The following is a 55,051-nucleotide window of genomic DNA, read 5'->3' as shown; positions in this document are numbered from 1 at the left end:
CAAGACGACGATGATCTATGTCACCCACGACCAGGTCGAGGCCATGACCATGGCCGACAAGATCGTGGTGCTTCATGCCGGGCGGATCGAACAGGTCGGCTCTCCGCTGGAGCTTTACCGCACGCCCAAGAACCTCTTCGTCGCCGGCTTCATCGGCAGCCCGAAGATGAATTTCCTGACCGGACCCGAGGCAGATCGGCACGGTGCGCACACGATCGGCATCCGGCCCGAGCATATCAAGGTGTCGAACGACGAGAGCTGCATTTGGCGAGGCACGGTCGGCGTGTCCGAGCATCTGGGCTCGGACACGTTCTTCCACATCCACATGGAAGGGCAGGACACGCCGCTGACCGTGCGCGCGGGCGGCGACGTCGAGCTTTACCACGGCGACGCGATCTGCATGACGCCCGACGAGGCCCATATCCACCGCTTCGACGCAAACGGGCTGAGGACTGACTGAGATGGAGCGGCTCAAGGACAAAAGCGCGTTGATCACGGGGGCGGCCCGCGGGATCGGTCTGGCCTTCGCCAAGGCCTATGTTTCCGAGGGCGCGCGCGTTGCCATCGCGGATATCAATATCGCTGCGGCAAGGGCCTCGGCCGAGCAGATCGGCCCGGCGGCGATTGCCGTCGAGATGGACATCACCCGGCAGGACAGCATCGACGCCGCCGTGGACGAGACCGTGGACCGGCTGGGCCGGATCGACATCCTGATCAACAATGCCGCCCTTTTTACCGCCGCGCCCGTCGTCGAGATCACGCGCGCGGACTATGACCGCGTCTTCGCCGTCAATGTCGCGGGGACGCTGTTCACCTTGCAGGCCGTTGCCCGGCACATGATCGAGCATGGCGTCCGCGGCCGCATCATCAACATGGCCAGCCAGGCCGGGCGGCGCGGCGAGCCCCTGGTCGCGGTCTATTGCGCCACCAAGGCCGCCGTCATCAGCCTGACCCAGTCGGCGGCGCTGGACCTGGTCAGGCACGGCATCAACGTCAACGCCATCTCGCCGGGTGTGGTCGATGGAGAGCATTGGGACGGCGTCGATGCCTTCTTTGCCAAATACGAGGGCAAAGCGCCGGGTCAGAAGAAGAAAGAGGTCGGCGAAGCGGTGCCCTACGGCCGGATGGGCCGCGCCGAGGACCTGACCGGCATGGCCATTTTCCTTGCTTCGGACGAGGCCGATTACATCGTCGCCCAGACCTATAATGTCGACGGCGGGAACTGGATGAACTGATGACTGACCGCGCCGGGGCAGGCCGCCCGACGAAACTCAGCAACGCGACCCTGGCCGATCTGCCCGAGGGCGTGAAACGCCCGCGCTACGATCGCGCCGCGCTCACCCCCGGCATCGTGCATGTCGGGCTTGGCAATTTCCACCGCGCGCACCAGTCGTGGTACCTGCACCGGCTGATGCAGAAGGGCCTGGCGCATGACTGGGCCATTATCGGCGCCGGCGTCCGGTCCACGGACAGCGCGATGCGCGACCGCCTTCTGGCCCAGGACTGCCTGACCACCCTGATCGAGCTCGACCCCGATGGCATCTCGGCCGAGGTCGTGGGCTCGATGATCGATTTCCTGCCCATCGAAGACGGCAACGCGGCGCTGATCCGCGCGATGTCCGATCCTGCGATCCGCATCGTCTCGCTGACCGTGACGGAAGGGGGCTATTTCACCGACGCCTCTGGCGCCTTCGATGCCTGCCACCCCGATATCGTCCACGACGCGGCCAACCAGAATGCCCCGAAAACCGCCTTTGGCGCGATGGTTGCGGCACTCAGGGCGCGCCGCGCAGCCGGCCACGCGCCCTTCACCGGCCAGTGCTGCGACAACCTGCAAAACAACGGCGCGATCCTGCGTCAGACGGTGGTCGGCCTCGCCCGGCTTGGCGATCCCGACCTGGCCGACTGGATCGACACGCACGCCGCCTTCCCCAACGCCATGGTAGATTGCATCGTGCCGTCGACCGGCACCCGCGAACTGGAACTGGCCCGGTCCCTCGGGATCGACGACGCAGCCCCCGTGACCCACGAGAACTTTCGCCAATGGGTGATCGAGGACCGTTTCCCAAATGGCCGCCCCCCGTGGCAAGAGGTGGGCGCCACGCTGACCGACGATGTGCATGCCTATGAACGCATGAAAATCCGCATTCTGAATGCGGGCCACCAGGTGCTGGCCAATGCGGGCGAAATACTTGGCGTGCCGACCATCGCGGCCTGCATGCAGGATCCTCAGATCGCGGCATTCCTGCACAAGGTCGAGACCGAGGAGATCGTACCCTACGTAGACCCCGTGCCCGGAATGGCGCCGCGCGACTACCTCGCGCTGATCGAACGGCGGTTCGCCAACCCCGAGATCCACGACACCACGCGCCGGGTCGCCTTCGACGGCTCTTCACGGCATACCGGCTTCGTGCTGCCAATCCTGCGCGATGCGCTGGCCGCCGGCGGCCCGGTAGAGGGCCTGGCCCTGACCGAGGCGCTTTGGGCCCGGATGTGCGCGGGCCAACGCGAGGATGGCAGCCCGATCGAACCGAACGACCCCCATTGGGCCAACCTCGTGGAGGCGGCGCAGGCCGCGCGCGAGGCGCCCGAAACCTGGCTGGGGCAACGCCAGTACTATGGGGCGATCGGGGAGGATGCGGCCTTCAGCGCATCCTTTGCAACGTGGCTGGGGCTGATCTGGGCGCAGGGCGCGCGCCGTGCCCTGGAGGTCTATCTTGAGAATGGGGGAGGGGCCGAGGGGTAAGCGCCCACAGCGTGGCCGCCGTCCAAAAGGCGCACCATTGCGGCATGAACGGCGTCCATCTGCGCGGCGAAAAACCCCGCGCCTCCCGCCTTGCCCCGTGGCGTGATTCCTGCGCCCAACAGCCCCCGGCTGGAACGATCTCGCCGTCCACTGCCGCTACACCCGCGCATCTCGTCGGAAGGCCGGTCTGACGCGAGACGGAAAGGTCCCAGCGTCCGAAGGCGGTTGCAGCGGCTTGGGCGCGCTCGCCGCTTGCGCCCGGGTCGTTTGAGTGCTTTCTCGGTCGGTATCCGCAAGGGGCCAGGGCATGCTCGACGTACTGACGAACGACATCCTGCCGGTGTTCTCGATGCTCGCCCTCGGTTTTTTGCTCGGGCGGGCCGGCAAGGTGCACCGGGCCGAGGCCACGGCCGTCAACCGCATAGCGTTTCTCGTGCTCCAGCCGGCGCTGATCTTTCCACTGGTCAACGGGCTGGACTGGTCCGCCTTTCGCCTCGATGCCATCGCCCTTTACGCCTGTTGCCAGGCCATCCTGTTCGCCTCGGCCTTCTTCGTGGCCTATCGCCTTTTGCGCCGTGACATGGTCGAGGCGTGGTTGCTGGCCATGGCGACGATTTTCGTGAACACGTTGCTTTATATCTGGCCGATCTCGTTCCTGATCTACGGCGAGAAAGCCGCGACCGCGGTGACGGGGATCGTCGCGTGGGACGCGACGGTGACCTTCGCGTTTTTCATCGTCACGACCGATCTGCTGGTGAACCGCGCCTCCTCGCCGATGCAGTCGCTGCGGCGGGTCGCGGCGAACCCGGTGTTGATCGCCATCGCCCTCGGCGTCCTGGGCAATGTGGCGACGCTGCCCACCCCGGCGCCGGTCCTCACCGCGATGGAGTTCGCCGGCGCCGGCGCCGCGCCGCTGACGCTGTTTGCCCTCGGGGTCATCCTGTCCGGCCACAGCCTGATGCCGACGCCCACGGTGATCACGATATCTTCGCTGAAATTACTGGTCTTTCCCGCGCTGGTCTGGGCCGCCCTTCAGGTGGGACAGCGGCCGGAAGACTGGAACTCGCTCCTGCTTTTGTGCGCGGCGGGTCCGTCCGGCGCGATGGCCTTTTCGCTTGGGGTGTTGCATGGCGTTCGCACCGACCAACTGGCGCCGGTGATTATCTGGACCTCGACATTGTCGTTGTTTTCGCTCGCTTTTCTGGCGTGACACTGTGCGCCCGACGCCTTGGCCGCGCCGGTCCTGCGGGGCGCGCCGGGACTGACGCGCAAGGCCGGGATGGCCCCCTTGACCTGCCCTAGCGGTCTGCGAGCGCCGCCAGGCTGGCCCGGTCTTCTTCCAGCGCGAGGCTACGCTCGGCATGGGCCAGCGCGCGTTTGACCATGTGCTCGGCGGCCTTGGACATGGCCTTGTCCTCGCCCTCGCGCAGCGTGTTCAGCGCGTGGATCAGCCGTCGCATGACCTCGACCATTCCCGCCCCGTCGCGCGCGATGGCGTCAAAGGCGTCCTCGATCAGGTCGTCCGCCCCCACCAGAGGCGCCCAGAGGCGCGGATACCGCACCTCCTGGTCTTCCTGGTCGCATTCCGCCAGCAGCCGTTCCAGCCGGCCGATAACGTCGATCGCGGTGCCCGGGTCGTTCAGCCCCGGCGACAGCGCGCGAGAGGCGATCTCGGACAGAACCACCAGCGCGAAGCGCGCGTCCTGATCGAAGCTGCGCACCTCGTCGATCTCGAATGCCGCGCGGATCGCGTCCTGGGACAGGCTGCTTTCGGGGGTGAAATGAGCGATCGGCATTCCCGACACCACAAAGGTGCCCGGCGCGGCGGTGAGGAAGATCTCGGCCCCGGCCTCGTCGGCCAGCGCCGACAACCCGGCCATGTCGACGAACTGCACATAGCCGCCGCGCTGCGCCCGGACCGGTTCTGCCCCGTCGGGGATCGCGGCGCGGCCGGCGGGCAGGGGGCGCGCGCCAAGGCTCGGGGCGGCGCGCTGACGCGCGAGCGTGCGCCGGGCGCTTGCCTCGACCTGGCTGATGGTCTCGTCCATGCTGCCGAGCCGCGAGAGGTGGTCGATCCAGCGCAGGATCGCCAGCACGACCAGGGCGACCACGAGCACCGTGAAGGCGAAAAACACGACGGGCGCCGCGCCGTCGTGAAGCCCCGCGCGGAACAGGATGATCGAGACCAGCGCAAAGATGAACGCGCCGAGGAACGTGGCCAGAACCGTCTGGGTCGTCGTGTCCTCTCGCAACAGCCGATGAGAGCGCGGCGTCACCTGGCTGGAGGCCGCCCGGTGAGCGTTTACCATGGCGCTGAGCGAGAAGGTGGTGACCGCCAGCATCGACGAGGCCAGCACGTTCAAAAGCGGCATCACCGCATCCTCGCCGATCCTTTCGGCTATGGCGGCCGGGATGATCGGCTCGAGCAGGACACCGGCGATGGCCGCGAAAATGGCCAAAAGCGCGATCAGCGAGGCGCGGACCCAGAGCTGCCGGCTGAGGCGAACGAGCTTCCAGAGGCGTTTGGAGATCATGAAGCGGTGGTCCGGGCATCCTGGGGACGACGCCAGCCTAACATGGCCGCGCGCCCCGTCCAGTGCCTAGCGGCGTGGGGTGACGGCATGGCACCTCCGCGCGCCGTGACCGGGCGCGCCATCTGCGCCGGCGTGCGATGGACATGGCCCGGCAAATGCAGATGCAGCCGTTGCTCGACCGATGCCTCGGCGCGGTCACGCCGGAGGGGCGGTCGGCCGCGGGGCGCCGGTGTGCCGGGTTTGCGGCGGGGTTTGCGGCGGGCGCCGTCTCGGCGCAGACTGGCCCCTGATCGGGGCGCGACCCCCGCCGTTGCGACAGGGTGACATCATGCCGGATACCGTTGACGACCTTCCTGGGGCCCGCGACACCGCGCGCGACATCGCCCAAGGGCGCCAGACCGCGGAACAGGCGGTCCGCGCCCGCCTGGACCGGATCGCGGATCGTGAGGGCGACCTTTCGGCCTGGGTCGCGGTCGATGCTGAAGGGGCCATCGCCGCGGCGCGCGCGCTGGACAGCGCCCCGTCGCGCGGCCCGCTGCACGGGGTGCCGCTGGGGGTCAAGGACATCTTCGCGGTCAGGGGCCTGCCGTGGCGCTGCGGCTCGCCGATCTGGCAGGATCGGATCGCCGGGTTCGACGCAGGGTCGGTGGCGCTGGCCCGTGCCGCCGGTGCGGTGATCCTGGGCAAGACCGAGACCACGGAATTCGCCGGCTACAACCCGACCCGCACCCGCAACCCGCACGATGCCGCGCGCACGCCTGGCGGGTCGTCCTCGGGCTCGGCGGCGGCGGTGGCCGCGGGCATGGTGCCGCTGGCGCTGGGCACCCAGACCTCGGGTTCGGTGATCCGCCCCGCCTCGTTCTGCGGCGTGGTGGGGTACAAGCCGTCCTTCGATCTGATCGAGACCGGGGGCGTGGCACCGTTGTCGCGCAGCCTCGACACGGTGGGGGTTTTCGCGCGCTCGGTACCGGACGCCGCGCTGGCGGTCGAGGCGCTGACGGGCCTTGCCCTGCAACCCGGCGCCGCCACGGAGATCGGCACCCTGCAGGTGTACCGCTCGCCGGTCTGGGGCGCGGCCGAACCGCCGCTCGCCGCCGCCTGGACGGAGTTCGAGGCGGGGCTGGGCCCATTGCTGGACGAGCAACGCTTTGCCCCCGATATCGAGGCAGAGCTTGCCGCCGCGCCTGCGCTGCACGCCCGCATCATGGCGATGGAGGCGGCCGAGGCGCTGGCCCACGAATACGCGCGGGCGCCCGATCTGCTGTCCGACGGGCTGCGGGCGCAGCTTGCCGAGGGGCGCGCGGCCAGCGCCAAAGAGCGGGCGCACGACCGCCGCGCGATGCGGCGATTGCGGCATCTCTTCGAGGGCCACGTCGCGCCCGACTCCGTCTGGTTGACGCCCGCGGCCACAGGCCCGGCGCCGGCCTTCGAGAGCGGCACCGGCAATCCGGCATTCAACCGTATCTGGAGCCTGCTGGGCCTGCCCTGCTGCAGCGTGCCGATCCTGCGGGCCGATGGCGGCCTGCCGATGGGCGTGCAGGTCGTGGGCGCGATGGGCAACGACCGGGGGGTCTTGCGCGTGGCCGACTGGCTGATGCGCCGTTTCTGACCCTGCCGATACCGGCGGGGTGTGCCGTGGCCGCCCCCATGGGCGGCCCCGTTCGCGTCAGAAGCTCAGCGAGATGTCGCGGTGCACCGAGTTGCACGAGGCCACGAACAACGCCTGTTCGCGCGGCAGGCGCGGCTGCTGGCGCAGGCCGATCGTGTCGCGGATCGCCGCGTCGTAGGCCTCGATCGCGGGCAGCACCTCTTCGGCCGCACGCCGGCGCCAGGCGACCTCTTCGGCGAAGAGCGCTTGCGCCTCGGCCACATATTCCGCCGCCCGCTCGGGGTCGGGCGAGCGGTCGTCGATCTCGCGCCGCGCATCGGACAGAAGCCCGCGGATGTCGTTCGCGCCTTCGACATCGCTGAGCATCCGCTCGACCTCCTTGAAGCGTTCGTCGGCTGTCTCGCCGTCCATCCCCATGACATCGTCGGCCAGCGCGTCCAGTGGGCCCTGCAACCCGGCCAGCGCATCGGCATCGGCAATGATCTGCCTGATCTCCGTCACCGGCTCGTAGGCCTGGTCCACCGTCCGGCGGTACATCGTGCGCGCCCGCCGGTCGGCATTGGTGATCTGGCTGTAGGCCGCTTCCAATTCGGACCAACCACCGGGGATCTGCTCCAGCAGCGCCTCCTTTTCGGTCCTCAGCTCGGCCGCGCGCTCTTCCAGTGCCGCGGAATCGCCGAAGCCTCGGCTGATGCGCTGCTCGATATCCTCCAGCACGGTGTCGATCCGGCGCGCGTCGGCCTCGAGTTGGCGCACGGCCTTGTGCACCGGCCGGTAGTCTACCGCGGCCTCGTCGAGATCACGTTCCAGCGCCTCGATCTCGGCCATCAGCTGGAAGGACTCGCCCGCCTTTTCCACGCCGTCGCGGAAATCGTCCTGCAAATCCTCGGGCAGGGCGGACAGATCCAGCGCCGCGGCCCGATCGATCGCCGCGCGGATCGTGTCGCCGTTCTCGTTGAACTCCTTGGCCACGTAATCCTCGACGCAATATTGCAGCGCCGGGTTCACCGGCGGCGGCGCGGTCTCGGATGTCAGCGCACTGCGGACCGGCAGGTAGTTTACCAGCGGCGGGTAGGCGGCCACGATCGCCAGCGCGGCAAGCTGCAGGCCGATGAACGGGACCACGCCCTTGTAGATCTGGATCGTGCGCACCGCCGCCGGGGCCACCCCGCGCAGGTAGAACAGGGCAAAGCCGAATGGCGGCGTCAGGAACGAGGTCTGGATGTTCAGGCCGATCATGACGCCCAGCCATACCGCCGAGACGTTGGCCTCCGGATCGGCCAGCAGGATCGGCGCGACGATCGGCACCACGACCACGGCGATCTCGATGAAGTCGAGGAAGAAGCCGAGGATGAAGATCACCGCCATGACGATGATGAACTTCGTCCAGAAGCCGCCCGGCAGGCCCTCGAGGAAATGCTTGACCAGCTCTTCACCGCCGAAGGCGCGGAAGGCAGCGGTCAGCATCGCCGCGCCGAGCAGGATGATGAAGACCAGAGAGGTCGTCTTGGCGGTGTCGATCATCACGCCGTTCAGGGCGTTTTCGGTGACATAGGCGCGGTAGCCGCTCCAGGCGATGGCGGCCACGACCATCAGCACGCCCAGACCGGCAAGCTGCACCCCAAGAACGTCGCTGGCGGACTGGATGTTCTGGATGTTGGTGTCGAAATTGGACAGCACGAAGGCGATCAGCGCCAGCCCCGCAAGCGCCATGATCGCCGGCACGTAGCGCAGCCGCCCGCCGGGATGCAGCCGGTAGCCAGCCATGATCATGGCGCCGACGGCGCCGATGGCGCCGGCCTGGTTCACCGTCGCGATCCCGCCGATGATCGAGCCCAGCACCATGATGATCAGCGCCAGCGGCGGCACCATCGCCAGGAACACCTGCCCGGCGAAGCGCAGGTCGTATTTACCGCCGTGGGTCACGGCCGGCGCGTATCTGGGCCGCACCAGCGCAACGCCGAGGATAAACAGTACGTAAAGCCCCACCAGCAGCAGGCCCGGCACCAGCGCGCCCAGGAACATGTTGCCCGCGCTGGTCGAGACCACGGCGAATTCGGAGGGCATCGTGATTTCGCCGGTCACGGCCTTGTAAAGCGTCTGCCGCGCCTGCCCGGCCTGGTCGGTGGCCGAGGCCAGCTGGTCGGCCAGGATGATAAGCACGATCGAGGGCGGGATGATCTGCCCCAACGTGCCCGAGGCCGCGATGATGCCGGTCGACAGCGGGTTGGCATAGCCGTTGCGCATCATCGCCGGCAGCGAGATCAGGCCCATGGCCACCACCGTCGCGCCGACGATGCCCGTGGTCGCCGCCAGAAGCGCGCCCACCACGACCACCGAGATACCCAGGCCGCCGGGGATCGGGCCGAAGAGTTGCGCCATGGTGACCAGCAGGTCCTCGGCGATCTTCGACCGCTGCAGCATGATCCCCATGAAAATGAACAGTGGAATCGCGATCAGCGTGTCTCGGTCTGGCTCCCAGTAGACCCCGCGCAGGTTGGTTACCCCCGCACTCAGCCATTGCGAGGGGCCGCCGCTTTCGAAATAGGCGTCGGTGCTGCCGGTAAATAGATACCCCGCACCCGCCGCCAGCAGCACCGTAATGATGGCCGCACCCGGCAGCGAGAAGGCAACGGGGAAGCCCGAGCCGAGCGCCGTCGCCATGATGATGATCAGAAGAGCGAGGAAGAAGAGTTCCATCCGGGCGGGTCCTGTCGGTCTAGATCATTTCGGCGTGCGACTCGCGCGCGCCAGGCTCGCCGCGTCTATCGGCAACGGCTTCGAAGAACTGGGCGACGAACTGAAACATCATCGTCACCGCAAAAATGCCGAGGAAGGCGGCCATGAAGTATTTCACATACATGCCAAAGCCCGACTGCGTGACCTCGAACACCAGGATCGGGCCGACGATGATGCTGGACGACGATCCGAACCCGATGATGAGGATCGTCCAGCACAGCGTGATGCCCAAAAGCACGGCGCCCCAGGCGTTGGTGCGCCCCTGCGCGCGCCGGGACATGTTCGAATAAAGCAGGTCGACGCGCACATGGGCGTCTTCCAGAAGCGTGTAGGCCGAGGCGAACAGGAACAGCGCGCCGTACCAAAAGCGCACGAGGTCGGCCATGAACGCCTGCTCGTAGGAAAACACGAAACGGCTGAACACGATCAGCAACTCGGCCAGCACCACCAAAAGGCCCAGCCAGACGAAGGCGATGCCCCGCGTGACTGCTGCGATCAGGATGCCGAGCAGCACCAGCGGCAGGTGGAAATAGATGCCGCGAAACTGCGACCGGCCGAGGTCGGAGGCCAGCTCGGTGCCCACCAGCCCTTCCAGCAGGCCGTCGACCCGCAGGAAGGACAATATCGCATCGCCGATCCCCACCAGCACCACCACCCAGAAGGCGGCGCGCACGATGAAGGTGTTGATCGCGGTGACCCGTGCGGCGTCGTCGCGCAGCGACACTTCGGGGCGGCGCGTCACTCCCAGAACAGCCAGCGCCGCGGCTGCGGGATAAAGCGCGGCCTGCAACAGCGCCAGAGCGCCGCCGCCCGATAGCGCCGCGGCCGCGCCCGGAAAGCCCAGCCAGAACTTGAGTATCGAATCGACGAGGAAGGCCCCCATGACGGCCAGAACGATCCAGCCGAAAGAACGCGTCACCAAGGCGCGCCCAGCGGTTGTGTCTGTCATGCGGCTGATGTCCCCCCCACAGGAATATGGTCGTCATTTTATCAGTAGGTCCGGGCCAGGAACCGCTTTCCTGGCCCGTCCGTCACCGGCCGGCTAAACCCGCCGGGTCATATGCCCAGGAAGCGGTTACGCTTCACCACATAGGAGGCGTCGGCGTAGTTCGTGTAGGAGCCGACGTTGTCGCGCACCGCCAGGAAGCTGTCGAAGATCTCGGCGGCCAGCGGGCTGTGGTCGCGCGCTTCCTCGATGACTTCGGTTGCTGCCTCGCCGAAGGCTTCGTAGACGTCATCGTTGAACTCGCGCAGTTCCACGCCGTACTCGTTGACGAGCCGGGTGAGGTAGATCCCGTTGTTGTAGTTGGTCTCTGCCGCCTGCATCGCGTTCTCCTCGGCGCTGGCCGAGGTGATGATGTTCTTGTCGCTCTGGGACAGCGAGCCCCAGAATTCGGCGTTCAGGCCGAGGCTGAGCTGGCTGCCGGGCTCGTGCATGCCGGGCCAGTAATAGTATTTCGCCGCCTCGTAGAGCTTGAGGAAGAAGTCGTTCCACGGCCCCACCCATTCGGTCGCGTCGATGGCGCCCGAGACGAGGTTTTCGTAGATCTGCCCGCCCGGAAGCGAAACCGGCGAGGCGCCGACCTTGGCCATGACGTCGCCGCCGAGGCCCGGGATACGCATCTTGAGGCCCTTGAGGTCCTCGGGCGAATTGATTTCCTTGTTGAACCAGCCGCCCTTTTGCACGCCGGTATTGCCGCAGGGCATGCCCTTGATGCCGAATTCCGCGCCGATCTTGTCCAGAAGCTCCTGGCCGCCGCCGAACTTCATCCAGGCGTCGATCTCGTTATAGGTCAGGCCGAAGGGCACGGCGGTGAACGGCGCCCAGCCCGGATGCTTGCCTTTCCAGTAGTAGTCGGCGGCGATGTAGGCTTGCGCGTTGCCCGAGGCGACCTCGTCAAAGCTGTCGAAGGCGCCGACGCGTTCGCCCGCGGCGAAATACTGAACGGCGATGCGCCCTTCGGTCAGCTCTTCGATGCGCGCCGCCAGGCGCTGGGCGCTGGTGCCAAGACCGGGGAAATCGCGGCCCCAGGTCGAGACGATGACCATGTCGGTCCGCTCCTGCGCGACGGCCGGTGCCGCCAGCGCAGCGGCGCCAACGGTGCCGCCGGCGGCGGTTTTCAGAAACTTGCGTCTTTCCATCTTTGATTCCTCCTTTTGGATCGGCCGAAGATGGCCCTCCCTGGACCCTCTTAAACATGTAAGGACATATACCGACCATGTTTTGTGTGGAAGCGCTGGTTTTTGCCTCCACATGCTGAACAGTGAGCAGCCAGATGGCGCGACTTCAACCGCCGACCACCAAGGTTTTGGTTTTTTGGCTTTTTTTGTGCTTCGAGCGAGCATATGTCGATAAAGATTTGCTCAAATCCGCGTCTCGCTGCGTAATTAAATTGCGCGACGGTGCGTCTCGGCTGCACGCTGCGGGCGTCAGCGCCCATTTTTTGGGCGCTTTGTGGCGGGACAACGAACGGTGCAGCGATGCCTTTGCAAACGGCTTGACGCGGGTCTGCCGATACCCGGCCGGGTGCGAATCGACCTTTGCGGCCGGGACCGGTACAAAAGGCGCATATGTTCGCTAGAGACGAACGTTTCATGAAAAACTATTCGTTGGTAAGAACGGTTCGTGGGCGTCATTCTGGCCGCCAAGCCGGAGACCGCCGATGCCAAGCGCCGCCACAGCCCTCAGCAGATCCCCCGCCGCCCCATGGGCCGGGCTTGTGCCCGGCGTGGTGCTCTGCGCGACGGTCGCCGCGGCGGCGTTCGGCCTGAGGCAGGTGCCCGGCATCGGCGTCCTGAGCCCGATGATCCTGTCCATCGTGATCGGCATGGCGCTGCACAACCTGTTGGGCACGCCGGCGATGGCCAAACCGGGAGTGACTTTCACCATGCGGCGCATCCTGCGCGCGGCGATCGTGCTTTTGGGGTTGCAACTGACGCTCGGGCAGGTCGTGTCGGTGGGGGCCACGGGACTCGCGGTGATCGCCGCGGCGTTGGTGGCCACGTTCCTTTTCACCAAGGCCGCCGGGCGCATGCTGGGCGTCGATCGCGGCCTGGCCGAACTGATCGGCGCCGGGACCTCGATCTGCGGCGCCTCGGCGGTGATCGCGTGCAACACGGTGACCCGCGCCCATGACGAGGACGTGGCCTACGCGGTGGCCTGCGTCACCGTCTTCGGCTCGCTGGCGATGTTTCTCTACCCGATGCTGGCCGCGCCGCTGGGCCTCGCCCCCGACCATTTCGGCCTCTGGGCCGGCGCGTCGATCCACGAGGTCGCCCAGGTGGTGGCCGCGGGCTTTCAGCGGGGCGAGGCCGCCGGAGAGGCCGCGACGGTGGCCAAGCTGTCGCGCGTGATGATGCTGGCCCCGCTGATCCTGACCCTGGCGATGATGGCGCGCACCCATGGCGCGGCCGAGGGCGCACGGGTGCCCACGCCCTGGTTCGTCTTCGGCTTCATCGCGATGATGCTGGTGGCCAGCGTCGCGCCGCCGCCCGCGGAACTGAAAGCGGATATCGTCGCCGCCACCACCTTCCTGCTGTCGATGGCGCTGGCCGCCATGGGGCTGGAGACCGACCTGCGCAAGCTCAGGGCCAAGGGGCTGCGGCCGTTGGCGCTGGGCGCTGTCTCGACGCTTTTCATCGCGGTTTTCAGCCTGACGCTGGTCAAGACGGTCCTGTAAGATCAAGCCCATGACGCTTGAGCAATTGCGCATCTTCCTGGCGGTGGCCGAACGCGAACACGTGACCCGCGCGGCCGAGGCGCTGAACCTGACCCAATCCACGGTCAGCGCCGCGGTCAGCGCGCTGGAGGCGCGGCTGGGCCTGCCGCTCTTCGACCGGGTCGGGCGGCGGATCGTGCTGACCGAGGCGGGGCGGGTCCTGATGGTTGAGGCGCGCGCGGTGCTGGCCCGCGCGGCGCAGGCCGAGGCCGCGATGGCCGACCTGGCCGGGCTGGCGCGGGGCGAGTTGGCGATCGCGGCCAGCCAGACCGTGGCCACCTACTGGCTGCCGCCGATCCTGCACCGCTTTCGCACCCGCTGCCCGGCGGTCGCGCTGCACCTTTCCATCGCCAACAGCGCCGCGGTCGCCCGGCAGATCGAACAGGGGCTGGCCGATCTGGGCCTGATCGAAGACGACATCGACGCCCCCGCGCTGGCCGCCCAGACCGTGGCCGAGGACGAGATGGTGCTGGTGATGGCGCCGGGGCAGGGCGCGCCCATCGTGCGGCCGCTGACCCCAGGCGACCTGAAAGCGATGACCTTCGTCTTCCGCGAGCCGGGTTCGGGCACCCGCGCGCTGTTCGAGCGCGCGGTGGCCGAGATGGGCGTGCGGCCCGCCGATCTGAAGATCGCGCTGGAACTGCCGTCGAACGAGGCGGTGCGCATCGCCGCCGAGCACGGGGCGGGGGCGGCGGCGTTGTCGCGGCAGGTGGTGGCGGGCGCGCTAAAGGCGGGCACGCTGGTCACGCTTGACATGGCGCTGCCGAGGCGCGCCTTCACCCTGCTGCGCCACCGCGAACGGACGCTGTCACCCGCGGCGCGCGCGTTCACCGCGCTACTGGCAGAGCCCGCCGCGCCCGGCGATCAGCCGGTGTGACGGATCACGAACTTGAAGACCTTGCCGTCCTCTTCGCTCGACAGCAGCTCGTTTCCGGTGGTGCTGCAGAACGCCTCGAAATCCTTCACCGCGCCCGGATCGGTGGCCAGGATTTCCAGCGTGCCGCCGGTCGGCAGCTCCTTCAGCGCCTTTTTCGCGCGCAGGATGGGCATCGGGCAGTTCAGCCCCTGCGCGTCAAGAACCTGATCGGCCATGTCTCTCTCCCTTGTCAGATATAAAGGTTGATGTCGCTTTTCGCGGCGACATCGACCCACGAGGCCGCGCCGCCCAGTTCCGGGCCGTCGATCATGTCCTCGCGCTTGTATTCGAACAGGTCCATCGTCATCTGGCAGGCGATCATCTTGACGTCGGCCTCCAGCGCCAGCTCGCGCAGCTCCTCGATCGAGGCGACGCCCTTTTTCTTGAGCATGTTCTTCATCATGTTCGTCGTCAGCGAGGTCATGCCGGGCAGCGCCGCGACGATGTTGGGCATCGCCATGTGCCCGCCGCCCATCGGCATCTCCATCGCGGCGTTGCCCAGCGGGTTGATCTTGGGATCGAGATCCTTTTTCAGCAGCTGCAGCCCGTAAAAGGTAAAGAACATCGTGGTCTCGATGCCCATCGCGGCCGCGGTGGTGGCAAGGATGAAAGGTGGGTAGGCCCAGTCCAGCGTGCCCTTGGTGACGATGATCGTCATGGCCTTGGCATTGGTGTCGTCGAGCATCTCTCTCTCCCCGGGCCGGCAGGCCCCCTTGTTTGGCCGCGCGCGCCGCCTTCCGGGCCCCGCGCGGCAGTCATCGCGTCAGGCGGCGCAGCCCGCGAAATCGTCGGCGGCCATCTTGGCCTCGTAGGGGTCGGCCACGGCGCTGCCGGGCACCAGCACGGCCTGGGGCGCGGCGGCATCGACGGGCTTGACCTTGACCATCCAGCCGGCGTCATAGGGGTCGCTGTTGGCCAGCTTGGGGTCGGCGACCAGCCCGTCGTTGACCTCGACGATCTCGGCCTCGAAGGCCACCTTGGCCGGACCCACCCATTTGCCCGATTCGACCGTGGCGATGGATTTGCCTTCCTTGATCGTCTTGCCCACCTTCTTGGCGGTAAAGGCGACCAACTGGCCCGCCATGGCGGTGGCGATCATCGTCATGCCGGCGGTCAGGGTGCCGTCGCCGTTGTCGCGATACCAGATGTTGTTGGGAACGTCGTAGAGTAGGTCGTCGGGAAGGGTGCAGCCGCGGACTACGGGCATGTCAGGTCTCCATCGCTTCGGGCGCCGCGGTCTCGCCCTGACGGATCGGGCGCGACGAGCAGCAGAAATCGCCCAGACCGTCGACGACCAGCTTGCCGCCGACGAACAGGGCCAGGTGCCGGGCGATCATCGTGGCCATCCGCAGTCGCTGCACGGCCTCGGAGGACGCGGGATCGTCCAGAACCAGATTGTGATGATAGACCAGCTCTCGGCAAGTCTCTCGGCAGGCGTTGAAGCTCGGGGTGCCCCGCGCGCCCTGCCGGTGCAGCGCGAGCAGGCGAAAACCTTCGCTCTCGCCCTCGGTCGGCGCGCCGCCCTTGGCCGTCACCCAGGCCGCCAGCACGTCCTCGCCCAGATGCAGCAATTCGGCTGCATGGGCCGCCGGATCGGTGGCCAACGCGTCGCCGGGCAGGGCGTCCAGCGCGTCGCAGGCTGCCTCGACCTCGGCGATGGAGCGGGGCGTGCGGGTCATCCCAGCCCTCGCTCTTTCACGAAGCCGCGGGAGTCGGAAAAGTTGTCGTTCACGCCGACCTTGCGCGACGACAATCCCAGAGCCAGCCCCAGAAGCTGGGTGAAATGCATGATCTTGACCTTGGTCTTGCGGCCCATAACCTTTTCGGCGCGGATCTGGTGCATCTCCAGCCCGGTGTGACAGGTCGGGCATTCGGTGGCGATCACGTCGGCGCCCGAGGCCTCGGCCGCGGTGAGGATGTTCAGGCACAGCTTGGTCGAGGTGTCGCTGTCCGACAGCGTGTGCGCGCCGCCGCAGCAGGCGGTCTTCAACGGAAACGCCACGTTCTCGGCCCCCGCCGCGGCGAGGAGGTCGTCCATGAAATGCGGGTTGGCGGTCGATTCCGTGCCCGGCCCCTTGTCCTTTTCGGGGAAGATGCGGCGCGGGCGGGTGTACATGCAGCCGTAATAGTTGGCGACCTTGATGCCGCTGAGCGATTTCCTGACCCGACGGGAAATCTCTTCCTCGCCCACCGCGCGCATCAGCCAGTCGAGCGCGTGCAGCGTCTCGACCTTGCCGGCCTCGTAGGTCTTGTGGCCTGCCTTTTTCGACAGCCGGTCGTTGACCTCGACCGAGTGCGCGTCGTGGGTCAGGTCGTGTTCGGCCTTCTTGAGGTTGTGATAGCAGCCGTTGCAGGGCGCCATCACCTTGTCGAACCCCATCTTTTCGGTCTGCGACAGCACACGCGCCGACAGGTAGGTTTCGATTTCGGGGTCGATGTTCTTGACCTCCATCGCCCCGCAGCAGTTCCAGTTTTCCACTTCGACGAGATCGAGGCCCAACTCCTTGGCGACCGCCTTGGTCGACTTGTTATAGGCGTAGCCCGTGCCCTCCAGCGCGCAGCCGGGGTAATAGGCGACCTTTTTCAGATCCTTCTCCATCTCAGTGGCCCCCCTCGGCCGGAAGCCCCAGCGCCTTGCGGTCCTTGGCGTCGACTTCCCTGATGTATTCCTCGATGCCCTTGCGGGCGGGGGCCCAGCCGCGGGTGCGCGGGCGGACGACGAGCGCCAGACCCATCTTCAGCAGGTAGCCAATCGGCGCGCGTTTCGCGATGCCGGTGATCATCGCCACCAGGTAGGGCTCCTTGAAGGGGCGGAACGGGTCGCCCATGCGCTTGAAGAAATCGCGCACCACCAGCCCGTCCTCGATCTTGCCGGTCTCGATGACCTGCGCAGAAAAGCCCTCGTCGAAATGGGTCGAGGGTTTCTTGTCGACATGGCCTTTCAATTCCAGCCAGTGGGCGGTGGCCTTCATCACCGCCTCGGGCACCACATCGCGCGGGCAGGCGTCGGTGCATTTGTTGCAGCTCACGCATTGCCAGATGATGTCCTTGTCGCGGACCAGCTCGTCCTCCATGCCCAGCCGGATCAGATAGATCCAGTAACGCGGGTTGAAGTCGGGGTTGACCGCATGGACGGTGCAGGCGTTGGTGCATGACCCGCATTGCCAGCAGCGGTGGATGTTCTCGCCGCCCGCCAGCGCCGCGATCTCGTCCTGCATCGCCTCGTTGTAATCGGTGACGGCGCGGGTTTCGATGAAGGTCGACCAGTGGCCTGACACGTCCACCCCGTCGATCACCAGCTCATCCTGCTCGCGCAGGTTTTCGGGGCGGATCAGGGATTTTTCATGGATCGGCATGTCACATCGCCTCCTGCGGGTCTGTCGCGCCGAGCGCGCCCAGGGTATGGGCGGTGCCGTCGACGAGCTTGAGCCGCGTGCGGCCGGTTTCGGTATCCACCGCGTCGAGGCCCAGCATCCTGCGGGTGTGCAGCATCGGGTCGGCGGCGGTGGCGAATTCCGCGCGCATGAACTCTCCGCCGCGGTCGTTGATGTAGGCGGCATAGACATGCGCCATCAGCAGGTCGGTGAAGAAGGGCAGGTCGCGGTAGATGCCTTCTGCCCGCAAGAAGCCTTGCAACTCTTCGGCCAGCGCGGCGAAGGTGACGAAATCGGCGGGCGCGTCGATCCTGGCCTCGCTCACGTCGTCGGCAAACCAGATCTCGCGCACCACGCCGGTGCCCACCTTGCTGTCCCACACCCAGCGGGTCATCAGCGGGTAGCGGTCGGCTGCGGTGAAATGCAGAACCTCGGCGCCGAGGTCGCGCAGCCAGCGATGGGCCTTGTCCTGCGGAAAGCCGTCGACAAAGGCGGCGAGCCGTGCGTCGGCGGTCGACGTGTCGCACCAGCCCTCCAAGAGCGCCGTCAGCCGGGCGCGCATTTCCTCGAACCCGGTCTCGGCCATCAGCGCGCCGACCTTGCGGCGCGCCGGCGTGACGAAGGCGCAAAGGTCGAGGAACTCGGTCTCGGTCAACTCGGCCACCTGGCCCTTGCCCAGCATTTCCTCGAAGAGCGAGGCCTTCAGCCACAGCGCGGTCACGTAGCGATCCACGCCGCCCGTGGGCTCTGCGCTTTCCACCAGGTGATCCATCGCGCGCCGCAGACGCGGGCCCGACAGGTCGAGCACCGGGGCTTCCGGCGCTGCGACCTCTGTCTTGCGCGTCAGTCCGAACATCACTCGGCGGCGTCCTTGACGCCCGACATGGCAAAGCCCATCGCCGCCATCGCCGCGGCGTGGCCCTGGGCGATGGAATCGTCGATCGTCTCGGGGCCCGAGGCCGCGCCGGCGACGAAGACGCCCGGGCGCGAGGTCTCGGCCAGCGTTGCATAGGCGTTCTGCCGTCCGACATAGCCCCAGCGGTTCAGCTCGACGTCGAAGATCGCCGACAGGGTCATGTTGTCCACGTTGGGGTCCATGCCGACCGCGTGCACCACCATGTCGAACGGGATCGAGATCGGGCGCTTGACCAGCGTGTCCTCGCCCTTGACCAGCAGGCGCTTGCCGTCCGAGGTCACCTCGGCGATGCGCGCCTTGACGTATTTGACCTTATGATTTTCCTGGCTGCCCCAGTAATACTCGCCCTCGTAAAGGCCGAAGGTGCGGATATCCATGTAGTAGATATAGACATTCGTCTCGGGCGACATCTCGCGGATTTCCATGGCGATATTGGCCGACACGGTGCAGCAGATTTTCGAGCACCATTCGCGGCCGATCTGGCGGTCGCGCGAGCCGACGCAGAGCAGGATGGCCACCCGGTCGGGCACACGCCCGTCCGAGGGGCACTTGATGCCGCCCCCCGACGAGATCATCTGTTCGACCTGGGTCGTGGTCACCACGTCGGGATAGGTGCCGAAGCCCCATTCGGGCTTGTTCACGCTGTCGAAATGGGTGAACCCGGTGGCCAGGATCGCCGATCCCGCCTCGACCTTGGACCCGTCCGACAGCGTGGCGACGAAATCGCCGGGGCCGCCGCTGAACGCTTTCACCGTCGCGCCGGTCCGCACCTCGATATGCGGGTTGCCTTCCACCCGGGCGACCATGCCGCCGATGGCGTCGCTGGCCCATTCGTGGCTCGGCACCAGCTTGGCATAGCCCGACAGGATCGGCGCGCCTCCGAGGCGGTCTTCCTTCTCGATCAGCACGCTTTTCTGGTTGACCGCGGCAAGGGCCTGGGCGGCGGACAGACCGGCGGGACCGCCGCCGACGATAAGGACGGGCTGGCTCACTTCTCTGCTCCTGCAAGGGATTTCGGTTTCTCGTAGCCGGGACCGGACGTGATTGCGCGCTTGGGGTCATAGAGCGTCTCGATGCGGCCTTCCTTGACCTCGTCGAGATAGGCCTCGAACTCGGCCCGCGCCTTTTCCCAGTCGATGCCCATCTTTTCGAGCAGCACCTCGAAGGGGGAGGCGTGCCAGTGCAGCTGGGCCAGCTTGTAGGGGTGCGCGCCCATGGCCAGCGCGGCGAACTGGCAATCGGCCATCACCGGCAGGGCATAGACCTTGTCCACCGCCTTGCCGATCCACTGGTTCTTGTCCAGCGTGGTGATGCAGCCCGTATCGTGCCCGATCATCACGTCCGACTTGGCCTCTTCGACGGCGACCTTGATCTTGCGGTCGATGGCGAAGGAGCGGGTGAATTCGCGCTCGCCGATGATGTGGCGAAAGCCGAAGCCGCAGCAGTCGTACCAGGTGGAATAGTCGATGACCTGGGTGCCCAGCGATTGCAGCAGCCCGGTGGTCACCGCCACGCGGTTGCCGTTCATCACCGTGTCGTCATAGATCACGTCCTCAGGCACCATCTTGTAGACATGGCAGGCCGGGTGGACGGTGGTGCGGATGTTGCTGACGTCGATCGTCTGGCGCTCGGCGATGCGGTGGCGCATCACGTGCAGCCATTCGGAATAATGCACGATCTCTTCGGGGATCAGCAGCTTGCCGTCCACCAGCCGCCCCAGCTTGCCGAGGATCGCTTTCACCTCGGCCCGCAACTCGGGCGATTCCATCAGGAAAATCCGCATCTCCTTGTAGTTGCCGAAGGAGGTGCCGCAATGGACCAGCGGGTAGAACGTGCCCTCGGGCAGGCCCATCGCCTTGGCCGAGACATAGGCCTGGTGGAAGTTGCGCAAGAACACCGCCGCCAGCGACACCACGTTGCCGATGCCCGAGCCGTGATAATTCCACGCGGTGCACGAGGTCTGGTCGGTCTCGTCCAGATAGGTCTGCCCCATCTGGTTCATGATCCACAGCACCGAGGACGGGTAGCCGGGGATGTTGCCGCACTGCCCGCAGGATTTGTGATGCCAAAGGTTGTTGGTCGGGATCTTCTTGTCCCAGCCGTAAAGCGTCTTGGCCATCACCGGCTCGTGGCCGTCGCCGATGCGGTGGACGATGATCTCGCCCTCGCGCTCCAGCTCCCACATGTGGTCGCGGATGTCCTCTTTACGCTCCTTGCCGGTCAGAAGCGCGCGCTTGTCGATCTTCTGCGCGACCCAGTCGGTGGCGCGCCGTGCCTCGTCGGGGGTCAGGTTCGAGGGTTTCCATTCGGCGCCGAAGCCGCCGAACGCCCCGCCCTCGCTGTCCTTGTCGGTGGTCATCGCCGTTTCCTCCCTGAAACGCGGGCTCCCCGGGGAGGGGATCAATCCTCGTCCTCGTCTTCTGCCTGCTCTTCGAGCCACTCTTCCCATTCTTCGCGCTTCTCATCCATCACGTCCGAGACAACGTCGAAGAGGTTTTCATCGACGGCTTCGAGCTGGTCGAGAACGCCGGTTTCCTCCCAGATCGTGTAAAGCTCGACCGAGGCGCGCAGGTTGACCTCCCACGCGGTATCCAGCGTGTGCATCGTGGGCATCGGGATCGCCTTGCGCAGCACCATCAGCGGCGCGTCGATCTTGGCCACGTTCGGCCCCCAGTCGGGAAAGGCCTCTTTCGTGATCATGTTGGGGGCCAGCTGGTTGCCGGTCGAGACCACCTTGAGCAGCACGCGGCTGAACGGGCGCAGCACCTCCTTGGCCGAGTCCATCTCGTGCTTGATCGCCACCTCGCGCATGATCATCACCAGCCCGCCGGGCGAGTTCTCGAACGGGCAGCGCGCGGCGCAGGTGTAACACTGGGCGCAGGCCCAGATCTTTTCCTGCATCGCGTCGTAGATGCCTTCGAGGTTTTCGGTCCACAAAAGCTGGACGATCTCGCGGGGGGAATAATCGTAGTAATGCGCGGAGGGGCAGGTCGCGGTGCAGATGCCGCAGTTCAGGCAGCCATGAATTTCGTGGTCGTAAAGCTGGTGTCCGCGGATGTCGTCGAAAATCTCTTCCAGCTTTTCGTAGCTTACCACCGGCTTTTCCGACAACGGGTCGGCGATCGGGGCGTCTGTCTGGCTGTTCACACCCATCTTCACCTCCCTTGAAGCCGGGTCCGACGCGGAAACCTGGAAACTCAGTAAGTCAGCACCTTTGCGTCGTCGTCTTCCATGATGTCCGAGATCATCTTGGCACCGCCGACGATGCCCTCGCATTCGGGGATCAGGTCGTCTTCGGTCATGTCGAAGAGATCGAGATTGGGCGAGCAGCAGAAAAATTTCACCCCCGCCTCGTGGGCGTCCTTGATGAAGTCGTAGACGGACTTGGGCGAGCCTTCCTTGACCACCAGCTGTTCCGCCACGCCCTTTTTCATGAGCTTTCCGGCGGTCGCGGTGCAGATCACCTCGACCTCGTAATCCATCGCCGCGGCGACCGTGGCCTGGAAAAACGGGGCCCCGAGTTCCTCGCCATTACGCGGATCGGTGTTGACCATCACGATGATGAGTTTGCTGGCCAAGGTCCCCTCCCTGAGATCGCGGCGAGCCGATCAAGATGCGAGTCGTGCTCGCAACGCTCTTTGTTGCCGGTCCAGCCTAGGCCGACATATTCACATATGCAAGAATATATTGACAGCGGCCGAAATCGACCTATTGCGCCGCCGGCCAAGGGGCGGGGGCGCAGGCCGAAAGGCCGGAGCTACGGGCAACGACCGCCCGCGCGCCCGCTAGTTCGAGATCAGGTATTCCGCGACAGCCTGGTAGGCCGGCAACGACGTCGGGTCGATAAAACCGTTCTGCGCACGCGGGAAAGAGGCGAAGCGCACCAAGACCATGTCTGCCTCCGGGTCGACGTAGATGGTTTGCCCGTGAACGCCGCGCGCGGCAAAGGCGCCGTGATCGTTGTGAAACACCCACCACTGGCTGGTGTAGCTGCCGCCAGGGAGTGTCGGGAAACCGCCGAATTTGGCCGGGTCGCCGCCGGCGCGGATCTTTTGTACGACCTCGGCCGGGAACAGGCGCTCTCCGTCGATGACGCCTTCGTTCAGCACCAGCAGTCCGAGCCGTCCGAGATCGCGCAGCCCGGCGCTGATGCCGCCCCCGGCAAAGGGCACGCCCTTGCCGTCGACGGTCTGGTAGGCGGACTGTTCGGTGCCCATCCGCCGCCAAAGACGCTCGGACGCCAGCTCGGTCACCGGCTTGCCCGACACGCGACTGATGATCCAGCCAAGCATGTCGGAATTGATTGTCTTGTAGTGGAACTCTGCGCCATGCGTGCCGTCGGGCTGCACCTGCTGCAGGTATTCCCAGTAGCCGTCCGGGCCCTGGTAGCCCTGTGGTTTCGGAAACGGGCTGGCCGCGGCCGAGTACCGCCAGATGTCGGCATTCGGATCCGAATAATTCTCGGAGTAGCGAACGCCGGTGGTCATGTCCATCACCTGGCGCACGGTGGCGCTGGCAAAGGCGCTGTCGCCGATCTCCGGGATGATGTCGCGGACCTGCGCGGTGTCGTCCAGCGCGCCCTCGACCACCATGATCTCGGCCAGCAGGCCGGTAACCGACTTGGTCATCGACATCGCGGCGTGCTTGCCGTCTTCGTCAAGGCATCCGAAGTAGCGTTCGTAGACGACGCGGCCCTCGTGGATGATCAGCATCCCGTCGGTGTAATTGGCATAAAGCGACTCCGCCCATGTCATCGTCGCGTCGCTGCCGATCGGCGTGAAGGTCAGCGCATCGATTTCCTGACGCATGTCGGCGAAGTCGGCGGGCGAAAGATAATCGAGCGGGACGGGCGCGCCGAGGCCCCGGCTGATCTCTTCGGTCGGCAGGAATTCCCTGAGATGGCACACCGACCAGCGAAGCCTGGGAAAGCTGAAATAGTTCGAATCCGGCTGGACGATCAATTTGTCCGGGGGCGGGGGGAAGCCTTCCATCCAGCCCATGACCCTTGGATCGGACTCGCGTGCCGAAAGCGCGTCGGATTGTGCCGTCGCCGGGCCGGACAGGGCGCCGAGCGACAGGGCGGCCAAAGACATCGCGGCCAGGCCAGAAATGATGTGCATAGATAAAATCCCCACGTCTGATCTCTTGCGAGAAAAGAACTAGTGCGAGGGTGCCCGGTTGTCAGTCTTGGCCGCATTCCGGACCTTGAGAGCGGCCGGTTCGCTGGCCAAGGCGGTGCCGCGCAGGCCCGAAACAGCTGGCCCTTGGCCGCCCGTCGGCGCCGTTATCGGGGCATTTTCCCGCGGCTCGCGGTGCCGGCGAAGTTGAAGATGTTGCTGCGGATCTCGGCGCAGCGGTCGAGGTCGATCTTGGCAGCTATCACCGCGGCGCGGGCCACGATCTCGCCCTTGGGCGCCGGCGACGTTCAGCTTGCGGCTCAGGTCGCCGCCCCTGCGCGTACCTGCGCCGCGGTGTGTCCGACGATGTCGCGGTAGAGCGCGGCGTCGGTATCGCCCTCGGTGCCGAAGACGACGACCCGCGCCGCGGGGCCCAGCCCCAGCGCAGCGCGGGCCTCAGCGTCGCCCATGGCGGCCACCAGCCCGGCCAGCCCCGCCACCGCGGATTCGCCCGCCACGATGGGCGGGTCGCCCGCCTTGGGCGCGGCGAGCCTGCGCATCGCGGCCAGTGCCGTGCCGTCGGGCAGCGCCATCACCGCGTCGGCATGGTCTTTCAGTATCTCCCAGGCCAGCGCCGAAACCTCGCCGCAGGCCAGCCCCGCCATGATCGTTTCGAGATCGCCCTCCACCGGCGTGGGCCGCCCGGCGCGCAGGCTGTCGAGCCAGCAGGCCGAAAGATCGGGGTCGCAGAGCACGATCAGCGGCCGGTCGGCGCCCCAGCGGCGCACCGCGTTGGCGGCGACGGCGGCGGCCATGCCCCCAACCCCGGTCTGCAGGAAGACATGGGTGGGCGTGGCGGCGAGCGCGTCGAAGGCTTCGGCCGCCATTACCTCGTAGCCCTGCATCACGTCCTTGGGGATCTCCATATAGCCCGGATAGGAGGTGTCGGAGACCACGAACCAGCCCTCGCGGGTGGCGGTTTCTTGCGCCTCGCGCACGCTGTCGTCGTAGTTGCCGGCACAGCGGCGGACCTCGGCGCCGTAGGCCTCGATCGCCTCTTTGCGCCCCTCCGACACGGCGGCGTGGATGAAGATCACGCAGTTGCAGCCGAAATTCTGCGCCCCCCAGGCGACCGAGCGGCCATGATTGCCGTCGGTGGCGCAGCACACGGTGATGCCCGCCACCAGGTCGGCATGGGCGCCCGAGACGATATCGGCCATGGGCACCGGGTGGCCCTTGGCGGTTTCCACCTCGCGCTGCAACAGCTTCAACACCGCGTAGGCACCGCCCAGCGCCTTGAAGCTGCCCAGGCCGAAACGCCCGGCCTCGTCCTTGTAATGAAGCTCGGCCACGCCGATCTCGGCGGCCAGTCCCGGCAATGCCACCAGCGGGGTTTCAACATAGCCCGGCCAGCGGGAAATCGTGTCGTGGGCGGCTTGCAGGCCGGCGGCGCTGAGGATGGCGTCCTGCGTGGGCGTCCATGGCGCGTCGCGCCGCGCCAGCGGGCTGAGGAGAAGCGTGAACCCCTCCGCGTCAGCGGGCGCTCGGGTGATCTCTGCGGTCATCTGTGTCCTCGGGCAGCAAGAGCCCCCGGCCGGCAGACCGCCCGGGGGACTGATGGATCAAAACTCGGCCTTCTCCTCCTCGATCGAGGCGCGCAGCGCGTCAAGCATCTCGGTGCCTTCGGACCCGTACTGCTTTTCGATCAGCGCGCGCAACGCCGGCTGGCCAGCCGCGGCGAACCTGGCCTGTTCCTCGGCCGAGACCACGTTGACCTCCATCCTGGAGGCTGGCGTAGGGCTCTGTCAAAGAAACTTGTCCTAAGACGGGGCAGGGTAGCTGCCCTGGCAGAAACCAGATCGCAGTCGTCTGACAGCACCGGTCGAGGCGCTCAGACCGGGCTGTGCAAACTGGAATACCGTTCGCCCCGCGCCGCGCGGCTTGGGAAATCCTTGTCATATAAACTTTCTTGAATATGGTGGGCGAGGCCAACCGGGACGGCACCGGGGTACTGCGGGGAGGCAGTTACTGGCGATGGAGGCCCGTTTCATCACTGCGCCGATCTTTCGTGAGACCGGCTATCGCGGCGATCACCCGCTGGCGATCCCGCGCGTGGGCACGGTCGAGCGGCTGGCCGCCGCGCTGGGCTGGATCGGGCCCTGCCATCCCCCGCTCGAAGCCCCGCCCGCCAGCCGGGCCGAGCTGGCGCGGTTTCACGCCCGCGATTACATCGACGCGATCCGGCGGGCCGAGGCGGCCGGGCGGGCAAGCCGGGCAGACCGCGACCGCTACCATATCGGAACGCTGGAAAACCCCATCTTTCCCGGTCTCTACCGGCGCGCGGCAACCTCGGTCGGTGGCGCGGTTATGGCGGCGCGGCTGGCCCATGACGGCATTCTTGCCTTTCACACCGGCGGCGGCACCCATCACGGGCGGCGCGACCGGGCCAGCGGCTTTTGTTTCTTCAACGACCCGGTCTTTGCCATCCTGGCCCTGCTCGACCTCGGGCGCGCGCGCGTGCTCTACGTCGATTTCGACGCGCATCATGGCGACGGGGTAGAGGCCGCGTTTGCCGATGAGCCGCGGGTGATGACCCTTTCGGTGCACGAGGCCGGGCGCTGGCCCTTTACCGGCACGCAGTCTGAGCGCCGCGGCGGGAACGCACGCAATCTGCCGGTGCCGCCGGGCCTGAACGATACGGAGTTCGACCGCATCGTTGCTGGCGCGGTGCTGCCGCTGGCACGCGAATTCGCGCCCGATGCGGTGGTCGTGACCGTGGGCGCCGATGCGCTCGGGGGTGACCCGCTGTCCTCGCTCGCGCTGTCGAATACCTGCCTCTGGGCGGCGGTCGAAGCGCTGGCGCGGCTTGCCCCGGCGACGGTGGTGCTGGGCGGGGGCGGCTACAACCCCTGGACGCTGGCCCGCGCCTGGGCCGGGCTCTGGGCGCGGCTGACGGGGCAGGACATCCCCGACCGCCTGCCGGAGGCGGCGCGCGCGGTGCTGGACGGGCTCGATTGCGACCTGGTGGACGAGGACGAGCGCGACCCGGCCTGGCTGACGACGATTGCCGACAGGCGCAATGACGGGCCGGTGCGGGAAGAGACGGAGGCGCTGATCGCCGCGGTGCAAGCGGCAGGGCCGGCACAGGAGGCGAACGCATGGGCGACTGGCTGACCCGCATCGCGCGGATCGAGGCGCTGGAGGATGCCGCGTTCGACGCCGGGCTGGTGGCCGAGATGGAACGCCACGCGGCCCGTGCGCGGGCGCGGCCCCTGCGCTTTGCCACGCCGACCTTCAAGGAATACGACACGCCCGACATCAAGGGCTGCGGGCGCAATTCCTTCCCGGCCTTCTCGATCACCGGGGGCGCCTGCGCGCTGGACTGCGACCATTGCAAGGCCAAGATCCTGGAGCCGATGATCCCGGCCACAAAGCCCCAGATCCTCGACCAGAAGGTGCGCGCGCTGATCGCCGCGCAGGGGCTTCAGGGGTTTCTGCTGTCGGGCGGGTCGAACCGCAAGAACGAGATCCGGTACGAACGCTTCTACCCGGTCATCGAGGGGCTCAAGCGCGACTTTCCCGAGTTGCGCATCGCCATCCACACCGCGCTGACCAACGCGGCCGGCGCCCGGCGGATGGAGGGCGCCGGGGTGGATACCGCGATGATGGACGTGATCGGCTCGGACGACACGATCCGCGATGTCTACCACCTCGACCGCCCGGTCGAGGATTTCGAGGAAACGCTCGCCGCGCTGACGGCCACCGGCATGGAGATCTCGCCCCATATCGTGATCGGGCTGCATTACGGGACATTGCGCGGCGAGGCGCGGGCGCTGGAGATGGTCGCGCGCTACCCCACCAAGGCGCTGGTGCTGGTGGTGGTGATGCCGTTCTACGCCGAGCCCGGCACCTTCGCCACGCCCGACACGGCAGATGTGGGGCGCATCTTCCTTGAGGCGCGCGAGGTGCTGGCCGACCGTGATGTGCTGCTGGGCTGCGCCCGGCCCGCGGGTATGCACAAGCGGGTGACCGATGCCTACGCGGTGATGGCCGGGCTTGACGGTATCGCCTTCCCGGCCGAAGGGGCGCTGGGCGTGGCGGCGCTGACCGGGCGGAGCTGGGAACAGGCCCATGCCTGCTGTTCGATCAAGCTGGGCGGACCGGCGCGGGCCAGCGCGGGGTGCGCGGCATGAGCGTCGATGTCCTGGTCGTCGGGCTCGGCCCCGCCGGGGCCATGGCCGCGGCGGCGGCGGCGCGGGCAGGCGCGCGGGTGCTGGCGGTCGACCGCCGCGCCGCGCCGGGGACCCCGGTGCAATGCGCCGAGTTCGTGCCCGCGGCGCTAGGGGCCGAAACCCCGGCGGTGCGCCGTGCGGCGGTGCAGGAGATCGCCGCGATGGAGACCTACCTGGGCGCCGCCCCGCCGCTGCGCACCCCCGATTTCCGCGGCGTGATGATCGACCGGGCGGTGTTCGACGCGGCCCTCGTGGCCGAGGCCGAGGCAGCCGGGGCCGAGACCCTGACCGGCACCGCGCTGTACGGGATCGGGGCGGATGGCACGGTGGTGCTGGGCGACCGGGTGGTGCACCCCCGCGTCTTGATCGGCGCCGACGGGCCGCGTTCGACGGTGGGGCGGCTGGCGGGCCATGCCAACCGCGCCTTTGCCGAGACGCGGCAGATCACGGTGCCGCTGCTGGCCCGGCACGACGCGACCGACATCTTCCTGCGCCCCGAGATCGAAGGCGGCTATGGCTGGCTGTTTCCACGCGGCCAAGAGGCCAATCTCGGCCTGGGCGTGGTGCCCCGCGCGCGGGACCGGCTGAAACCGCTGCTCGACGCGCTCCATGCCGGGCTCGCGCGGCAGGGGCGCGTGGGGGCTGCCGCCGGGCGGCTGACGGGGGGCAAGATCCCGGTGGGCGGCCTGGTCGGGCCGCTGGGCCGCATCGGGCCGCTCGACGTGCTGCTGGCCGGCGATGCGACGGGCCTGACCCACCCGATCACCGGCGCGGGCATCGCCGCTGCGTGCCTGTCGGGCCGCATGGCCGGCGCGGCGGCGGCCAAGATCGCCGCGGGCCGGGCCGAGGCGTCCGCGGACTATGCCGAAGAACTCACCGACCTTTACGGCCCCTCGCTGGCGCTGGCCGCGCGCCGCCGGGCCGAGCTGGTCGACGCCTATGCCTGGGGCGCCCGGCCCGGCACCGCAGAGCTGCGCCGCGCCTGGATCGCCTATCCCGAGTATCGCTGCGCTGACATCCCAACCCCCGCCAAGGAGGCGAAGGAACCCGCATGAGCTGTATCAAGCAGGAAGGCGCCGCCGGCGACGCCGCGACGACCGGCTACAACGCCCCCGATCGGATGCAGCCGCGCGCGCCCTCGGCCGTGCCCGCCGCGCTGAAAAACGGCCGGGCGGTCAAGCAGGCCGGTCTCGCGCCCAAGGGGCTTTACCGGCCCGATTACCGGGTGATGACGCCGGCCATGCGCTCGCCCGACTACGTGCAGATGTCCACCGCCGCGGCGATCACGCTGGGGCTGGTCGAGGGGCGGATGTATAACTGTTCCTGCACGCGCTGCCTCAACCTGCTGCTGACCTACCCAGAGGGCTGCCGGGCCAACTGCGCCTATTGCGGCCTGGCGCGCCACCGCGAGGCCGAGCGCAACTATGCCGACCGCAACTTCATTCGCGTCGACTGGCCCGCCGTGCCGATGGCCGAGGTGGTCGACCGCATCGCCGCCGATGTCGAGGGCACGCCGTTTCACCGGATGTGCATCTCGATGATCACCCATCCGGATTCAGACGCGGACACGGTGAGCGTGCTGAAAACCTGGACCGACCGGATCGACCCCGACGCGATCCCGATCTCGATCCTGTCGAACCCCACGACGATGACCCGCGACGATATCGTGCGGCTCAGGGACATGGGGTCGGACATCTTTACCGTGGCGCTGGATGCCGCCAGCCCCGCCGTTTTCGACCGCACCCGCGGCAAGGGCGTGCAGTCGCCCCATAGCTGGAAAACCTACTGGGACGCGATCCACATGGCCCGCGAGATTTTCGGGACACAGAAATTCGGCGCGCATCTGATCGTGGGCATGGGCGAGACCGAGGCCGAGATGATGGAGGTGATCCAGCGCCTCGTGGACCTGGGCGGCCATAGTCACATGTTCTGTTTCTACCCCGAGGCGGGCAGCCTGATGGACCATCTGCCCGCCACCCCGCGCGACCAGTGGCGGCGGGTGCAACTGGCCCGCTACCTGGTCGATTATTGCGGCGTGCGGGTCGAGCACATGCGCTTCGACGCAGAGGGCCGGATCGCCGATTTCGGCCTGCCCGAGGCAGAGTTGGCCACGATCATCGACTCTGGCCTGCCGTTCCGCACCTCGGGCTGCCCGGGCAAGTTCGCCGAGGACATCTCGGCCTGCGACCGGCCTTATGGCGACAGCCCGCCGTCGGACATCGCCTCTTACCCCTTCGCCCTGCGCGCCCCCGACCTGCGCCGGGTGCGTCACCAACTGGGCATGGAACGTCCCGGCGAGGCATATGAGCCGGGCGAGGAGGTCGACCTTGACTGAGGCCAAACCCTTCCGCGTGATCGACACCGGCGTTCGGGATTGCCGCGAACAGATCGCCTTCGACCAGGCGCTGATCGAGGGGCACAAGGCCGGCACCACGCCCGACACGGTGCGGTTTCTGACCTTTCCGCCCTCGGTGCTGGTGGGCCGCCACCAGGCGATCAGCCAAGAGCTGAACCTGCCGGCCTGCCGCGATGCCGGCGTGGGCATCGGGCGGCGGGTCACGGGGGGCGGCGCGCTTTACCTCGACGAGGGGCAGTTCGGCTGGGAGCTGGTGTTTCACAAATCCACCCTCGGGCTCGGAAACCTGGGCGACCTCGCGCGCGAGATCTGCGAGGCCGCGGCCGAGGGGCTGTCGTCGCTGGGCATCGCGGCGCGCTACCGGCCGCGCAACGACATCGAGGTGGAGGGGCGCAAGATCTCGGGCACGGGCGGGTTCTTCGACGGCGACACGATCTTTTACCAGGGCACGATCCTCGTAGACATGGACGGGGCCAGGATGGCGGGTCTGCTGAACATCCCCGCCGCCAAGCTCGCCAAGCATGGCCAGACCGACGCGGCAAAACGGATCGTGACCTTGAGCGCGCTTTTCGACGGCGCGCCGCCCGAGGCTGCCGAGGTCAAGGCGGCGCTGCTGGCGGCCTTTGCCCGTCGCCTGGGAATCGCACCCGAACGCGGCACGATCACCGAGGCCGAGGAACGCGCGGCGCAAGCGATCCATGACACCGAGATCGGGCGCGACGCGTTCGTCTACGGCATCGACGACCCGTCGCGGGCGGCCGACGTGCTGTCGGCCAGCCATACCGGCGCGGGCGGCACCATCACAGCCCATCTGCGGCTGGAGGGGCCCCGCCAGGACCGTATCCGCGAGGTGCTGTTCACCGGCGATTTCTTCGTCGCCCCGCCGCGCATCGTGCCCGACCTCGAAGCCGCGCTTCGCGGCGTCGAACTGGGCAATCTGGAGACCGCCGTCGAGGGGTTCTTCGCCAATTCGGGCGCCTCGCTGATGTCCGCGGCACCCGCGGATTTCGCCCTTGCGCTGGGCGCCGCCGCGACGCGCGCCGCCTGAGCGCGTGGAAAAGGAGATTACCGGAATGCGCCTCAGGGTTCTCGATTTCGGGCTGGTCGGCGCCCTGCGCAGCCAGGCCGTCTATCACGGGCTGGCCGAAACGGTGACATCCGCCTCCGAGCCGATGCTCTCGCTCGCCTCGCCTGACACCCCTTATGTCTGCGTCGGCCTGCACCAGGAAATCGCCCGCGAGGTGGATACCGGCTATTGCGCGGCCCAAGGCTTGCCCGTCTATCGCCGGCATGTGGGGGGCGGCGCGGTCTATCTCGACCGTGACCAGCTTTTTACCCGTTTCGTCTTCCCCAGGGCGCGCGCGCCGCGCCACGCGGCGGAGCTTTACCCGCTCTTCATAGAGCCTGTGCTGCGCACATACCGCGATTTCGGCATCGCCGCCCAATACCGTCCGATCAACGACATCCATGTCGACGGGCGCAAGATCGGCGGCACCGGCGCCGCCTCGATCGGCGAGGCCACGGTGATGGTTGGCTCTTTCATGTACGATTTCGACACCGCCACAATGGCGAAATGCCTGCGCGTGCCGTCCGAGAAATTCCGCGACAAGCTGCGCCAGACCCTGAACGACCACATGACCACCATGGCACGAGAGCTGACCACGCCGCCCGCCCGCGACGACCTGCTGGCCCGTTTCTTCCACCATTGCCACGAGGTGCTGGGGCTGGAGCCGGAAATCGACCGGCCCACCGATGCCGAGTGGCGCGCGATCGAGGCCGCCGAGGCCGAGCTGACCGCCCCCGATTTCGTCGAGATGCAGGGGCGCAAGCTGGTGCAACTGGGGGTCAAGATCGCCGCCGACACCCACCTGACCGAAAGCGCGGTCAAGGCGCCGGGGGGGCTGATCCGGGTGCATCTGCTCAACCGCGAGGGCCGTGTCGCCGACCTGATGATCTCGGGCGATCTGACCTGCCTGCCGCCCGACGGACTGGACCGGCTGGCAGCGGCGCTGAAAGGTGTGGCGCTGGACGCGGCGGCGCTGACCGGCGCGGCGGCCCAGGTGCTGGAGGCCGGGGGGATCGAGACGCCGGGCGTGAGCCCGTCCGATTTTGCCGCTGCGATCCTTGCCGCCGTGGAGCCCGCACCATGAAGACCATCGCCGTCATCCAGCATACCGAGGCCGAGTATCTGGGGCTGATCGAGGACCATCTCGAGGGCCGCAACGTGCGGTTCCGCTATTTTCGGCCCTTTACCCATGGCGGCAGCCTGCCGTTCGGGCCCGAGGGCTTCGATGGGTTATGGCTTTTGGGGGGCGGGCCCTATGGGCTGGTCAGCGGGCACATCCTGCCCAGCGCCGCGCCCGAGTTCCGCCTGACCCGCGCGTTTCTCGACGCCGGGCTGCCGGTGGTGGGCATCGGGCTGGGGGCGCTGATCCTGTCGGTCGCGGCGGGCGGCGGGGCGGCCGATGCGCCGCTTCGCTTTGCCGTCGACGAGGTGCGCGCGACCGCGCCGGGGCATCTGCGCGGCCACTTGCCCGACCGGTTTGCGCTGGCCCATTACCTGCGCGACCGCCCCGCCTTGCCCGAGAGCGCCGAGGTGCTGGCCGAGGGGCCGGACGGCGACCCCGAGATTTTCGCGCTGAACGGCAATTGCCTGGGCCTGATCGGGCATCCGGGTTTCAAGCGCGGCATGGTCGAGGATCTGGTGATGGAATTCGCCGACACCCCCGACGACCCGGCGACGGGCCTGGCCGCGCTGGGCGCCGCGCAAGGCCGCATTGCCGAGGCGCTGACGCCGCTGATGGTGGGCATCGTCGCGCATACCGGGCTGATGGGGCCCGGCGGGGTGGCTGGCTAAGCTCGCGGCTTGGCCAGAGAGGCCAGCGTCGTGCAGCGCAACGCCTCTTGGGACATGGTTGCAGGCTATGCCAATGTGCCGGTTTTCGCGTTCTGCCGAAGGCTGCGCTCCCGGTGTCAAAGATACATCTCAAAGAAGATCAAGCGGTCGCGTACCGATTCCGGGATCTCCTGATAGGGCCCGCGCAACTTGAACCCCATGGAAAGATAGAGCCGCTGCGCGGCTTCCAGAGGAACGCCAGTGTCCATGAAAATGCGTGAAAATCCGCTGGCACGGCATTGCGCAACGAGTGCAAGCATCAGTTCGCGGCCGGCACCGAGGCCGCGCGCATTCTCCCGTACATAGACCCGTTTGATTTCGGCCGTTCCGGGCATCAGCGTGTGGTACATGCCACATCCGACCGGCGCGCCGTCCTTCAGGGCGAGCTTGAGGGCACCGGCCGGAGGAGCGTGCTCTTGTTCGAGGCGCTCCATGATCGAGGCATACTTGTCCTTGGGGTAGAACGCTCTCACGATGTCCGCGTCCGCGGGGCCGAGCCGCAGCAGGAAATCCCGATACTCCCAGCACAGCAGCCGCACATCATCGAACTCCGCTGCCGTCTCGGCATCCTTGATCTTGAGCAAATCCGCCTCCGGCGCAGACACCGGCCCCTGACCGGGGCCGCTTTCGGGAAAGCATACGCGCGACGCGCTTAATCCCTCAATCGCGCTGGGCGCGCCCTTCGGGCCAATCTCGGGCGGGCGACGCACCGAAGGCGCGCTGCGCGGTCCCCGGCAGGGGCGGTTCGTCGCATCCTCCGGTCACCGAACCGTCACATGACGCGGCCAAGGTGCCCGTGCATCAGGACCACAAGCCAGACGGAGACAAGATGCTGCGCGCAGCCAGTCTGCTGTTCGTTTCGTTCGCCGTGACGCCCGCCTGGGCCACGGAAAACGGCCTCGGGCAAGGGATCTTCAACACCAACTGCATCATCTGCCACGGCGAGACCGGCGCCGGCGACGACGAAACCCCCGATATCAGGGGCATCCCGCTGGGTGCGTTGCGCCGCGCGCTGCACGGGTTCGACAAGATGCCGGAATTCGCGCTCGACGACGACGCGGTCGCCGCCTTGCACGCCTATTTGCGCAGTCTCGATCCGGAGTCCTGAGCCTACCGAAAAATTGGCGGGCCGGGGCGCTGCCGGTCCGACACCCGCACGGGGATGGCGGCGATTGCGTGGCCCGGTCGCGCCTGACGTTGGGCCCTTGGCGGTATCGCAGGGGCAGGGCAGGGGCCGTGTCCTTGTCGATCTTGGCATCCGGGATCGCGGCCAACACCGCTGGGCGGCGCGAGCGAATGGCCGGCAAAGGCAAGGCGGGTCATCGCAGGGCGTCTGAAAAGCAAGGGGGGCGGGTCGCCCCGCCCCCCGGTCTGGTCCGAAACGGGCGCGATCACATCGCGGTGCGGTTCGGGGTCCAGACCCACATGGCGTTGTTTTCGTGCTTGCCGGTGTCCTCGCCGATCAGCACCTGGCCGGTGGGCAGCACCAGCAGGTTGTCGGGATTGGAGATGGCGTTCACGTCGCAGGCGTTGGCCTCGGCGTTTTTGTCGTAGGCGCCGCCGGCCACGGCCGGGGTCATCATCGACACGTTGTAGTTTCTGTCGAGGCGCATCTCGTAGACCACGCCGCACTTGTTCTCGGCCACCTGGATATCGCCGGCGTCGTCGGACATCCCCTTGGCGACTTCCGACATCGCCATGTACATGTAGGGGACCGAGCCGTCGGCGGCGGCGTCGAGGTTGATGTTCACGCCTTCCATCTTGCGGAACTCGGCGGTCGCGCCCTTGGCCTTGGCAGCCTTGCGGCTTTCGAGGAAGGCTGCGCGGTTGTCGGCGGCCTCGCCGCGCGCCCAGGCGGCGACGTCCGCGTCGGAGATGTACGAGCTTTTTCCGGCGGCGAAATCGTCCTGGGTGATGCCGTCATACTCGGCGACCCAGCCGGCGATCTCGGCGTTCGAGCCGTGCGCCAGCTCGATCCACGAGATCTGGAAACCCGCCTCGGCGGCGGCGGTGCCCGGCTCGGCCATCTGGGTCATCTTGGCGGCGTAGAGGGTGCCCGAGGACAGGTCGCCCGCGCGGTCGGCCACGAACTTGTAGAACACCACGTCGGTGCCGTCGTCGGAGAGATACACGGTCTTGCGGTCGGGCATCACGACAGAGTTCTCGTGGCTGAAGCGGCCCAGCGCGAACAGCTTGGTCGGGACCGGCTTGCCGGCGGGATTGTTGATCTCGACGATATAGCCGTAGCGGTAGGGGTTGGGGTACTCGCCCAGGTACTCCTCCAGCCCGGCAACGTCGCCGATATACTTGTACTCGGGGTTGTTCCACTCGGCGGTGTCGTCGAAATACAGCTCTTCCGAGGTCAGCGGGGTGTTCCAGGGCGACAGCGTGCCGAAGCAGTTCACCCAGGTGCCGTGGACACCCGAGAAATCCAGCATCATGGCGTCGGTTTCATCGACCGACCAGGTGCCGTCTTCGGCGCGGGCCAGCTTGACGCGCGACATGCCGCCGGGGCGGTCTTCCCAGTTGGTAAAGAGGTAGCCTTCGCTGGCGCCGGTGCGCACGAAGGCGTTGAAGTCGGGGTCGTTCGACTGCTTGATCTCGCCGTCCACGCCGACGATCTTGCCGATCATGTCGAACGCGCCTTGCTGCACCGGCACCTGGTAGTCGCCCAGCGCGGTCTTGACGACCTTCTTGTCGTCGCCTTCGGGCACGGGCATTTCCGGGGCGCCGAAATCGGCGTTGGACACGACGCCGACGGTGGCGAGGGCGAAATCGGTGCCGAGGTCGTCGGCCGGATGCTGCACGTTGAAGAACAGGTCATCGCCTTCGAGGAACATCCCGGTGATCTCGCCGCCCAGGGGCACCGTGGCGACGCGGGTCAGCGAATCGGCGAACGCCGGCGCCGACAGGGCCGTGGTCAGGACGAGGGAAGGGATAAGCGTCTTTTTCATCACTTGCTCCATTTGCTGGATGATAGGCGGCCGTGCAGACGCACCGCCGCTGCGTGACTGCGACACACCAGATTCTTGTAAAGCCGTAATGACACCGCGAATTATTCAGAGCCGCCGCGACGATATCCCGACATGCAAGCCAGGCGAGCGCCGCGATGGCCGGTTTTTAGGCCCGGCTTATTGGCAAGTGACTCGGTATTTGGCGGCGGGACCATTTGCGGTGCGCGCCCCGCCTGTGCACGCGCGTCCGCGCCCCGCCACATGATGCCCGGGGCGGCGCAGCGATTGACGGCGGCCGGTGCGTGGGCCACATCGGAAGAGGGACGCCGCGCGTTTCCCCCGACGGCTCGGGCCGCCGGGCCGCCCCGGACAGGGCAGGCGCGCCAGGGAAAAAAGGGAACGAGATGCTAGACAAAGCGACATTCACGCCGCATGGCAAACACCTGATCGCCGGAGACTGGGTGGCCGGCGCGGACACGTTCCGCTCCGAGCCCGCGCACGGGCCGGCCCATGATTACAGTATCGGCACGCCCGAGCTGGTCGACCGCGCCTGCGCGGCGGCGGAAGAGGCATTCTGGTCCTACGGCTATTCTTCGCGCGAAGAGCGGGCGGCCTTCCTCAACGCCATTGCCGACGAGATCGAGGCGCGGGCCGAGGCGATCACCGAGATCGGCACCCAGGAAACCGGCCTGCCCGAGGCGCGCCTTCAGGGCGAGCGCGGGCGCACCACCGGCCAGCTGCGCCTTTTTGCCGAGCATATCCTGAAGGATGACTATCTCGACCGACGCCATGACGCGGCGCTGCCCGACCGGCAGCCGCTGCCGCGGCCCGACCTCAAGATGGTGCAGCGCCCGATCGGCCCGGTGGCCGTGTTCGGCGCGTCGAACTTCCCGCTGGCCTTTTCCACCGCCGGGGGCGACACGGCCTCGGCGCTGGCCGCCGGCTGCCCGGTCGTGGTCAAGGGGCATTCGGCGCACCCGGGAACGGGCGAGATCGTGGCCGAGGCCATCAAGGCCGCGATCGACGCCTCGGGCGTGCATCCGGGCACGTTCAGCCTGATCCAGGGCGGCAAGCGCGACGTGGGCCAGGCGCTGGTGCAGCATCCGCTGATCAACGCGGTGGGCTTTACCGGCTCGCTGGGCGGGGGCCGCGCGCTTTACGATCTCTGCGCGGCGCGGCCCGAGCCGATCCCGTTCTTCGGCGAGCTGGGCTCGGTCAACCCGATGTTCCTGCTGCCCGCGGCGCTGAAGGCCCGCGGCGCGGACATCGCCAAGGGCTGGGCGGGGTCGCTGACCATGGGCGCGGGGCAGTTCTGCACCAATCCCGGTATCTCCGTGCTGATCGACGGCCCCGAGGCGGACGCCTTTATCGAGGCGGCCACCAAGGCGCTGGAGCCGTTCGGCGCGCAGACCATGCTGACCGATGGCATCGCCAAGGCCTACCGGGCCGGGCGCGACCGGGTGGCGGGCGTCCGTGGCGTGCAGGAGGTGCTGACATCGATGTGCGACCTGCGCAATGCCACGCCCTATCTCTTTGCGACGACGGGCAAGGAATGGCTGGAGAACGAGGCGCTGGGCGAAGAGGTGTTCGGCCCGCTCGGCCTGATCGTGCGCGTTGCCGACGAGGCGGAGATGCTGAAGATCGCGCAGTCCCTGCAAGGGCAGCTCACCTGCACCCTGCATCTCGATGACGGCGACACCGCGCTGGGGCAAAAGCTGATGCCGGTGCTGGAGCGCAAGGCCGGCCGGGTGCTGGCCAACGGTTATCCCACGGGTGTCGAGGTGTGCGACGCGATGGTCCATGGCGGGCCTTACCCCGCCTCCACCAATTTCGGGCACACCTCTGTCGGCACGCTGGCGATCCGGCGCTTCCTGCGCCCGGTCTGCTACCAGAACATGCCCGACGCGCTGTTGCCCGGCGATCTGGGCTGAGCAGCATTGGCCGGCGCGGTCGGACCCGCCGCGCCGGGCCGCGAAGGAATTGGATATGTTCGGGCAAGCGTGTCCGCACGCTTGGAATCCAGTGCGTGCATTGGCTTCGCCTCGCAGCGCAAGGCGATCGGCCGGAGGCTCCGCCCCCTCGCCATTGCCACTCGGACCAATGGCGCGACACGGGCCGTCGCTGGGGTATTTGAGCCAAGAAGAAGCGGGGGCGGGGGACGAGCGAGGAGGACGGCGCGCTGCGACCCGTCATGTCCCCCAGTGCAGCGCGATCAGGTCCCGCTCTCTGGCCATCTGCAACAGCCGGGTCCGCGTGCGCTCTGACATGGGCGTCAGCGGGTGGCGGACGTGGTCGGACCCGATCACGCCGCCTTCCTTCATCACCACCTTGGCCGCCCTCAGCCCGCATTGGCGGTTTTCGTGGTTGATCAGCGGCAGGCAGTCCTGCCAGTGGCGCAACGCCGCCGCATCGTTGCCGGCGCGGTGCTCGGTCAGGATTGGCTTGATCCGTTCGGGCTGCAGCGCCGAGGTCATCGTCCCGGTGCAGCCGGCATCGAGATCGGCCAAGAGCGTCACCGCCTCTTCGCCGTCGAAGGGGCCGACGATGTGTTCCGCCCCCTCGGCGATCAGCGCGGCCAGCTTGTCGGCGGCAAAGGGCGTTTCGATCTTGAAATAGCTCACATGCTCGATCTCGCGCGCCATCCGCACCAAGAGCGGCACCGGCAGCGACACGCCCGAAAGCGGCGCGTCCTGCACCATGATCGGGATGCCCGCGGCATCGGAGACAGCCGCGAAATGCTCGAAGATGCCTTGCGGCGAGGGCACCAGCCCGACGCCGTGATAAGGCGGCATCATCATCACCATCGCCGCGCCGAGCTCCGCCGCCTCGCGGCCCCGCGCCGCGGTCACGGCACTGGCGAAATGGCTGATCGTCACGATCACCGGCACGCGGCCTGCCACGTGTTCGAGGCAGAGCCGGGTGAGCATCGCGCGCTCTTCGTCCGACAGCAGGAACTGTTCGGAATAATTGGCCAGCACGCAGATCGCGTCGACCCCCTGGTCGATCATGCAATCGAGAACCCGGCGCATGCCGGGCCCGTCGACGCTGCCATCCTCGTGAAACGGGGTGGGGGCGACGGGGAGGATTCCGCTAAGCACGTCTTTCATGGTGTCTCCTGAATCGGGCAGGCTGGGGCCATCTTTTTTGGTATACCATTTCTCGGCCGCCATGCTACGACTCGATGCGGTCTGGACGGGAACCGGCGCGCAAGACGGCGGCCCGGCGGCGAACCAGGGAGGATGAGGATGACCGACGCAACCAAAGCGGCCGTGATCGGCCTGGGCTCGATGGGCTACGGCGTGGCCACGTCGCTGCTGCGCGCAGGCATCGACACGATGGGTGCCGATGTGAGCCCCGAGCCCTGCGCCCGTTTCCGCGAGGCGGGCGGCGGCGTGATCGAGGGGCCGGACGACTATGCCGGCCGCGACGTCGTGGTGGTGGTCGTGGTGAACGCGGCCCAGACCGAGGCGGTGCTGTTCGGCGAGGCCGGCATCGCCGCGCATCTCGACCCCGGCACGGTGATCGTCAGCTGCGCCACGGTGGCCCCCGATTTTGCCCGCCGGATGGAGGCGCGCTGCACCGAGGCGGGGCTTCTCTATCTCGATGCGCCGATCTCGGGCGGGCAGGTCCGCGCGGCCGACGGCTCGCTGGCGGTCATGGCTGCGGGCGCGCCCGCGGCCTTTGCCAAGGCGCGCCCGGTTCTCGACGCGATGGCGGCCACGGTATTCGCGCTGGGCGACGCGGCCGGGCCCGGCTCGGCGATGAAGGCGGTCAACCAGCTTTTGGTGGGGGTGCAGCTGGCGGCCATGGGCGAGGCGCTGACCTTCGGCATGACCCAGGGCGTCAGCCCCGAGCAGTTCCTAGAGGTCATTCCGAAATGCGCGGGCACCAGCTGGGTGCTGGAAAACCGCGCGCCGCATGTGGTGGCGGGCGATTACACCCCGCTCAGCGCTGTCGATATCTGGCTGAAGGACCTGGGCATCGTCTCCGACATCGCCCGCGCCTCGAAATTCAGCGCGCCGCTGGTCGCCGCCGCGCTTCAGCAATTCGTCGCCGCCTCGGGCACGGGGCTGGGGCAGCAGGACGACGCGGCGGTGACGAAGATCTATGCCCGCAACGCGGGGCTGACGCTGCCGGGCGAGGGGTAGCCCCATGGCCACGCTGCTGGGTGCCATCGCCGATGATTTTACCGGGGCGACCGACCTTGCCGGCCTGCTGGCGCGCAGCGGCGTGCCTGTCTCGCTGCGCATCGGGGTGCCCGATGGCCCGCCCCGCGACACGGCGCCGTTCGAGGTGATCGCCCTGAAATGCCGCACCGCGCCGGTGGCCGAGGCCGTCGCGTCCTGCCGCGCCGCGCTGGGCTGGCTGCGGCAAGCGGGCGCCGAGCGGTTTTTCTGGAAATACTGCTCGACCTTCGATTCCACGGACCAAGGCAATATCGGCCCGGTGGCCGAGGCCCTGATGCAGGACCTGGGCACCGCCCAGACCATCTATTGCCCGGCCTTCCCCGAGAACGGGCGGGCGATCTTCATGGGGTATCTCTTCGTCGGGCGCCAGCCCCTGGCCGAGAGCCCGATGAAGGATCACCCGCTGACGCCGATGCGCGACTCGAACCTGATGCGCCTGTTGCAGCCGCAGGTCACGCGGGCGGTCGGGCTGGCCGACCGGCTGACCGTGGCCAGGGGTGCCCCGGCGCTGAAGGCGGAACTGGCGCGGCTGGCGGACGAGGGCGTGGCCCATGTGGTGGTCGACGCGGTGGCCGACGACGACCTCGCGGTCATCGCCGAGGCCTGCCGCGACATGCCGCTGATGACCGGGGGCAGCGCGGTTGCGATGCCGCTGCCGGGGCTATTGATCCGCGCCGGGGCGCTTGCGCCCCCCGCCGCCCGCCCCGCGCCGGCCGCGCTTGGCCCCGGCGCCATCGTGCTGTCGGGCAGTTGCTCGGCCATGACCCGCGCGCAGGTCGCCCTTTACGCGCAGTCCGCGCCCAACTTCCGGCTGGACCCCGTCGGGCTGGCGCAAGAGGGGCCGGGCGCGGCGCTTGACTGGCTGGAAAAGCAATCCCTCGAGGCGGCGCCGCTGATCTACGCCACCGCGGACCCCGAAGAGGTGCGCGCGGCGCAAGAGACGCTGGGGACGGTGCGTGCGGGCGAGGTCGTCGAGGCGGCGCTCGCGCGGCTGGCGGTCGCTGCCCGCGACCGCGGCGCGCGGCGCTTCGTCGTGGCCGGCGGCGAAAGCTCGGGCGCGGTGACCCAGGCACTGGGGGTGACGCGCCTCGATATCGGGGCCGAGATCGCCCCCGGCGTGCCCTGGACTTATTGCGACAGCGCCGGGGCGCGGCTGGCGCTGGCGCTGAAATCGGGCAATTTCGGCGCCGAGACGTTTTTTGCCGACGCCCTGTCACGGCTGGAGGCGGAATGAGCGAGGAAACCCGCCTGCGCGAGCGGCTCTGCCTGCTGGCCAGGTCGCTCTTCGAGCGGGGGCTGACCCATGGCTCGACCGGCAACATCTCGGCGCGCACCGCCGACGGCGGTCTTCTGGTCTCGCCCACGGGCACCAGCTTCGGCCGGCTCGACCCGGGCCGCCTCAGCCGGTTCGACGCGTCGGGCGCCCATGTGGACGGCGACAAGCCCACCAAGGAGATGCCGCTGCACACCGCGTTTTACGACACGCGCAGCACGGCGGGCGCGGTGGTGCACCTGCATTCCCGCCACTCGGTCGCGTGGTCGATGATGCCCGAGGCGGACGAGGACGATTTCCTGCCCCCCTTCACCCCCTACGCCATCATGCAGCTCGGGCGGGTCAAGCTCTTGCCATTCTTTCTGCCTGGCGACCCGGCCATGGGCGAGGCCGTGCGCGGCCTTGCGGGCAAGCGCAGCGCGGTGATGCTGGCCAATCACGGGCCGGTGGTGGCCGGCCGCGACGTCGAGGCCGCCTGCAACGCGGTGGAAGAGATGGAGGCGACGGCCCGTCTGGCGCTGCTGACGCGCGGGGCCGGGGCGCGGGCCCTGTCCGACGACCAGGTTTCCGCCGTGGCAAAGAGATTCGACATCGAGTGGGACGGATGAAATTTTCCGCCAATCTGGGGTTTCTCTGGGCCGATCGGCCGTTGCCCGATGCCATCCGCGCGGCCGCGAAAGCGGGCTTTGACGCGGTCGAATGCCACTGGCCCTACGCCGTGCCCGCCGCCGAGGTGAAGGCCGCGCTGAACGAGACCGGCCTGCCCATGCTGGGGCTGAACACGGTGCGCGGCGACGTTGAGGCGGGGGAAAACGGTCTCGCGGCCTTGCCGGGGCGCGAGGCCGACGCGCGCGCGTCCATCGACGAGGCCATCGCCTATGGCCGCGACATCGGGGCCGGAAAGGTGCATGTCATGGCGGGCTTTGCCGAGGGGCCCGAGGCCGAGGCGGTGTTTCTCGCCAACCTGCGCCATGCCTGCGCCGCCGCCGCGCCCCACGGCATGTCGATCCTGATCGAGCCGCTCAACCGCTACGACGCGCCGGGCTATTTCCTGACCACCACCGACCAGGCGCGCGGGCTGATCGAGGCGGCGGGGGCACCGAACCTGAAGCTGATGTTCGACTGCTACCATGTGCAACTCATGGAGGGCGATCTGACCCACAGATTGCAGGCGCTCTTGCCGCTTATCGGCCATATCCAGTTTGCCTCGGTCCCCGACCGGGGCGCGCCCGACCATGGCGAGGTCAGCTTCGCCCATGTCTTCGAAGTGATCGAGGGGCTGGGCTGGATGGCGCCGCTGGGGGCGGAATACAAGCCCACCGGCCCAACGGACGACAGCCTGGGGTGGCTGGCGAGCTTTCGGTAAGAGCGCGCCGGTCCAGCCCTCCGCCCGGCGCCGGCGCCGGGCCACAGGCTTTCCGATGCCGGCCCCGAAACTCCCCGCTTTATCCCGCCCCCATTCTTGGTATACCAAATCCAAAAGCAGACCCGCCGCCAGACGCACGGGAGGGGGACACGATGCCGAACCTGCACTTCGCCGAAAGCCTGTCGCGGCTCGGCACCGAATCCGCCTTCGTCGTTCTTGCCCGCGCGCAAGCCCTGGCCGCGCAGGGCCGCGACATCATCAATCTCGGCATCGGCCAGCCCGATTTCAAAACGCCTGAGCATATCGTCGAGGCCGGCATCAAGGCGCTGCGCGACGGCCACCACGGCTATACGCCCGCCAACGGTATCCCCGCCCTGCGCGAGGCGGTGGCGGCCGACCTCAACCGCCGGCACGGGGTCGAGGTCAATCCCGACAACGTGGTCGTGGTGCCCGGCGGCAAGCCGACCATGTTTTTCGCGGTGCTGATGTTCGGCGAACCCGGGGCCGAGGTCATGTATCCCAACCCGGGTTTTCCGATTTACGAATCGGTCATCCGCTATTCCGGCGCCACGCCCGTGCCCATCGCCCTGCGCGAGGAAAACGGCTTTGCCTTTTCCGCCGAGGAGGTGCTGGGGCAGATCACCGATGCGACACGGCTGATCATCATCAATTCGCCCGCCAACCCCACCGGCGGCGTCACCCCGCGCGCGGAAATCGACAAGCTGGTCGAAGGGCTGGCGGCGCATCCGCAGGTGGCGCTGATGTCCGACGAGATCTATTCCAACATGCTTTACGACGGGCGAGAGCATGTCAGCCTCTTGCAGTATCCCGACATTCGGGACCGTCTCATCATGCTGGACGGCTGGTCCAAGACCTACGCCATGACCGGCTGGCGTCTGGGCTATGCGGTCTGGCCCGACGCGTGCGTCGACCACGTCACGCGGCTGTGCATCAACGACCATTCATGCGTGAACGCCGCTACGCAATATGCTGGAATCGCGGCCTTAAACGGCCCACAGGACGCGGTGCGCCAGATGGTGGCCCAGTTCGACGCCCGGCGCGCGGCGATCGTGCGCGAACTGAACGCGCTGCCCGGTGTGCGCTGCGCCGACGCGGCCGGCGCGTTCTATGCCTTTCCGAACATCGAGGGCACGGGGATGCGCGCGAAAGAGGCGCAGGACCGGTTTCTCGACGAGGCGGGCGTGGCCACCGTGGCGGGCACCTCCTTCGGTGCCTGGGGCGAGGGCTATCTGCGGTTTTCCTATGCCAACTCGACCGAGAATATCCTCGAAGCGCTGTCGCGCATTCGAAAGCTTCTCTAAACCGCTGAAAGGTATTTGAAATGGCAGATGCGATCCTTCTCACCTCAGGTGCCAGCCTCAACGCGGAAGAGCGCGGCCGGCTGGCCTCGGCCTATCCGTCGCTGCATGTCGACGGGCCCGACGCCATGGCCGGTCTCGACCCGGCCGCGCGCGACGGCATCCGCGCCATCGCCTTCAAGGGTCACGCGCAGATGTCGGGTGCCGAGATGGACCTCTTTCCCAATCTCGGGGTGATCGCCAATTACGGCGTGGGCTATGACGCCATCGACGTGGCCGCCGCCACCGAACGGGGGGTCAAGGTCACCAACACGCCGAACGTGCTCAACGACGACGTCGCCGATCTGGCCGTCGCCATGCTGATCGCCCAATGCCGCACCATGCGCAATGGCGAGGCCCATGTGCGCTCGGGCGCCTGGGCGCGGGAAGGTGAGATACCGCTCAACCGGAAGGTCACCGGCAACACCGCCGGGATCGTCGGCCTGGGCCGGATCGGGCGCGAGATCGCCGACCGGCTGGCGGCCTTCAAGATGGACATCCACTATCACGCCCGATCCGAAAAGCCGACGCCGGGCTGGACCTATCACGACGATGTCGTCGCGCTGGCCGAGGCGGTCGATTTCCTCTTCGTGGCACTGGTGGGCGGTCCCGCGACCGAGGGCTATGTCAGCCGCGCCGCCATCGAGGCGCTGGGGCCGCGCGGCGTGCTGATCAACATCTCGCGCGGCACCACGGTCGACGAGGGCGCGCTGCTGGACGCGCTGGAACAGGGCAAGATCGCCGGGGCGGGGCTCGACGTGTTCCTGAACGAGCCTGATATCGACCCGCGCTTCCTTGCGCTCGACAACGTGGTGCTTCAGCCGCACCAGGGCTCGGGCTCGGTCGAGACGCGCCGGGCGATGGCCGTGCTCCAGCTCGACAACATCCGGGCGTTCCTCGACGGGCGGGAACTGCTGACGCCGGTCAACTGACGGGGCGCGCCCTCCGCCTCGTCCCGGCCTGCCTGGTTCTTCTGGCTAAAAATATCCCGGGGGTCCGGGGGCAGGGCCCCCGGCGGTCCGGCTTGCAGGTCAGCTCAGCCCAGATCGTCCTCGAGGAAATACCGGATATTGTCCTCGAAGCTTGCATCGGCCTCCAGCCCCAGCCGCTCGGCCTTGTCGGCGTGGATCTCCATGCGCCACCCCTTCAGGATAGGCTCCAGTTCCGGCTGCTTCTCCCAGGTGATCAGCTTGGCGGGTTCGGGCCCGGCCACGGCGGTCATGGCCTCGATCATCTGGGCAATCGTCCAGACCCGGCCGGGCATCGGCATGCAGCGGTTCAGGCCCAGGTCCTCGGCGCGCAGCTCGGCCCCCTTGACGAGGTTTTCGACGCATTTGCGTGGGCTCAGGTAGTAGTGGTTGAAATCGGGGTCCACCGGGCAATTGGCGTTTTGCCCCTGCAGCGGCTCACGAAAGATCGACGACATGAAGGCCGAGGCCGCGCGGTTCGGCTTGCCCGGCCGGACCGAGATCGTGGGCAGGCGGAACCCGCGCCCGTCGATCAGCCCGCGGCGCGAGAAATCGTTGACCAGCAACTCGCCGATGGCCTTTTGCGCGCCGTAGGAGGTTTGCGGGTTGAGGGCGGTGAAATCGGTATAGGGCTGGGGCACCTCGCCGCCGTTGACGGCGATTGACGAGGTGAAGACCAGCACCGGTTTGGAGCCCAGTTCGCGGCAGCGTTGCAGCACGTTGAGCGTGCCCATCATGTTGATCCTCAGCCCCGCGTCGAGGTCTTCCTCGGCATGGGCCGAAACGATGGCGGCCAGCAGGTAGATCACGTCGGTGTCGGCGTCGACAGCGGCGGCGACCGAGGCCGGGTCGGCGATGTCGCATCGCGCGGTCTCCAGCTTGAAGGGCGCCTCGAAGAGCGGCGGGTCGACCACGTCCGCCAGGACCAGGGTATCGATCGGCACGCCCCTCAGCGTGCCGCGCGCGGCCAGCGCCTTGCCCAGTTTTTGCCCGACAAGCCCGCCGCCCCCGATGATCAGAACCTTCATGACGTTCCTCCCTTTTCAAAGATTTCAGGTGCCAGCGCGCCGCGCCGTTGCACCACTTGCGCGGCCAGTGCCGTTGCGCGGGCGGCCGCGTCCTGCACCGCGGCGCCCTCGGCGCGGGCTGCCAGAAACGCGGCCGCAAAGCTGTCGCCGGCCGCCGTGCTGTCGACGATGCGCGCCACTTCGGGCGGGTCGGCCGAAAACGCGCCCTCGTCGGCCGACCAGACATGGCAGGTCTCGGCCCCGTTCTTGACCGCCACCGTCGAGGCCCCCGCGGCGCGGTAGCGCGCGATGGTATCCTGGGCCGTCGCATCGCCGAAGGCCAGCGCCTCTTCGTCGAGCGAGGGCAGCACCGTGTCGGCCACCGCCGCGCCTTGCATCAGCCCGTCGCGCATCGCCTCGGCCCCGGGCCAGAGGCGCGGGCGCAGGTTGGTATCGAAGGCGATGTGGCTGCCCGCCGCGCGCGCCCGGGCCAGCGCGGCGCAAAAGGCCTGGCGCGCCGGCGCGCTGAGGATGGCCAGCGTGATCCCCGAGAAATGCACGATATCCACCCCCGCCAGCGCCGCGCCCAGCGCGCCGGTGTCATCGGCCAGCGTCTTTGCCGCCGACTGCCCGCGCCAGTAGGAAAAGCTGCGCTCGCCGCGCTTGAGCTGGATCATGTAAAGCCCCACGGTGCGGTCCGGCACCCGGCGCACGGCCGCCGTGTCGATGCCCTCGCGCGCCATGAAGGCGGCCATGTCGTCGGACACGGCATCGGTGCCGATGGCGGTGAAATAGCCGACCTGCCAGTCGGCGGGCAGCACGCGGCGCGCGTACCACGCGGTGTTGAACGTGTCCCCGGCAAACCCCATGGCGAAAAGCCCGCCATCGGCGGGGGCCATCTCGACCATGATCTCGCCGATGGAAAGGAACCGCCCGCCCGTCACAACAGCCCCCGCCCCGCGAGGTTGCGCATCAGCGCGGCGGTGCCGAACTCCCATGGCGGGCACTCGGTCGAGAGCCGCACGATGTTGCGCAGGCTGCCGAGCTTGGGCTCGGAAATCGTGACCGAATCGCCCAGCTTGTGGGTAAAGCCCTGGCCCGGGGTGCCGCGGTCCTGAATGGGCGCGAAGAGAGTGCCCAGAAACAGCATGAACCCGTCGGGGTACTGGTGGTGGCGGCCGATGGTCTGGGCCACGATGTCGGCGGGGCGGCGGCTGATCTTCGTCATCGAGGAATGGCCGTCCAGCACGAAGCCGTCCTCGCCCTCGACCTTCAGCGTCAACTCGGCCCGGTCCACGTCGGCCATGCCGTAGCCTGCGTCGAAGATGCGCAGGAACGGCCCGATGGCGCAGGAGGCGTTGTTGTCCTTGGCCTTGCCCAGAAGCAGCGCCGAACGCCCCTCGACGTCGCGCAGGTTCACGTCGTTGCCGAGGCTCGCCCCCAGGATCTCGCCCCGGCTGTTCACCGCCAGCACGATCTCGGGCTCGGGGTTGTTCCAGGTCGACATCGGGTGCAGGCCCACCTCGGCGCCCCAGCCGACCGAGGCCATGGGCTGGCATTTGGTGAAGACCTCGGCATCGGGGCCGATGCCGACCTCCAGATAGGCCGACCACAGTCCCTCGGCCTGCAGCACGCGCTTGACCTCCATCGCCTTGTCGGACCCCGGCGCGATGCCCGACAGGCTGTCGCCGATGGCTGCCTGCACCTTCTTGCGGATCGCGTCGGCCCGGTCGGGGTCGCCGGCGGCCTGTTCCTCGATCACCCGTTCCACCATGCTTTCGGCAAAGGTCACGCCCGAGGCCTTGACCGCCTGCAAATCGCACGGCGCCAGCAGGCGCGGCGCGCCGTCGGCGCCGCCGGTCACATCGCCCAGCGTGGCAAAGGGAGTGCCGTCAGCGCCGCGCAGCCGGGCCGGCAGGTCGTCCTGCTCCAGCAGGTCGCGCAGGGTCGGCCACTCGGGCGAGGTGATGTCGATCAGCGTCTCGCCGCGCAGCAGCACCAGCGCGGGCCCGATGCCGGGCCGCCAGACGCGGCCCACCAGCAGGGCCTCGGGATCGGGGTTGGAAAGCGGCAGCATGGCGGGCCTCCTTTCTCAGGCGTCGTCGGGCAAGAGCTTGCCGGGGTTGAGGATGCCGCCGGGGTCGAAGGCGGTCTTGATCCGGCGCATGAAGGCCAGGGCCTGCCCATGTTCGCCCGCCATCTGCGCCTGCTTTCCGATGCCGATCCCGTGCTCGCCGCTGACCGTGCCGCCCAGGCGCAGCGCGGTCTGGGCCAGCTTGTCGGTGTAGGCCTTGGCCCGGGCCATTTCGCCCGCATCGGTCGGGTCGATGCTGAGCCCGGCATGGAAATTCCCGTCGCCGACATGGCCGACGATGGTGCAGGTCAGCCCCATCTCGGCGGCGGCCTCCTGCGCCTCGACCACCGCTTCGGCCAGGTGCGAGATCGGCACGCAGACATCGGTGGGCCACAAATGCTTGCCCCCGCCCAGCGCGGCCGAGGCGTAATGGGCCTTGTGGCGCATCGCCCAAAGCGCGGTGCGGTCCTCGGGCCTGGTGGCGGTGGCGAACGCCTCGGCGCCGAAATCCTCGGCGATGGTGCGGAAGCTTTCCATCTGCTCGGCCACGCCGGCGGGCGTGCCGTGGAATTCGAGGAAAAGATGGGGTTTTTCAGGCAGCCCGGCATCGGCGTAGCGGTTGAAGCCCTTCACCATCATCTCGTCCAGCAATTCGATCCGCGCCATGGGCAGGCCCGACTGGATGGTCAGGATCACGCAATTCACCGCGTCCTCGACCGTGTCGAACCGGCAGGTCGCGGCGGCCACCGCCTCGGGGATGCCGTGGAGCCTGACCGTCAGCTCGGTGATGATGCCCAGCGTCCCCTCAGAGCCGACCAGCAAGTGGGTCAGATCGTAGCCTGTCGAGGATTTGCGCGCCTTCGTACCGGTCCGCACGATCGTGCCGTCGGCCATCACCGCCTCGAGCGCGAGGACGTTCTCGCGCATGGTGCCGTAGCGCACGGCGGTTGTTCCGCTCGCCCGCGTGGCGGCCATGCCGCCCATCGAGGCATCGGCGCCCGGATCGACCGAGAAGAACAGGCCCGTCGCGCGCAGCTCTTCGTTCAGGGCCGTGCGCGTGAGACCGGGCTGGACCACCGCGTTCATATCCTCGGCATTCACCGCCAGCACCCGGTTCATCCGGCCCATGTCGAGGCTGATTCCGCCGCGGATCGCAAGGTGCTGGCCTTCCAGCGAACTGGCCGCCCCGTAGGCGGTGACCGGGCAGCCGCGGGCGGCGCAGATCTTCACGATCTCCGACACCTCCGGCGTCGTCTCCGGATAGGCCACCGCCTCGGGCGGGGTGTCGGGATAGTAGGTTTCGTTCTGGCCGTGCAGGGCGAGGTCGGCCCGCCCCGTCGACAGGCGCTCGCCCAGCAGGGCGGAAAGCGCGGCAAGGGCGGCGTCGTGGGTCATGTCTGGCTCAGCCCTGCAAGGATGGCGAGCACGACGACGGCCAGCATCGAGGCCGCCATCATGTAGTTGATCCGCCGATGGGCGGTTTCCGACAGGTTGAGCCGGTGCAGCGTGGCGCCGGCGTATAGCCAGCCCAGGTGGATCGGGATCCAGATCGTGTTGACGATCACGAGCTTTGCCACGGTCTCGAAAACCAGGTTGTCGGGGGCGAAGGGAAAGCCCGCGAAAAGCGTGGTGTTGACCGCGTAGGCCTTGGGATTGATCGCCTGCAACAGCACGCCCGCGGCGATGCCCGGCGCGGCCTTGGCCTCGATGAAGGCGATCTTGGAGCCCGCGAAGGCGATCTTGGCCGCGAGATAGAGCAAGTAGGCCGTCGAGACCGCCATCAGCACGACACGGATCGCGGGCACCGACAGCACCACGGCAGCCACCCCCGAGATCACCGCGAGCGCCACAAGGTTGGTGCCGATGAAGAGGCCCAGCACATAAGGCAGGCTGGCGCGGAACCCGTAGGCCGCGCCGAATCCCGCGGTCGACAGCACCCCGGGCCCCGGCGTGATGATCAGGAAGAAGACCGCCGCGGCGAAGGTCAGCATCAGGCGAACTCCAGCTGCACTTTCATCGCGCGCGAGCGGTCGGCCGCGGTCTCGAAAGCGGTCTGGTACTCGGCCAGCGGGAACGAATGGGTCAAGAGCGGGCGCACGTCGATCAGCCGCTTTTGCATCATCGCCACGGCGGTGGCGAATTCCTCGTGAAAGCGGAACGAGCCTGTCACCGACAGCTCCTTGGCGGTGATCTGCATCATCGGCACCGCCATGTCGCCGGACAGGCCCAGCTGCACGACCCGGCCCCGCGGGCGCAGCGCCGCGATGCCGGCGCGCAGCGCCGCATCGGCGCCGGAGCATTCGAAGAGCACGTCGAGGCTGCCCTTGGCCTCGGAATAGGGGGCCAGCGCCTCGGGGGCGGCGGCGGTGTTCAGCACGCGGTCGGCGCCGGCCTTGCGGGCGAAGGCCAGCCCGTTCTCGGCGATGTCGGTGGCGATGATTTCCTGCGCTCCCGCGCGGCGCGCGGCGAGGATCGCCAAAACGCCGATGGGCCCGCAGCCGGTGACCAGCACGCGCGCGCCCACCAGGCCGCCCGCCTGGCGCACCGCGTGCAGAACCACCGAAAGCGGCTCGGCCATGGCGGCCTCGGCCGGGGTCAGCCCGTCGGCCTTGACGCATTGGCCGGCCTCCGCGACCAGCGCCTCGCGGAACGCGCCCTGGATATGGGGAAACGGCATCGCCGAGCCGTAAAAGCGCATGTTCAGGCATTGGTTGGGCAGCCCGCGCAGGCATTCGCTGCAGGCGCCGCAGGGGCGCGAGGGCGAGACGGCGACCAGATCGCCCTGGGCCAGACCGGTGACGCCGTCGCCCAGCGCCTCGACATGGCCGGCGACCTCGTGGCCCAGGATCATCGGCTCTTTCAGGCGCACCGCGCCGAACCCGCCATGCAGGAAATAGTGCAAATCCGACCCGCAGATGCCGCCGCGGGCCAGCCGCAGGCGCACCTCGCCCGGCCCCGGCGCGGGGGCGTCGCAGTCGGCCAGGCGCAACTCGCGCGCGGCGTCGGCATAAAGCGCTTTCATCGGCTGGACCTCCCTGGGGTGGCGGGTTGCAACGCCGCCAAAATGGTATACCATTTTCGGCCATGAAGGCCGCTTGGGGGGGTGTTGTCAACCTTTCCGGCCAAGGCCCGGGGGAGGCGCTATGCAATTGTTCGACCTGAGCGGCCAGCGGGCCCTCGTGACGGGCTCGTCTATGGGAATCGGCCTGGCGCTGGCGCGCGGGCTGGCCGGGGCCGGGGCGGCGGTGGTGCTGAACGCGCGCAACGCCGAGCGGCTGGAGGCCGCGGCGGCAACGCTGCGCGACGAAGGCGCGGCCGTCGAGACACTGGAGTTCGACGTGACGGATGCGGGCGCGGTGCGCGCGGCCGTCGACGGGTTCGAGACGGCGCAGGGGCCGATCGACATCCTGGTGAACAACGCCGGGATGCAGCACCGCTCGCCGCTGGAGGATTTCCCGGTCGAGGCGTTCGACCGGCTGATGCGCACCAATGTCAACTCGGCCTTCTATGTCGGCCAGGCGGTCGCGCGGCACATGATCGGGCGCGGTGCGGGGCGCATCATCAACATCGCCAGCGTGCAAACCGCGCTCGCGCGCCCCGGCATCGCGCCCTACACCGCCTCGAAGGGGGCGATTGCCAACCTGACCAAGGGCATGGCGACGGATTGGGCGCGGCACGGGCTGAACTGCAACGCCATCGCACCGGGCTATTTCGACACGCCGCTCAACGCCGCGCTGGTCGCCGACCCGGATTTTTGCGCCTGGCTGGAAAAGCGCACGCCGGCGGGGCGCTGGGGCCGGGTAGAGGAGTTGGTCGGCGCCTGCGTGTTCCTCGCCGCGCCGGCGTCGAGCTTTGTCAACGGTCACACGCTGTTCGTCGACGGGGGGATCACGGCGAGCCTGTGAAGAGGGGCCGCCGCGCGGCGCTCGCGGGCGAGGCCCGCATCGCCCCGCCCGCCGTCCCGCACGGCGCGAAACCAGAACCGAGGGAGGAAAGAGGACATGAGCGACAAACCGGTCATCGGCTTTATCGGCGTCGGCCTGATGGGCCACGGCATGGCCAAGAACATCCTTGAGGGCGGCTATCCGCTGGTCATCAAGGGGCATCGCAACCGGGTGCCGGTGGACAGCCTGGTGGGGATGGGCGCGACCGAGGCCGCGAGCCCGCGCGAGATGGCCGAGGGATGCGATGTCATCCACCTGTGCCTGTCGAACTCGCCCCAGGTCGAGGCGGTGATCCGGGGCGAGGACGGCATCCTGGCGGGCGCGCGGGAGGGGCTGGTTGTGATCGACACCACCACGGCCGACCCGACCTCGACCCTGGCGCTGGCCGACGAGCTGGCGGAAAAAGGCGCGGCCATGGTCGACGCACCGCTGGGCCGCACCCCGAAAGAGGCCGAGGCGGGCATGCTGGACGCGATGGTGGGCGCAGACGAGGATGTGTTGCAGCGCATCCGCCCGGTGATCGACTGCTGGGCCGGGTCGGTTTCCCACATGGGCCCGGTCGGCACCGGGCATAAGATGAAGCTCTTGATGAACTTCATCTCGATGAGCTACGGCGCGCTCTATTCCGAGGCCACGGTGCTGGCCGCCAAGGTGGGCATCTCGCCCGCCCAATTCCGCGAGGTGATCGCGCCCAGCCGCATGGGCTGCGGGTTTTTCGACACCTTCATGAATTACGTGGTCGACCGAAACCGCGACGCCCACAAGTTCGCCATCGCCAACGCCTCGAAAGACCTGCGCTATGTCAACGCCATGGCGACCGAGGCGGGCGTGGTCAACGTGATGGCCGCGGCGGCGCGGCATTACTACACCCATGCCGAGGCGATCGGGGCGGGCCAGGATTACGTGCCGATGCTGTCGGACCATGTGGGCCGGCTGAACGGGCTCGACATGGACGAGGTGACCAAGACGGGCGGCTGAGGCGCCTGTCGAAAGGGGGAGAGATGCTGAGCGAAGCGCAAAAGGCGTTTTACGCCGAGAACGGGTATCTGATGGTCGAGGACGCGGTGACGCCCGACCAGTTGGCGCGGCTGCAAAAGATCACCCACGGGCTGATCGACGCCTCGCGGCATGTATCGACAAGCGACGAGGTCTACGACCTCGACAAGGGGCACGGGCCCGACGGCCCGCGCCTGACCCGGATCAAGCTGCCGCACAAGCGCGACCCGTATTTCTGGGAAATCCTGACGCGCTCGGGCGTGACCGAGGTGCTGACCGACCTGCTGGGGCCGGACACGACGCTGCTGACCTCCAAGCTGAACACCAAGGCGCCGGGGGGCGGGGCGGCGGTGGAATGGCACCAGGACTGGGCCTTTTACCCGCATACCAATGACGATTTGCTGGCCTTCGGTTTGATGCTGGAGGATGTGGACGAGGCGAACGGGCCGCTGATGGTGATCCCGGGCACCCACAAGGGGCCGATCCTGAGCCACAACGCCAACGGCGTGTTCTGCGGGGCGATCGACCCCGACGACCCGCTCTTCGAGCGCGACAGGGCCGTGACGCTGACCGGCCGTGCCGGCAGCATGACGGTGCATCACGCGCGGCTGCTGCACGGCTCGGCCCCCAATGTCAGCGACCGGGCGCGGATGATCCTGTTCTACGAGATCGCCAAGGCCGATGCCTGGCCGATCCTTGGCGCGAACAGCTATTTCCACGCGCTTGGCCAGCGCCGGTTTTGGGACGATCTGCAGGACCGCACGATCACCGGCGCACCCTGCCTCGCCCCCCGGCTGGAGCAGGTGCCGGTGCGCATGCCGCTGCCGCCCGCGCCCGATACCTCGTCGATCTTCCGGATGCAGGAATCGGGCGGGGCCAAAAGCGCCTTTGGCTGAGCGCCGGCGTCAGCCCAGTTCGACCGCCTTGCCCGAGGCCAGCAGGTCCTCGAGGTCGAGCGGCGTGCGAAAGCCGTCTTTCACCTTGGCCTCCAGCTCTTCCTCCAGCGTCCGGACAGTGTCGAGCGCGGCGATCACCGCGTCGATCCGGGCGAAGGGCACGACCACCACGCCGCTGCAATCGGCCACGACCATGTCGCCCGAGGCGACCTGCCGGCCGCCGATGAAGGCCGCGCCGCCCACGGTGCCGGGGCCGTTGCTGTAGGGCGAGTTGGGGTTGAGCCCGGTGCACCAGGCGGGCAGGCCCACCTCGGCGATGCCCTCGTAGTCGCGCAGCGGCCCGTCGGTGACGAGCCCCGCCGCGCCGGCGTTCCTGAACATGCCGATCACCTGGTCGCCGCTGGCCGAGCAGCCCTGGTAGCCCGAGACCGCGGCGACCACCACGTCGCCGGGCTGGGCCAGGTTGACCGCCGCCAGCGTGGCAAGGATCTCGGCCGGGCCGTTGTCGGCCACCAGCGCGGGGCCGGCGACCCGAACGTCGGGGTCCATCACCCCGCCGACGGGGGCAATGGCGGTGTCGAGCGCGCCGAGCCCCTCCATCGCGTCGCAGACAAAGCCGGTGGGCACACCCTGAAACGCCGCGATCTGCGCGGCGCTGGGGCGGGGGCGGGATGTGACGATGGTCAGGACGGGAGGTTCTTCGATCATCGGGCAAGCCTTTCTCTAGAGGTGACCGGGAATGAGTTGGAGCAGGTAGAGCGTGCCCATCCCGGCCAGGATGGCCCCCACGACGCCGGTGCGCAGCCCCGCGACGAGGGCGGCCAGTGCCGCGATCAGGCGGGCGGGTTCGAACGCCCCGCCAGTGGCCTCGGGC

Annotated in this window: 54 protein-coding genes (2 of these 54 cut by a window edge); 25 read left to right on the top strand and 29 right to left on the bottom strand. The window is 68.0% G+C overall.

What is annotated here, in order from left to right:
• The 4 genes from Ga0609869_RS14860 to Ga0609869_RS14845 form a co-directional block, all read left to right on the top strand.
• Window positions 1–460: the end of an ABC transporter ATP-binding protein gene (locus Ga0609869_RS14860; protein WP_125403713.1), read on the top strand. The gene continues 548 nt to the left of window position 1, outside the view; the window shows 460 of its 1,008 coding nt (coding positions 549–1,008); its start codon lies off the left edge, out of view; its stop codon occupies window positions 458–460.
• A 1-nt stretch (window position 461) separates the two neighbouring features.
• Entirely contained in the window at window positions 462–1,235 is a 774-nt protein-coding gene (locus tag Ga0609869_RS14855) for an L-iditol 2-dehydrogenase (protein ID WP_125403712.1), read from the top strand.
• Complete coding sequence (locus Ga0609869_RS14850; RefSeq protein WP_125403711.1) at window positions 1,235–2,746, top strand: mannitol dehydrogenase family protein; 1,512 nt, start codon at window positions 1,235–1,237, stop codon at window positions 2,744–2,746. Before Ga0609869_RS14855 ends, Ga0609869_RS14850 begins: the two co-directional genes overlap by 1 nt.
• A gap of 307 nt (window positions 2,747–3,053) precedes the next feature.
• Window positions 3,054–3,956, top strand: a complete 903-nt coding sequence (locus Ga0609869_RS14845) for an AEC family transporter (RefSeq protein WP_125403710.1) — start codon at window positions 3,054–3,056, stop codon at window positions 3,954–3,956.
• A gap of 88 nt (window positions 3,957–4,044) precedes the next feature.
• Here Ga0609869_RS14845 and Ga0609869_RS14840 read toward each other — a convergent pair whose 3' ends face one another.
• A complete protein-coding gene (locus tag Ga0609869_RS14840) occupies window positions 4,045–5,280 on the bottom strand; it encodes a DUF2254 domain-containing protein (protein ID WP_125403709.1) in 1,236 nt (411 codons plus the stop codon).
• A gap of 328 nt (window positions 5,281–5,608) precedes the next feature.
• On the opposite strand from Ga0609869_RS14840, the gene Ga0609869_RS14835 reads away from it, so the two are divergent.
• Complete coding sequence (locus tag Ga0609869_RS14835) at window positions 5,609–6,889, top strand: amidase (protein ID WP_125403708.1); 1,281 nt, start codon at window positions 5,609–5,611, stop codon at window positions 6,887–6,889.
• Window positions 6,890–6,946: 57 nt separating this feature from the next.
• Here the strand turns inward: Ga0609869_RS14835 and Ga0609869_RS14830 are convergent, their stop codons facing one another.
• From Ga0609869_RS14830 to Ga0609869_RS14820, 3 genes are all read right to left on the bottom strand, one after another.
• Window positions 6,947–9,589 carry a TRAP transporter large permease subunit gene (locus Ga0609869_RS14830; protein ID WP_125403707.1) on the bottom strand — a complete coding sequence of 881 codons (2,643 nt, stop codon included), beginning with the start codon at window positions 9,587–9,589 and terminating at the stop codon, window positions 6,947–6,949.
• A 19-nt stretch (window positions 9,590–9,608) separates the two neighbouring features.
• Window positions 9,609–10,577, bottom strand: a complete 969-nt coding sequence (locus Ga0609869_RS14825) for a TRAP transporter small permease subunit (RefSeq protein ID WP_125403706.1) — start codon at window positions 10,575–10,577, stop codon at window positions 9,609–9,611.
• A 107-nt stretch (window positions 10,578–10,684) separates the two neighbouring features.
• Window positions 10,685–11,770: a TRAP transporter substrate-binding protein gene (locus Ga0609869_RS14820; protein WP_125403705.1), complete on the bottom strand. Its 1,086-nt coding sequence runs from the start codon at window positions 11,768–11,770 to the stop codon at window positions 10,685–10,687.
• A 521-nt stretch (window positions 11,771–12,291) separates the two neighbouring features.
• Between Ga0609869_RS14820 and Ga0609869_RS14815 the strand changes: the two genes are divergently transcribed.
• Complete coding sequence (locus tag Ga0609869_RS14815) at window positions 12,292–13,308, top strand: YeiH family protein (protein ID WP_125403704.1); 1,017 nt, start codon at window positions 12,292–12,294, stop codon at window positions 13,306–13,308.
• 10 nt (window positions 13,309–13,318) lie between these two features.
• Window positions 13,319–14,224: a LysR family transcriptional regulator gene (locus tag Ga0609869_RS14810; RefSeq protein WP_125403703.1), complete on the top strand. Its 906-nt coding sequence runs from the start codon at window positions 13,319–13,321 to the stop codon at window positions 14,222–14,224.
• Here Ga0609869_RS14810 and Ga0609869_RS14805 read toward each other — a convergent pair.
• From Ga0609869_RS14805 to Ga0609869_RS14740, 14 genes are all read right to left on the bottom strand, one after another.
• Window positions 14,212–14,439 carry a sulfurtransferase TusA family protein gene (locus tag Ga0609869_RS14805; protein ID WP_125403702.1) on the bottom strand — a complete coding sequence of 76 codons (228 nt, stop codon included), beginning with the start codon at window positions 14,437–14,439 and terminating at the stop codon, window positions 14,212–14,214. The genes Ga0609869_RS14810 and Ga0609869_RS14805 overlap by 13 nt on opposite strands.
• A gap of 14 nt (window positions 14,440–14,453) precedes the next feature.
• On the bottom strand, window positions 14,454–14,948 hold the full coding sequence (dsrE2, locus tag Ga0609869_RS14800) for a sulfur carrier protein DsrE2 (protein ID WP_125403701.1): 495 nt from the start codon (window positions 14,946–14,948) through the stop codon (window positions 14,454–14,456).
• Window positions 14,949–15,026: 78 nt separating this feature from the next.
• A complete protein-coding gene (locus Ga0609869_RS14795; RefSeq protein ID WP_125403700.1) occupies window positions 15,027–15,470 on the bottom strand; it encodes a biotin/lipoyl attachment domain-containing protein in 444 nt (147 codons plus the stop codon).
• 1 nt (window position 15,471) lies between these two features.
• Window positions 15,472–15,942, bottom strand: a complete 471-nt coding sequence (locus Ga0609869_RS14790; RefSeq protein ID WP_125403699.1) for a hypothetical protein — start codon at window positions 15,940–15,942, stop codon at window positions 15,472–15,474.
• Window positions 15,939–16,862: a CoB--CoM heterodisulfide reductase iron-sulfur subunit B family protein gene (locus Ga0609869_RS14785; RefSeq protein ID WP_211336782.1), complete on the bottom strand. Its 924-nt coding sequence runs from the start codon at window positions 16,860–16,862 to the stop codon at window positions 15,939–15,941. The genes Ga0609869_RS14790 and Ga0609869_RS14785 overlap by 4 nt, the downstream gene beginning before the upstream one ends.
• Before the next feature lies 1 nt (window position 16,863).
• Entirely contained in the window at window positions 16,864–17,619 is a 756-nt protein-coding gene (locus Ga0609869_RS14780; protein WP_125403698.1) for a 4Fe-4S dicluster domain-containing protein, read from the bottom strand.
• Between the two features lies 1 nt (window position 17,620).
• Window positions 17,621–18,493 carry a hypothetical protein gene (locus Ga0609869_RS14775; protein WP_125403697.1) on the bottom strand — a complete coding sequence of 291 codons (873 nt, stop codon included), beginning with the start codon at window positions 18,491–18,493 and terminating at the stop codon, window positions 17,621–17,623.
• On the bottom strand, window positions 18,493–19,545 hold the full coding sequence (locus Ga0609869_RS14770; RefSeq protein WP_125403696.1) for an FAD-dependent oxidoreductase: 1,053 nt from the start codon (window positions 19,543–19,545) through the stop codon (window positions 18,493–18,495). Before Ga0609869_RS14770 ends, Ga0609869_RS14775 begins: the two co-directional genes overlap by 1 nt.
• A complete protein-coding gene (locus Ga0609869_RS14765; RefSeq protein WP_125403695.1) occupies window positions 19,542–20,912 on the bottom strand; it encodes a heterodisulfide reductase-related iron-sulfur binding cluster in 1,371 nt (456 codons plus the stop codon). The genes Ga0609869_RS14770 and Ga0609869_RS14765 overlap by 4 nt, the downstream gene beginning before the upstream one ends.
• 41 nt (window positions 20,913–20,953) lie before the next feature.
• A complete protein-coding gene (locus Ga0609869_RS14760) occupies window positions 20,954–21,706 on the bottom strand; it encodes a 4Fe-4S dicluster domain-containing protein (RefSeq protein WP_211336781.1) in 753 nt (250 codons plus the stop codon).
• A gap of 44 nt (window positions 21,707–21,750) precedes the next feature.
• Window positions 21,751–22,131: a DsrE family protein gene (locus Ga0609869_RS14755; RefSeq protein WP_125403694.1), complete on the bottom strand. Its 381-nt coding sequence runs from the start codon at window positions 22,129–22,131 to the stop codon at window positions 21,751–21,753.
• A 207-nt stretch (window positions 22,132–22,338) separates the two neighbouring features.
• Complete coding sequence (locus Ga0609869_RS14750) at window positions 22,339–23,673, bottom strand: serine hydrolase domain-containing protein (RefSeq protein ID WP_125403693.1); 1,335 nt, start codon at window positions 23,671–23,673, stop codon at window positions 22,339–22,341.
• Between the two features lie 317 nt (window positions 23,674–23,990).
• Window positions 23,991–25,235, bottom strand: a complete 1,245-nt coding sequence (locus tag Ga0609869_RS14745; RefSeq protein WP_125403692.1) for a diaminopropionate ammonia-lyase — start codon at window positions 25,233–25,235, stop codon at window positions 23,991–23,993.
• Window positions 25,236–25,292: 57 nt separating this feature from the next.
• Window positions 25,293–25,451, bottom strand: coding sequence for a hypothetical protein (locus Ga0609869_RS14740; protein WP_170168767.1), 159 nt, complete (start codon window positions 25,449–25,451; stop codon window positions 25,293–25,295).
• Window positions 25,452–25,704: 253 nt separating this feature from the next.
• Here Ga0609869_RS14740 and Ga0609869_RS14735 point away from each other — a divergent pair, with 253 nt between their 5' ends.
• The 7 genes from Ga0609869_RS14735 to Ga0609869_RS14705 are packed head-to-tail and all read left to right on the top strand — an operon-like array spanning window position 25,705 to window position 33,115.
• On the top strand, window positions 25,705–26,844 hold the full coding sequence (locus Ga0609869_RS14735) for an acetoin utilization protein AcuC (RefSeq protein WP_125403691.1): 1,140 nt from the start codon (window positions 25,705–25,707) through the stop codon (window positions 26,842–26,844).
• Window positions 26,829–27,863: a radical SAM protein gene (locus Ga0609869_RS14730; protein WP_125403690.1), complete on the top strand. Its 1,035-nt coding sequence runs from the start codon at window positions 26,829–26,831 to the stop codon at window positions 27,861–27,863. Before Ga0609869_RS14735 ends, Ga0609869_RS14730 begins: the two co-directional genes overlap by 16 nt.
• Entirely contained in the window at window positions 27,860–28,957 is a 1,098-nt protein-coding gene (locus Ga0609869_RS14725; RefSeq protein WP_369022869.1) for a geranylgeranyl reductase family protein, read from the top strand. Before Ga0609869_RS14730 ends, Ga0609869_RS14725 begins: the two co-directional genes overlap by 4 nt.
• Window positions 28,954–30,237 carry a radical SAM protein gene (locus tag Ga0609869_RS14720; protein ID WP_125403928.1) on the top strand — a complete coding sequence of 428 codons (1,284 nt, stop codon included), beginning with the start codon at window positions 28,954–28,956 and terminating at the stop codon, window positions 30,235–30,237. Before Ga0609869_RS14725 ends, Ga0609869_RS14720 begins: the two co-directional genes overlap by 4 nt.
• Window positions 30,230–31,306 (top strand): lipoate--protein ligase family protein, encoded by a 1,077-nt coding sequence (locus tag Ga0609869_RS14715; protein WP_125403927.1) that lies wholly within the window; start codon window positions 30,230–30,232, stop codon window positions 31,304–31,306. The genes Ga0609869_RS14720 and Ga0609869_RS14715 overlap by 8 nt, the downstream gene beginning before the upstream one ends.
• A 25-nt stretch (window positions 31,307–31,331) precedes the next feature.
• The gene (locus Ga0609869_RS14710) at window positions 31,332–32,408 is read left to right on the top strand and encodes a lipoate--protein ligase family protein (protein ID WP_125403926.1); all 1,077 of its coding nucleotides are present in this window, start codon (window positions 31,332–31,334) and stop codon (window positions 32,406–32,408) included.
• Window positions 32,405–33,115, top strand: coding sequence for a type 1 glutamine amidotransferase family protein (locus Ga0609869_RS14705; RefSeq protein WP_125403925.1), 711 nt, complete (start codon window positions 32,405–32,407; stop codon window positions 33,113–33,115). Before Ga0609869_RS14710 ends, Ga0609869_RS14705 begins: the two co-directional genes overlap by 4 nt.
• Window positions 33,116–33,231: 116 nt before the next feature.
• Here the strand turns inward: Ga0609869_RS14705 and Ga0609869_RS14700 are convergent, their stop codons facing one another.
• Window positions 33,232–33,738 carry a GNAT family N-acetyltransferase gene (locus Ga0609869_RS14700; RefSeq protein WP_245972154.1) on the bottom strand — a complete coding sequence of 169 codons (507 nt, stop codon included), beginning with the start codon at window positions 33,736–33,738 and terminating at the stop codon, window positions 33,232–33,234.
• A 245-nt stretch (window positions 33,739–33,983) separates the two neighbouring features.
• On the opposite strand from Ga0609869_RS14700, the gene Ga0609869_RS14695 reads away from it, so the two are divergent.
• Window positions 33,984–34,262, top strand: coding sequence for a c-type cytochrome (locus Ga0609869_RS14695; protein WP_125403923.1), 279 nt, complete (start codon window positions 33,984–33,986; stop codon window positions 34,260–34,262).
• 283 nt (window positions 34,263–34,545) lie between these two features.
• Here Ga0609869_RS14695 and Ga0609869_RS14690 read toward each other — a convergent pair whose 3' ends face one another.
• Window positions 34,546–36,108 (bottom strand): alkaline phosphatase PhoX, encoded by a 1,563-nt coding sequence (locus Ga0609869_RS14690; protein ID WP_211336787.1) that lies wholly within the window; start codon window positions 36,106–36,108, stop codon window positions 34,546–34,548.
• Between the two features lie 404 nt (window positions 36,109–36,512).
• On the opposite strand from Ga0609869_RS14690, the gene Ga0609869_RS14685 reads away from it, so the two are divergent.
• Window positions 36,513–38,039, top strand: coding sequence for an aldehyde dehydrogenase (NADP(+)) (locus tag Ga0609869_RS14685; RefSeq protein WP_125403921.1), 1,527 nt, complete (start codon window positions 36,513–36,515; stop codon window positions 38,037–38,039).
• 258 nt (window positions 38,040–38,297) lie between these two features.
• On the opposite strand, the gene Ga0609869_RS14680 is transcribed toward Ga0609869_RS14685, so the two are convergent.
• A complete protein-coding gene (locus Ga0609869_RS14680) occupies window positions 38,298–39,215 on the bottom strand; it encodes a dihydrodipicolinate synthase family protein (protein ID WP_125403920.1) in 918 nt (305 codons plus the stop codon).
• Window positions 39,216–39,353: 138 nt separating this feature from the next.
• Between Ga0609869_RS14680 and ltnD the strand changes: the two genes are divergently transcribed.
• From ltnD to Ga0609869_RS14650, 6 genes are all read left to right on the top strand, one after another.
• Entirely contained in the window at window positions 39,354–40,256 is a 903-nt protein-coding gene (gene ltnD, locus Ga0609869_RS14675) for an L-threonate dehydrogenase (protein ID WP_125403919.1), read from the top strand.
• A gap of 4 nt (window positions 40,257–40,260) precedes the next feature.
• Entirely contained in the window at window positions 40,261–41,529 is a 1,269-nt protein-coding gene (otnK, locus tag Ga0609869_RS14670) for a 3-oxo-tetronate kinase (RefSeq protein ID WP_125403918.1), read from the top strand.
• Window positions 41,526–42,176, top strand: a complete 651-nt coding sequence (otnC, locus tag Ga0609869_RS14665) for a 3-oxo-tetronate 4-phosphate decarboxylase (protein WP_125403917.1) — start codon at window positions 41,526–41,528, stop codon at window positions 42,174–42,176. The genes otnK and otnC overlap by 4 nt, the downstream gene beginning before the upstream one ends.
• Window positions 42,173–42,934 (top strand): hydroxypyruvate isomerase family protein, encoded by a 762-nt coding sequence (locus Ga0609869_RS14660; protein WP_125403916.1) that lies wholly within the window; start codon window positions 42,173–42,175, stop codon window positions 42,932–42,934. Before otnC ends, Ga0609869_RS14660 begins: the two co-directional genes overlap by 4 nt.
• A gap of 152 nt (window positions 42,935–43,086) precedes the next feature.
• On the top strand, window positions 43,087–44,256 hold the full coding sequence (locus Ga0609869_RS14655) for a pyridoxal phosphate-dependent aminotransferase (protein WP_125403915.1): 1,170 nt from the start codon (window positions 43,087–43,089) through the stop codon (window positions 44,254–44,256).
• 20 nt (window positions 44,257–44,276) lie between these two features.
• The gene (locus tag Ga0609869_RS14650) at window positions 44,277–45,224 is read left to right on the top strand and encodes a 2-hydroxyacid dehydrogenase (RefSeq protein WP_125403914.1); all 948 of its coding nucleotides are present in this window, start codon (window positions 44,277–44,279) and stop codon (window positions 45,222–45,224) included.
• Between the two features lie 104 nt (window positions 45,225–45,328).
• On the opposite strand, the gene denD is transcribed toward Ga0609869_RS14650, so the two are convergent.
• Genes denD through Ga0609869_RS14620 form a run of 6 tightly spaced genes read right to left on the bottom strand, consistent with a single transcriptional unit; the run spans window position 45,329 to window position 51,363 of the window.
• Window positions 45,329–46,288: a D-erythronate dehydrogenase gene (denD, locus tag Ga0609869_RS14645; protein ID WP_125403913.1), complete on the bottom strand. Its 960-nt coding sequence runs from the start codon at window positions 46,286–46,288 to the stop codon at window positions 45,329–45,331.
• Window positions 46,285–47,175, bottom strand: coding sequence for a sugar kinase (locus tag Ga0609869_RS14640; protein WP_125403912.1), 891 nt, complete (start codon window positions 47,173–47,175; stop codon window positions 46,285–46,287). Before Ga0609869_RS14640 ends, denD begins: the two co-directional genes overlap by 4 nt.
• A 32-nt stretch (window positions 47,176–47,207) precedes the next feature.
• Entirely contained in the window at window positions 47,208–48,344 is a 1,137-nt protein-coding gene (locus Ga0609869_RS14635; protein ID WP_125403911.1) for a fumarylacetoacetate hydrolase family protein, read from the bottom strand.
• Between the two features lie 15 nt (window positions 48,345–48,359).
• The gene (locus Ga0609869_RS14630) at window positions 48,360–49,736 is read right to left on the bottom strand and encodes an FAD-binding oxidoreductase (RefSeq protein ID WP_125403910.1); all 1,377 of its coding nucleotides are present in this window, start codon (window positions 49,734–49,736) and stop codon (window positions 48,360–48,362) included.
• A complete protein-coding gene (locus Ga0609869_RS14625; RefSeq protein WP_125403909.1) occupies window positions 49,733–50,332 on the bottom strand; it encodes a LysE family translocator in 600 nt (199 codons plus the stop codon). The genes Ga0609869_RS14630 and Ga0609869_RS14625 overlap by 4 nt, the downstream gene beginning before the upstream one ends.
• Window positions 50,332–51,363, bottom strand: a complete 1,032-nt coding sequence (locus Ga0609869_RS14620; protein WP_125403908.1) for an L-idonate 5-dehydrogenase — start codon at window positions 51,361–51,363, stop codon at window positions 50,332–50,334. The genes Ga0609869_RS14625 and Ga0609869_RS14620 overlap by 1 nt, the downstream gene beginning before the upstream one ends.
• 121 nt (window positions 51,364–51,484) lie before the next feature.
• On the opposite strand from Ga0609869_RS14620, the gene Ga0609869_RS14615 reads away from it, so the two are divergent.
• From Ga0609869_RS14615 to Ga0609869_RS14605, 3 genes are all read left to right on the top strand, one after another.
• Window positions 51,485–52,246 carry an SDR family oxidoreductase gene (locus Ga0609869_RS14615; protein WP_125403907.1) on the top strand — a complete coding sequence of 254 codons (762 nt, stop codon included), beginning with the start codon at window positions 51,485–51,487 and terminating at the stop codon, window positions 52,244–52,246.
• A 96-nt stretch (window positions 52,247–52,342) separates the two neighbouring features.
• Complete coding sequence (locus Ga0609869_RS14610) at window positions 52,343–53,263, top strand: NAD(P)-dependent oxidoreductase (RefSeq protein WP_125403906.1); 921 nt, start codon at window positions 52,343–52,345, stop codon at window positions 53,261–53,263.
• A gap of 23 nt (window positions 53,264–53,286) precedes the next feature.
• Complete coding sequence (locus Ga0609869_RS14605) at window positions 53,287–54,177, top strand: phytanoyl-CoA dioxygenase family protein (RefSeq protein ID WP_125403905.1); 891 nt, start codon at window positions 53,287–53,289, stop codon at window positions 54,175–54,177.
• Between the two features lie 9 nt (window positions 54,178–54,186).
• On the opposite strand, the gene Ga0609869_RS14600 is transcribed toward Ga0609869_RS14605, so the two are convergent.
• Window positions 54,187–54,885, bottom strand: coding sequence for an RraA family protein (locus Ga0609869_RS14600; RefSeq protein WP_125403904.1), 699 nt, complete (start codon window positions 54,883–54,885; stop codon window positions 54,187–54,189).
• A 15-nt stretch (window positions 54,886–54,900) separates the two neighbouring features.
• On the bottom strand, window positions 54,901–55,051 hold the final stretch of the coding sequence (locus Ga0609869_RS14595) for an AzlD domain-containing protein (protein ID WP_125403903.1). The gene runs 179 nt beyond the window's last position; only the last 151 of its 330 coding nucleotides appear in the window; its start codon lies beyond the right edge, outside the window; it ends in the stop codon at window positions 54,901–54,903.

Source organism: Rhodovulum iodosum, assembly GCF_041020385.1.
In the GTDB taxonomy this organism is placed as follows: Bacteria; Pseudomonadota; Alphaproteobacteria; order Rhodobacterales; family Rhodobacteraceae; genus Rhodovulum; species Rhodovulum iodosum.
Note: the sequence above shows the minus strand (reverse complement) of the source record. Positions and strands in the feature narration are given on the sequence as shown.

Excerpts from the sequence above, each read along its gene's own strand:
- Ga0609869_RS14855 (WP_125403712.1), top strand. The coding sequence starts at position 462 with ATGGAGCGGCTCAAGGACAAAAGCGCGTTGATCACGGGGGCGGCCCGC.
- Ga0609869_RS14850 (WP_125403711.1), top strand. The coding sequence starts at position 1,235 with ATGACTGACCGCGCCGGGGCAGGCCGCCCGACGAAACTCAGCAACGCG.
- Ga0609869_RS14845 (WP_125403710.1), top strand. The coding sequence starts at position 3,054 with ATGCTCGACGTACTGACGAACGACATCCTGCCGGTGTTCTCGATGCTC.
- Ga0609869_RS14840 (WP_125403709.1), bottom strand. The coding sequence starts at position 5,280 with ATGATCTCCAAACGCCTCTGGAAGCTCGTTCGCCTCAGCCGGCAGCTC.
- Ga0609869_RS14835 (WP_125403708.1), top strand. The coding sequence starts at position 5,609 with ATGCCGGATACCGTTGACGACCTTCCTGGGGCCCGCGACACCGCGCGC.
- Ga0609869_RS14830 (WP_125403707.1), bottom strand. The coding sequence starts at position 9,589 with ATGGAACTCTTCTTCCTCGCTCTTCTGATCATCATCATGGCGACGGCG.
- Ga0609869_RS14825 (WP_125403706.1), bottom strand. The coding sequence starts at position 10,577 with ATGACAGACACAACCGCTGGGCGCGCCTTGGTGACGCGTTCTTTCGGC.
- Ga0609869_RS14820 (WP_125403705.1), bottom strand. The coding sequence starts at position 11,770 with ATGGAAAGACGCAAGTTTCTGAAAACCGCCGCCGGCGGCACCGTTGGC.
- Ga0609869_RS14815 (WP_125403704.1), top strand. The coding sequence starts at position 12,292 with ATGCCAAGCGCCGCCACAGCCCTCAGCAGATCCCCCGCCGCCCCATGG.
- Ga0609869_RS14810 (WP_125403703.1), top strand. The coding sequence starts at position 13,319 with ATGACGCTTGAGCAATTGCGCATCTTCCTGGCGGTGGCCGAACGCGAA.
- Ga0609869_RS14805 (WP_125403702.1), bottom strand. The coding sequence starts at position 14,439 with ATGGCCGATCAGGTTCTTGACGCGCAGGGGCTGAACTGCCCGATGCCC.
- dsrE2 (WP_125403701.1), bottom strand. The coding sequence starts at position 14,948 with ATGCTCGACGACACCAATGCCAAGGCCATGACGATCATCGTCACCAAG.
- Ga0609869_RS14795 (WP_125403700.1), bottom strand. The coding sequence starts at position 15,470 with ATGCCCGTAGTCCGCGGCTGCACCCTTCCCGACGACCTACTCTACGAC.
- Ga0609869_RS14790 (WP_125403699.1), bottom strand. The coding sequence starts at position 15,942 with ATGACCCGCACGCCCCGCTCCATCGCCGAGGTCGAGGCAGCCTGCGAC.
- Ga0609869_RS14785 (WP_211336782.1), bottom strand. The coding sequence starts at position 16,862 with ATGGAGAAGGATCTGAAAAAGGTCGCCTATTACCCCGGCTGCGCGCTG.
- Ga0609869_RS14780 (WP_125403698.1), bottom strand. The coding sequence starts at position 17,619 with ATGCCGATCCATGAAAAATCCCTGATCCGCCCCGAAAACCTGCGCGAG.
- Ga0609869_RS14775 (WP_125403697.1), bottom strand. The coding sequence starts at position 18,493 with ATGTTCGGACTGACGCGCAAGACAGAGGTCGCAGCGCCGGAAGCCCCG.
- Ga0609869_RS14765 (WP_125403695.1), bottom strand. The coding sequence starts at position 20,912 with ATGACCACCGACAAGGACAGCGAGGGCGGGGCGTTCGGCGGCTTCGGC.
- Ga0609869_RS14760 (WP_211336781.1), bottom strand. The coding sequence starts at position 21,706 with ATGGGTGTGAACAGCCAGACAGACGCCCCGATCGCCGACCCGTTGTCG.
- Ga0609869_RS14750 (WP_125403693.1), bottom strand. The coding sequence starts at position 23,673 with ATGCACATCATTTCTGGCCTGGCCGCGATGTCTTTGGCCGCCCTGTCG.
- Ga0609869_RS14745 (WP_125403692.1), bottom strand. The coding sequence starts at position 25,235 with ATGACCGCAGAGATCACCCGAGCGCCCGCTGACGCGGAGGGGTTCACG.
- Ga0609869_RS14740 (WP_170168767.1), bottom strand. The coding sequence starts at position 25,451 with ATGGAGGTCAACGTGGTCTCGGCCGAGGAACAGGCCAGGTTCGCCGCG.
- Ga0609869_RS14735 (WP_125403691.1), top strand. The coding sequence starts at position 25,705 with ATGGAGGCCCGTTTCATCACTGCGCCGATCTTTCGTGAGACCGGCTAT.
- Ga0609869_RS14730 (WP_125403690.1), top strand. The coding sequence starts at position 26,829 with ATGGGCGACTGGCTGACCCGCATCGCGCGGATCGAGGCGCTGGAGGAT.
- Ga0609869_RS14725 (WP_369022869.1), top strand. The coding sequence starts at position 27,860 with ATGAGCGTCGATGTCCTGGTCGTCGGGCTCGGCCCCGCCGGGGCCATG.
- Ga0609869_RS14720 (WP_125403928.1), top strand. The coding sequence starts at position 28,954 with ATGAGCTGTATCAAGCAGGAAGGCGCCGCCGGCGACGCCGCGACGACC.
- Ga0609869_RS14710 (WP_125403926.1), top strand. The coding sequence starts at position 31,332 with ATGCGCCTCAGGGTTCTCGATTTCGGGCTGGTCGGCGCCCTGCGCAGC.
- Ga0609869_RS14705 (WP_125403925.1), top strand. The coding sequence starts at position 32,405 with ATGAAGACCATCGCCGTCATCCAGCATACCGAGGCCGAGTATCTGGGG.
- Ga0609869_RS14695 (WP_125403923.1), top strand. The coding sequence starts at position 33,984 with ATGCTGCGCGCAGCCAGTCTGCTGTTCGTTTCGTTCGCCGTGACGCCC.
- Ga0609869_RS14690 (WP_211336787.1), bottom strand. The coding sequence starts at position 36,108 with ATGAAAAAGACGCTTATCCCTTCCCTCGTCCTGACCACGGCCCTGTCG.
- Ga0609869_RS14685 (WP_125403921.1), top strand. The coding sequence starts at position 36,513 with ATGCTAGACAAAGCGACATTCACGCCGCATGGCAAACACCTGATCGCC.
- Ga0609869_RS14680 (WP_125403920.1), bottom strand. The coding sequence starts at position 39,215 with ATGAAAGACGTGCTTAGCGGAATCCTCCCCGTCGCCCCCACCCCGTTT.
- ltnD (WP_125403919.1), top strand. The coding sequence starts at position 39,354 with ATGACCGACGCAACCAAAGCGGCCGTGATCGGCCTGGGCTCGATGGGC.
- otnK (WP_125403918.1), top strand. The coding sequence starts at position 40,261 with ATGGCCACGCTGCTGGGTGCCATCGCCGATGATTTTACCGGGGCGACC.
- otnC (WP_125403917.1), top strand. The coding sequence starts at position 41,526 with ATGAGCGAGGAAACCCGCCTGCGCGAGCGGCTCTGCCTGCTGGCCAGG.
- Ga0609869_RS14660 (WP_125403916.1), top strand. The coding sequence starts at position 42,173 with ATGAAATTTTCCGCCAATCTGGGGTTTCTCTGGGCCGATCGGCCGTTG.
- Ga0609869_RS14655 (WP_125403915.1), top strand. The coding sequence starts at position 43,087 with ATGCCGAACCTGCACTTCGCCGAAAGCCTGTCGCGGCTCGGCACCGAA.
- Ga0609869_RS14650 (WP_125403914.1), top strand. The coding sequence starts at position 44,277 with ATGGCAGATGCGATCCTTCTCACCTCAGGTGCCAGCCTCAACGCGGAA.
- denD (WP_125403913.1), bottom strand. The coding sequence starts at position 46,288 with ATGAAGGTTCTGATCATCGGGGGCGGCGGGCTTGTCGGGCAAAAACTG.
- Ga0609869_RS14640 (WP_125403912.1), bottom strand. The coding sequence starts at position 47,175 with ATGGTCGAGATGGCCCCCGCCGATGGCGGGCTTTTCGCCATGGGGTTT.
- Ga0609869_RS14635 (WP_125403911.1), bottom strand. The coding sequence starts at position 48,344 with ATGCTGCCGCTTTCCAACCCCGATCCCGAGGCCCTGCTGGTGGGCCGC.
- Ga0609869_RS14630 (WP_125403910.1), bottom strand. The coding sequence starts at position 49,736 with ATGACCCACGACGCCGCCCTTGCCGCGCTTTCCGCCCTGCTGGGCGAG.
- Ga0609869_RS14625 (WP_125403909.1), bottom strand. The coding sequence starts at position 50,332 with ATGCTGACCTTCGCCGCGGCGGTCTTCTTCCTGATCATCACGCCGGGG.
- Ga0609869_RS14620 (WP_125403908.1), bottom strand. The coding sequence starts at position 51,363 with ATGAAAGCGCTTTATGCCGACGCCGCGCGCGAGTTGCGCCTGGCCGAC.
- Ga0609869_RS14615 (WP_125403907.1), top strand. The coding sequence starts at position 51,485 with ATGCAATTGTTCGACCTGAGCGGCCAGCGGGCCCTCGTGACGGGCTCG.
- Ga0609869_RS14610 (WP_125403906.1), top strand. The coding sequence starts at position 52,343 with ATGAGCGACAAACCGGTCATCGGCTTTATCGGCGTCGGCCTGATGGGC.
- Ga0609869_RS14605 (WP_125403905.1), top strand. The coding sequence starts at position 53,287 with ATGCTGAGCGAAGCGCAAAAGGCGTTTTACGCCGAGAACGGGTATCTG.
- Ga0609869_RS14600 (WP_125403904.1), bottom strand. The coding sequence starts at position 54,885 with ATGATCGAAGAACCTCCCGTCCTGACCATCGTCACATCCCGCCCCCGC.